53 protein-coding genes and 1 other annotated feature (1 of these 54 running past the window's edge) are annotated in these 57671 nt (G+C 47.9%); of the genes, 9 read left to right on the top strand and 44 right to left on the bottom strand.

Annotated features, from left to right (window positions below; genetic code table 11):
* The 3 genes from polX to zapA all read right to left on the bottom strand — a co-directional run.
* On the bottom strand, window positions 1-1613 hold the 5' portion of the coding sequence (gene polX, locus G4O42_RS13500; RefSeq protein WP_032873755.1) for a DNA polymerase/3'-5' exonuclease PolX. It extends 100 nt beyond the left edge of the window; the window shows 1613 of its 1713 coding nt (coding positions 1-1613); it begins with the start codon at window positions 1611-1613; its stop codon lies off the left edge, out of view.
* A gap of 106 nt (window positions 1614-1719) precedes the next feature.
* Window positions 1720-2253, bottom strand: a complete 534-nt coding sequence (locus G4O42_RS13505) for a CvpA family protein (protein ID WP_007612958.1) — start codon at window positions 2251-2253, stop codon at window positions 1720-1722.
* Window positions 2254-2260: 7 nt separating this feature from the next.
* Window positions 2261-2518 (bottom strand): cell division protein ZapA, encoded by a 258-nt coding sequence (zapA, locus tag G4O42_RS13510; protein WP_007408114.1) that lies wholly within the window; start codon window positions 2516-2518, stop codon window positions 2261-2263.
* Between the two features lie 133 nt (window positions 2519-2651).
* Here zapA and rnhC point away from each other — a divergent pair, with 133 nt between their 5' ends.
* Window positions 2652-3593, top strand: a complete 942-nt coding sequence (rnhC, locus tag G4O42_RS13515; protein WP_007408113.1) for a ribonuclease HIII — start codon at window positions 2652-2654, stop codon at window positions 3591-3593.
* Window positions 3594-3629: 36 nt separating this feature from the next.
* Here the strand turns inward: rnhC and pheT are convergent, their stop codons facing one another.
* The 3 genes from pheT to G4O42_RS13530 form a co-directional block, all read right to left on the bottom strand.
* Entirely contained in the window at window positions 3630-6044 is a 2415-nt protein-coding gene (gene pheT, locus G4O42_RS13520) for a phenylalanine--tRNA ligase subunit beta (protein ID WP_012118137.1), read from the bottom strand.
* A 13-nt stretch (window positions 6045-6057) separates the two neighbouring features.
* Entirely contained in the window at window positions 6058-7092 is a 1035-nt protein-coding gene (pheS, locus tag G4O42_RS13525) for a phenylalanine--tRNA ligase subunit alpha (protein WP_003152530.1), read from the bottom strand.
* Window positions 7093-7453: 361 nt separating this feature from the next.
* Window positions 7454-8200, bottom strand: a complete 747-nt coding sequence (locus tag G4O42_RS13530; protein ID WP_032873753.1) for a TrmH family RNA methyltransferase — start codon at window positions 8198-8200, stop codon at window positions 7454-7456.
* Window positions 8201-8320: 120 nt separating this feature from the next.
* On the opposite strand from G4O42_RS13530, the gene sspI reads away from it, so the two are divergent.
* From sspI to G4O42_RS13550, 4 genes are all read left to right on the top strand, one after another.
* The gene (gene sspI / locus G4O42_RS13535; RefSeq protein ID WP_003152527.1) at window positions 8321-8536 is read left to right on the top strand and encodes a small acid-soluble spore protein SspI; all 216 of its coding nucleotides are present in this window, start codon (window positions 8321-8323) and stop codon (window positions 8534-8536) included.
* A 61-nt stretch (window positions 8537-8597) separates the two neighbouring features.
* A complete protein-coding gene (locus G4O42_RS13540) occupies window positions 8598-9683 on the top strand; it encodes a CdaR family transcriptional regulator (protein WP_032873751.1) in 1086 nt (361 codons plus the stop codon).
* A 99-nt stretch (window positions 9684-9782) separates the two neighbouring features.
* The gene (glcD, locus tag G4O42_RS13545) at window positions 9783-11195 is read left to right on the top strand and encodes a glycolate oxidase subunit GlcD (protein WP_032873749.1); all 1413 of its coding nucleotides are present in this window, start codon (window positions 9783-9785) and stop codon (window positions 11193-11195) included.
* Window positions 11192-12520, top strand: a complete 1329-nt coding sequence (locus tag G4O42_RS13550; protein ID WP_032873747.1) for a (Fe-S)-binding protein — start codon at window positions 11192-11194, stop codon at window positions 12518-12520. Before glcD ends, G4O42_RS13550 begins: the two co-directional genes overlap by 4 nt.
* A gap of 70 nt (window positions 12521-12590) precedes the next feature.
* On the opposite strand, the gene cstA is transcribed toward G4O42_RS13550, so the two are convergent.
* From cstA to G4O42_RS13610, 12 genes are all read right to left on the bottom strand, one after another.
* Window positions 12591-14387 (bottom strand): carbon starvation protein CstA, encoded by a 1797-nt coding sequence (gene cstA, locus G4O42_RS13555; protein WP_032873745.1) that lies wholly within the window; start codon window positions 14385-14387, stop codon window positions 12591-12593.
* 109 nt (window positions 14388-14496) lie between these two features.
* Window positions 14497-15996 (bottom strand): arabinosylfuranosidase ArfA, encoded by a 1500-nt coding sequence (gene arfA / locus G4O42_RS13560; protein ID WP_012118142.1) that lies wholly within the window; start codon window positions 15994-15996, stop codon window positions 14497-14499.
* A gap of 16 nt (window positions 15997-16012) precedes the next feature.
* Window positions 16013-16840, bottom strand: a complete 828-nt coding sequence (araQ, locus tag G4O42_RS13565; protein WP_007612991.1) for an arabinooligosaccharides ABC transporter permease AraQ — start codon at window positions 16838-16840, stop codon at window positions 16013-16015.
* A gap of 18 nt (window positions 16841-16858) precedes the next feature.
* A complete protein-coding gene (araP, locus tag G4O42_RS13570) occupies window positions 16859-17800 on the bottom strand; it encodes an arabinooligosaccharides ABC transporter permease AraP (protein ID WP_007408105.1) in 942 nt (313 codons plus the stop codon).
* 41 nt (window positions 17801-17841) lie between these two features.
* Window positions 17842-19137 (bottom strand): arabinooligosaccharides ABC transporter substrate-binding protein AraN, encoded by a 1296-nt coding sequence (araN, locus tag G4O42_RS13575; protein WP_032873743.1) that lies wholly within the window; start codon window positions 19135-19137, stop codon window positions 17842-17844.
* Window positions 19138-19168: 31 nt separating this feature from the next.
* Window positions 19169-20353: a sn-glycerol-1-phosphate dehydrogenase gene (locus G4O42_RS13580; RefSeq protein WP_032873740.1), complete on the bottom strand. Its 1185-nt coding sequence runs from the start codon at window positions 20351-20353 to the stop codon at window positions 19169-19171.
* Window positions 20350-21156, bottom strand: a complete 807-nt coding sequence (locus tag G4O42_RS13585; protein ID WP_370465913.1) for a sugar-phosphatase AraL — start codon at window positions 21154-21156, stop codon at window positions 20350-20352. The genes G4O42_RS13580 and G4O42_RS13585 overlap by 4 nt, the downstream gene beginning before the upstream one ends.
* The gene (araD, locus tag G4O42_RS13590; protein ID WP_003152509.1) at window positions 21134-21823 is read right to left on the bottom strand and encodes an L-ribulose-5-phosphate 4-epimerase; all 690 of its coding nucleotides are present in this window, start codon (window positions 21821-21823) and stop codon (window positions 21134-21136) included. The genes G4O42_RS13585 and araD overlap by 23 nt, the downstream gene beginning before the upstream one ends.
* The gene (gene araB / locus G4O42_RS13595; protein WP_032873736.1) at window positions 21816-23501 is read right to left on the bottom strand and encodes a ribulokinase; all 1686 of its coding nucleotides are present in this window, start codon (window positions 23499-23501) and stop codon (window positions 21816-21818) included. The genes araD and araB overlap by 8 nt, the downstream gene beginning before the upstream one ends.
* 1 nt (window position 23502) lies before the next feature.
* Window positions 23503-24996, bottom strand: a complete 1494-nt coding sequence (araA, locus tag G4O42_RS13600) for an L-arabinose isomerase (protein WP_032873733.1) — start codon at window positions 24994-24996, stop codon at window positions 23503-23505.
* 185 nt (window positions 24997-25181) lie between these two features.
* Window positions 25182-26147: an arabinan endo-1,5-alpha-L-arabinosidase AbnA gene (gene abnA / locus G4O42_RS13605; protein ID WP_032873730.1), complete on the bottom strand. Its 966-nt coding sequence runs from the start codon at window positions 26145-26147 to the stop codon at window positions 25182-25184.
* 142 nt (window positions 26148-26289) lie between these two features.
* Complete coding sequence (locus G4O42_RS13610) at window positions 26290-27375, bottom strand: M42 family metallopeptidase (RefSeq protein WP_007408096.1); 1086 nt, start codon at window positions 27373-27375, stop codon at window positions 26290-26292.
* Between the two features lie 183 nt (window positions 27376-27558).
* Here G4O42_RS13610 and G4O42_RS13615 point away from each other — a divergent pair, with 183 nt between their 5' ends.
* Window positions 27559-27951 (top strand): hypothetical protein, encoded by a 393-nt coding sequence (locus tag G4O42_RS13615; protein ID WP_003152498.1) that lies wholly within the window; start codon window positions 27559-27561, stop codon window positions 27949-27951.
* 13 nt (window positions 27952-27964) lie between these two features.
* Here the strand turns inward: G4O42_RS13615 and G4O42_RS13620 are convergent, their stop codons facing one another.
* The 8 genes from G4O42_RS13620 to G4O42_RS13655 form a co-directional block, all read right to left on the bottom strand.
* Complete coding sequence (locus G4O42_RS13620) at window positions 27965-28231, bottom strand: DUF1294 domain-containing protein (protein WP_007613018.1); 267 nt, start codon at window positions 28229-28231, stop codon at window positions 27965-27967.
* Between the two features lie 57 nt (window positions 28232-28288).
* On the bottom strand, window positions 28289-28648 hold the full coding sequence (gene rplT / locus G4O42_RS13625; RefSeq protein WP_007613019.1) for a 50S ribosomal protein L20: 360 nt from the start codon (window positions 28646-28648) through the stop codon (window positions 28289-28291).
* 31 nt (window positions 28649-28679) lie between these two features.
* Window positions 28680-28880 (bottom strand): 50S ribosomal protein L35, encoded by a 201-nt coding sequence (gene rpmI / locus G4O42_RS13630; RefSeq protein ID WP_003152493.1) that lies wholly within the window; start codon window positions 28878-28880, stop codon window positions 28680-28682.
* Window positions 28881-28892: 12 nt separating this feature from the next.
* Window positions 28893-29414: a translation initiation factor IF-3 gene (gene infC, locus G4O42_RS13635; RefSeq protein ID WP_071543361.1), complete on the bottom strand. Its 522-nt coding sequence runs from the start codon at window positions 29412-29414 to the stop codon at window positions 28893-28895.
* A 58-nt stretch (window positions 29415-29472) separates the two neighbouring features.
* Window positions 29473-29603: a sequence feature (ribosomal protein L20 leader region), on the bottom strand.
* A 181-nt stretch (window positions 29604-29784) separates the two neighbouring features.
* Complete coding sequence (lrgB, locus tag G4O42_RS13640; RefSeq protein WP_007408093.1) at window positions 29785-30468, bottom strand: antiholin-like protein LrgB; 684 nt, start codon at window positions 30466-30468, stop codon at window positions 29785-29787.
* A gap of 12 nt (window positions 30469-30480) precedes the next feature.
* Entirely contained in the window at window positions 30481-30918 is a 438-nt protein-coding gene (lrgA, locus tag G4O42_RS13645) for an antiholin-like murein hydrolase modulator LrgA (RefSeq protein ID WP_032873728.1), read from the bottom strand.
* Between the two features lie 129 nt (window positions 30919-31047).
* The gene (locus G4O42_RS13650) at window positions 31048-31782 is read right to left on the bottom strand and encodes a LytR/AlgR family response regulator transcription factor (RefSeq protein WP_032873726.1); all 735 of its coding nucleotides are present in this window, start codon (window positions 31780-31782) and stop codon (window positions 31048-31050) included.
* Window positions 31760-33541, bottom strand: a complete 1782-nt coding sequence (locus G4O42_RS13655) for a sensor histidine kinase (protein WP_032873724.1) — start codon at window positions 33539-33541, stop codon at window positions 31760-31762. The genes G4O42_RS13650 and G4O42_RS13655 overlap by 23 nt, the downstream gene beginning before the upstream one ends.
* A gap of 186 nt (window positions 33542-33727) precedes the next feature.
* Between G4O42_RS13655 and G4O42_RS13660 the strand changes: the two genes are divergently transcribed.
* Window positions 33728-34522, top strand: coding sequence for an HAD family hydrolase (locus tag G4O42_RS13660; protein ID WP_032873721.1), 795 nt, complete (start codon window positions 33728-33730; stop codon window positions 34520-34522).
* A 54-nt stretch (window positions 34523-34576) separates the two neighbouring features.
* On the opposite strand, the gene thrS is transcribed toward G4O42_RS13660, so the two are convergent.
* The 9 genes from thrS to G4O42_RS13705 all read right to left on the bottom strand — a co-directional run bounded on the left by thrS (window position 34577) and on the right by G4O42_RS13705 (window position 43913).
* Window positions 34577-36508, bottom strand: coding sequence for a threonine--tRNA ligase (gene thrS / locus G4O42_RS13665; protein WP_012118154.1), 1932 nt, complete (start codon window positions 36506-36508; stop codon window positions 34577-34579).
* A gap of 412 nt (window positions 36509-36920) precedes the next feature.
* Complete coding sequence (gene ytxC, locus G4O42_RS13670) at window positions 36921-37751, bottom strand: putative sporulation protein YtxC (protein ID WP_015240356.1); 831 nt, start codon at window positions 37749-37751, stop codon at window positions 36921-36923.
* A 65-nt stretch (window positions 37752-37816) separates the two neighbouring features.
* Window positions 37817-38458, bottom strand: a complete 642-nt coding sequence (locus tag G4O42_RS13675; RefSeq protein WP_032874139.1) for a TVP38/TMEM64 family protein — start codon at window positions 38456-38458, stop codon at window positions 37817-37819.
* A gap of 31 nt (window positions 38459-38489) precedes the next feature.
* A complete protein-coding gene (gene dnaI / locus G4O42_RS13680) occupies window positions 38490-39425 on the bottom strand; it encodes a primosomal protein DnaI (RefSeq protein WP_032873717.1) in 936 nt (311 codons plus the stop codon).
* 24 nt (window positions 39426-39449) lie between these two features.
* Window positions 39450-40859: a replicative helicase loading/DNA remodeling protein DnaB gene (gene dnaB / locus G4O42_RS13685; protein WP_032873715.1), complete on the bottom strand. Its 1410-nt coding sequence runs from the start codon at window positions 40857-40859 to the stop codon at window positions 39450-39452.
* A 111-nt stretch (window positions 40860-40970) separates the two neighbouring features.
* The gene (nrdR, locus tag G4O42_RS13690) at window positions 40971-41429 is read right to left on the bottom strand and encodes a transcriptional regulator NrdR (protein ID WP_003152473.1); all 459 of its coding nucleotides are present in this window, start codon (window positions 41427-41429) and stop codon (window positions 40971-40973) included.
* Window positions 41430-41677: 248 nt separating this feature from the next.
* Window positions 41678-42058 carry an adenosylmethionine decarboxylase gene (gene speD / locus G4O42_RS13695; protein ID WP_003152471.1) on the bottom strand — a complete coding sequence of 127 codons (381 nt, stop codon included), beginning with the start codon at window positions 42056-42058 and terminating at the stop codon, window positions 41678-41680.
* Between the two features lie 238 nt (window positions 42059-42296).
* Window positions 42297-43319, bottom strand: coding sequence for a glyceraldehyde-3-phosphate dehydrogenase (locus G4O42_RS13700; protein WP_032873712.1), 1023 nt, complete (start codon window positions 43317-43319; stop codon window positions 42297-42299).
* Between the two features lie 207 nt (window positions 43320-43526).
* Window positions 43527-43913 carry a winged helix-turn-helix transcriptional regulator gene (locus G4O42_RS13705; protein WP_003152469.1) on the bottom strand — a complete coding sequence of 129 codons (387 nt, stop codon included), beginning with the start codon at window positions 43911-43913 and terminating at the stop codon, window positions 43527-43529.
* Between the two features lie 183 nt (window positions 43914-44096).
* Between G4O42_RS13705 and G4O42_RS13710 the strand changes: the two genes are divergently transcribed.
* Complete coding sequence (locus G4O42_RS13710; RefSeq protein WP_032873710.1) at window positions 44097-45296, top strand: MFS transporter; 1200 nt, start codon at window positions 44097-44099, stop codon at window positions 45294-45296.
* 58 nt (window positions 45297-45354) lie between these two features.
* Complete coding sequence (locus G4O42_RS13715; RefSeq protein WP_003152464.1) at window positions 45355-46197, top strand: aldo/keto reductase; 843 nt, start codon at window positions 45355-45357, stop codon at window positions 46195-46197.
* A 38-nt stretch (window positions 46198-46235) separates the two neighbouring features.
* On the opposite strand, the gene coaE is transcribed toward G4O42_RS13715, so the two are convergent.
* The 9 genes from coaE to citZ form a co-directional block, all read right to left on the bottom strand.
* Window positions 46236-46829, bottom strand: coding sequence for a dephospho-CoA kinase (gene coaE, locus G4O42_RS13720; protein WP_032873708.1), 594 nt, complete (start codon window positions 46827-46829; stop codon window positions 46236-46238).
* 15 nt (window positions 46830-46844) lie between these two features.
* Entirely contained in the window at window positions 46845-47477 is a 633-nt protein-coding gene (gene ytaF, locus G4O42_RS13725; protein WP_032873706.1) for a sporulation membrane protein YtaF, read from the bottom strand.
* 136 nt (window positions 47478-47613) lie between these two features.
* Complete coding sequence (gene mutM, locus G4O42_RS13730) at window positions 47614-48444, bottom strand: DNA-formamidopyrimidine glycosylase (RefSeq protein WP_015417984.1); 831 nt, start codon at window positions 48442-48444, stop codon at window positions 47614-47616.
* A gap of 24 nt (window positions 48445-48468) precedes the next feature.
* On the bottom strand, window positions 48469-51108 hold the full coding sequence (gene polA, locus G4O42_RS13735; protein WP_032873704.1) for a DNA polymerase I: 2640 nt from the start codon (window positions 51106-51108) through the stop codon (window positions 48469-48471).
* A gap of 246 nt (window positions 51109-51354) precedes the next feature.
* Window positions 51355-53094, bottom strand: coding sequence for a two-component system histidine kinase PnpS (gene pnpS, locus G4O42_RS13740; protein ID WP_032873702.1), 1740 nt, complete (start codon window positions 53092-53094; stop codon window positions 51355-51357).
* Complete coding sequence (locus G4O42_RS13745; protein WP_032873700.1) at window positions 53087-53809, bottom strand: response regulator transcription factor; 723 nt, start codon at window positions 53807-53809, stop codon at window positions 53087-53089. The genes pnpS and G4O42_RS13745 overlap by 8 nt, the downstream gene beginning before the upstream one ends.
* Window positions 53810-54024: 215 nt before the next feature.
* On the bottom strand, window positions 54025-54963 hold the full coding sequence (gene mdh / locus G4O42_RS13750; protein ID WP_003152455.1) for a malate dehydrogenase: 939 nt from the start codon (window positions 54961-54963) through the stop codon (window positions 54025-54027).
* 45 nt (window positions 54964-55008) lie between these two features.
* A complete protein-coding gene (gene icd / locus G4O42_RS13755) occupies window positions 55009-56280 on the bottom strand; it encodes an NADP-dependent isocitrate dehydrogenase (RefSeq protein ID WP_032873698.1) in 1272 nt (423 codons plus the stop codon).
* A gap of 160 nt (window positions 56281-56440) precedes the next feature.
* Window positions 56441-57559, bottom strand: a complete 1119-nt coding sequence (gene citZ, locus G4O42_RS13760; RefSeq protein WP_003152453.1) for a citrate synthase — start codon at window positions 57557-57559, stop codon at window positions 56441-56443.
* Between the last annotated feature and the right edge of the window lie 112 nt (window positions 57560-57671).

The raw sequence follows: 57671 nt of genomic DNA on the forward strand, positions 1-57671 counted from the left end.
GTTTTCATATCATCGAGCATCTCGATATTATGGGCATCGGTATTAATGACCAAAGTCACGCCTTTTTCATTTGCTTTGATAAGATGCTCAGTCCGCAAATCGAGGCGCGCGGGGTTTGCATTCAGTTCAAGCGCCGTATTTGTTTTGGCGGCGAGTTCAATCAGCATGTCGATGTCGACTTCATAGCCGGCCCGTCTGCCGATCAGGCGTCCCGTCGGGTGGGCGATAATGTCCACGTGCTTATTCGTCAGCGCCTGTTCAAGCCGTTTCATAATGACATGCTCCGGCTGGCTGAAGCTTGAATGAATAGACGCGATGACAAGATCCATTTCAGACAGAACACTGTCATCATAATCGAGCGAACCGTCGGGGAGAATGTCCATTTCTACGCCTTTAAAAATATGAAAATTTTCAAATTCAGCATTTAACGCGTCAATTTCTTCCGCCTGTTTTTTGAGCCGTTCGGCTGTTAACCCGTTGGCTACCTTTAAATATTGGGAATGGTCGGTGATCGCCATGTACTGATAGCCTTTTGCCATACACGCTTCTGCCATTTCTCTGATGGAAAAAGCGCCGTCACTCCAGGCTGAGTGCATGTGGAGATCGCCTTTTATCGCTTTATGCTCCACAAGATCCGTTTCTTCCCGGTACGTGTCGACCTCCTGCCCGGTTTCTCTGAGCTCAGGAGGAATAAACGGCAGGCCGAAGTGGGCGTAAAACGCTTCTTCGCTCGGGAATGTTTTGACGTCTCCCGTTTCTATGGTTTCTACTCCATATTCACTGATCCGTTCACCGCGCTCTTTCGCCAGCTGGCGCATTTTAATGTTGTGATCTTTAGAACCGGTAAAATGATGCAGCGTGGTGGCAAACTGTTCCTCTGTCACAAGCCGGAAATCCACACTCGTCTCATATTCAAAGGTCAGGATGACTGATACTTTTGTATCCCCGCTCGCTATCACGTCTTTTACGTTCGGGAGGGAAAGAAGCTGTTCTCTGACAGCCTCCGGATGATCTGTAGCGATAATGTAATCCAGATCTTTTACGGTTTCCCGCGCTCTTCTGAGACTGCCGGCCCGGGAATATTTCTGAATATCCGTCAGCCGGGCCAAATGTTCTTCAATTACTGAAGCAATGCCGAGCGCATAGCCGATCGGAAAACGTTCCGGCTGTTTTCCGGCTTCTCCGAGAGCCTGAAGGATTTTCTCCTCCGTTTTTTTACCGAAACCGGCGAGCCCCTGTACTTTTTGCTGCTCGCACGCTTCTTTCAGCGATTCCGCGTCATGAACGCCCAGTTCCTGATACAGCTTGGCGATTTTTTTGCCGCCGAGGCCCGGAAGCTTCAAAAGAGGAACCAAGCCTTCCGGAACTTCTTTCTGCAATTGGAGAAGCGTGCCGGACACACCTTCCTCCATATATTCACGAATGACGCCGTAAGTGCCTTTTCCGATGCCGGATATAGACATCATGTCGTCGATTTCCGACAGGCTGCGGTCATCCTGCTCAAGCGCCGCTGCCGCTTTTCGGAAGGCTGATATTTTAAACGGGTTGTCCCCTTTCAGTTCCATGTAGACCGCAATCGTTTCAAGCAGCCTGATGATATCTTTTTTATGCATACTGTTAACCCCCCAGTCGTTTCCTGCTTTTCATCATACAAATTTTTCTCCTCCGGCACAACTGACGCAGAGCTTGAAAAAAACTTCTCCGGTCAAGAGAAGTTTTTTATGCCCCGTACTGGGCCCACAGTTCTTGCAGGAGCCCTGACAGATACGGCGTATGATGTGTGATGATATTTGCAAGCGTCGATTGTGCGAGCATATCCTGAAGAGCGCTTACCGGCAGTACGGATGCGACGTATAACAGGATAAACGCAAATAAATAGACTTCCAGAAATCCGAGCACCCCGCCCAGCAGTTTGTTGATCTGTTTAATGACCGGAATGCTGGCGATAATATTAAGCGCCGCTCCGATAATCCGAAGCAGAATCTTTGCGATGATAAACAAAATGACAAACGCGATCGCGTTGTAATAAGCCGTCTCTACGTTTCCTTTAATAAAAGACAGAGCCGCCTGCCCGCCGGAAAAATCAGGCGCGGGTATAAAGCTCAGATGCGGGGCCAGGTTTTTGTAAAAAAGCGCCGCAAACGCAATCGAGAGGATGAAACTCGTTAAATATATAAATTGGAGGATAAATCCTCTTTTTAATCCAAGCAATGTGCCCATTAAGAGCAAAACTAAGATGATGATATCTATCATATGGTGTTCATTCCTTTTCTTTAAGCTGCCGCTCCAGTATTTCATATTTTTCTTGCAGTTTCATATAATCATGCACGACATTGACCGCAGTCAATACAGCGAGCTTATTTATATCAAGATATGGATTTTTCTCGTTGATTTCTCTCATTTTATCATCAACCACTCCGGCCACATGGCGCATGTGCGCTTTGCTTTCTTCCCCGATAATGGTGAAGTGCTGGCCGTAAATGTTTACTGTCGTTTTGGTTTTTTTGCCGTCAGACAACGTTTCTCCTCCATTCCGCGAGAATCCTAGTTCCTATCATACCACGATTATCGTTTGAATGGAAAGACGAGCCTCAGGCTGTTATGATACACTGGTATATACAGTGAAAAGTGCCAAAAAAGGAGATTATATCGTGTCCCATTCTGTTATAAAAGTATCCGCTTCCGCTATGGAACAAATGAAACAATCCTATGCCGGCTCCCTTACTCCCGCCGTTCCGCAGGGCGCCGTCTTCCAGGCTAAGCCTCCGGGCTGTACCATTACAGCCTACCGCTCGGGCAAGGTTCTCTTTCAAGGAAAAAACGCCGGCACAGAAGCGGCCCGCTGGGGAACGGCTGAGGCGCCGAAGGCAAAGAAAACCGTCAAAAAAGCGGCCGACCCGCTCTACGCTCCCCCGGCGGGCATTGCCTCCATGTCAGTGATCGGCTCTGATGAAGTCGGAACAGGCGATTACTTCGGGCCGATAACAGTTGCCTGCGCCTACGCCGACAAATCAAAGCTCTCTTTAATGAAAGAACTCGGTGTGAAGGATTCGAAGGATTTAAAAGATCCGCAGATTATTGAAATCGCCAAACTGTTAATTAAAACCATTCCTTACAGCCTGCTTGTGTTAAAAAACGAAAAATACAATCAGATGCAGGAAAAAGGCATGAGCCAAGGAAAAATGAAGGCGCTCCTTCATAATCAGGCGATTTCCAATCTGCTGAGAAAAATGAACGGCGTTAAACCGGAAGCGATTCTGATTGACCAATTCGCAGAGCCCGGCATTTATTTTAAGCATCTTTCCGGACGGGATATCGTAAAAGAAAAAACGTTTTTCAGCACGAAAGCGGAAAGCATACATCTTTCCGTCGCCGCAGCCTCTATCATTGCGCGATATTCTTTCTTAATTGAAATGGATAAGCTTTCCCGAGAGGCTGGGATGACGATTCCAAAAGGCGCGGGGCCGCACGTCGATGAAGCTGCCGCCAAGCTGATCATCAATAAGGGAGAAGGTGCGCTCAGAACGTTCACCAAACTTCATTTTGCCAATACGCAAAAAGCGAAACGCCTTGTTGAACGGAAGCGGTCATAATAAAAAAGCTTGCAGAGTGATCTGCAAGCTTTTTCTTTATCCTCTTAATACGGCCTGATACGTTTCTTCCAGCGCTTTCAGCACGTTTTCATGTACTTTTGTCACTTCTTCTTCTGTCAATGTTTGTTCAGGGTTAACATATTGGAGCGAGAAGGCGACGGATTTTTTGCCCTCTTCCATATGCTCACCTTCGTACACATCAAATACGGTGACTTCTTTCAGCAGCGCGCCGCCGGCTTCTTTGATCACGGCTTCGAGCTGTCCGCTTGTAACGGTTTTATCTGCCACAAGCGCAATGTCGCGCGTGACGGACGGATACTTCGGAATCGGCGTATACACGACAGGTTCTGTTTCCTCGGTCAGAAGCGCGTGCAGATCAAGCTCGAACACATACGTTTCTTTGATATCCAGCTCTTTTTCCATTGCCGGATGCACCTGGCCGATAAATCCGGCAAGCGAACCGTTCAATAGAATGTTTGCCGTCCGGCCGGGATGCATGTTTTTGCGTTCCGACTGGACAAATTCAACCCGGTCTGACACATTCAATTGATGCAGCAGGCCTTCAACGATTCCTTTGGCGACGAAGAAATCAACCGGCTTTTTCTCACCCTGCCATAAATTTTTGCGCCACAATCCGGTTACAGCTCCGGCAACCCGTTCTTTTTCAACCGGTTTTGTGTTTTCTTCTTTCGTCAGAAATACAGAACCCGTTTCATATAAAGCAACGGAATCAGTCTGTCTGGCCAGATTGTATGAAACGGCTTCAAGAAGATTCGGCACGAGGCTGTGTCTGAGAATGCTTCTTTCTTCGCTCATCGGCAGAGCAAGCATCGTGTTGAATGATTTTTCGATCGCAAAAGCGGCCGCTTTTTTATCATTCGTCAATGAATAAGTGGTCGCTTGTGAAAGACCCGCTCCTTCAAGGAAACGTCTCACTTTCCGGCGTTTTGCCTGATACGGTGTCAAGCCGCCTGTCGTGCCGGCCGTTTCCGGAAGCGTGGACGGAATATTGTCATACCCGTACAATCTCGCCGCTTCTTCAATCAGGTCTTCTTCTATTCTAATATCTCCGCGGCGCGACGGCACCGTTACGACGAGAACGTCTTCAGCTTCACCGACTGCAAACCCGAGGCGCTTGTAAATGCTGATGATTTCTTCTTTAGCGATTGTCATGCCGAGCACGGCGTTCACTTTTTCAACAGACACGTGAATGTTGTTTGCTTCGATTTTCAGATGGTTTTCTTCAACCGTGCCTGAGAGCACTTCTCCGCCGGCATATGCCTGAATGAGACTGCAGGCCCGTTCAGCCGCCAGCAAAACGCGGGCCGGATCAATGCCTTTTTCATATCTGGCGCTCGCTTCGCTTCTCAGTCCGAGGTCTCTCGACGCTTTGCGGACGGTCTGTCCGTCGAAATAAGCGGCCTCCAGTAAAATCGCAGTGGTGTCTTCGCGGACTTCAGACTCAGCTCCGCCCATGACTCCCGCAACGGCTTGCGCTTTTTTTCCGTTTGTGATGACCAAATGGCTGCTTGACAGCTTGCGCTCTTGTTCATCCAGCGTCACGATGGTTTCGTTTTCCGCCGCTTTTCTGACGACGACCTCTTTTGAACCGAACCGGTCGTAATCGAAAGCGTGAAGCGGCTGTCCGTACTCAAGGAGGACGAAGTTTGTAATGTCCACGACGTTATTATGCGGGCGGATGCCTGCATTCATTAGCTTCGTCTGCATCCAAAGCGGTGACGGGCCGATTTTGACGTTTTTAATGATTTTTGCGGCATAATGCGGATTGGCCTGCGTATCTTCAACCTTAACGGAAACAGCATCCGCCGCTTTTTCTGCCGCTTTTTCATATGAAGCCTCCGGAAGTTTTACCTCTGCGCCGAGGATAGCCGCAACTTCATAAGCCACGCCAAGCATGTTCATCGCGTCGGCGCGGTTCGGCGTTAAGCCCAATTCTAAAATCGCATCATCAAGCTGAAGGGCCGCCATTGCGTCAGCTCCCGTTTCAGCATCATTCGGAAAAACGAAAATGCCTTCCGCATATTCTTTCGCCACGAGCTTGCTTTCAATGCCGAGCTCCTGAAGGGAACAGATCATACCGTGAGACGCTTCGCCGCGCAGCTTGGCTTTTTTAATTTTGAAATTGCCGGGAAGCACGGCTCCGACCGTTGCAACGGCAACCTTCTGTCCTTTATCAACATTCGGGGCGCCGCAGATAATCTGCACGGGTTCCTCCGCACCGATATCAACAAGGCATTTGTTGAGCTTGTCGGCATTCGGGTGCTGTTCGCGCTCAAGCACGTGTCCGATGACAACGCCTTTTACGCCCTCCCCTTTATACTCGATACCCTCAACTTCAATACCGGCTCTCGTAATTTTTTCTGCAAGCACGGCCGGGTCGATTCCCTGCAAGTCAACGTAATCTTCTAACCATTTATAAGAAACAAACATGTGTATCCTCCTCTTACGCCTGTTTAAACTGCGAAATGAATCTGACATCATTGGTATAGAAATGGCGGATATCTTCAATGCCGTATTTCAGCATCGCGATTCGTTCAACACCCATTCCGAAAGCAAAACCCTGGTATTCCTCAGGATTGAATCCGGCCATTTTCAGCACGTTCGGATGAACCATGCCGGCGCCGAGAATTTCGATCCAGCCTGTTTTTTTGCAGACGGAGCAGCCTTGTCCGCCGCACTTAAAGCAGGTCACATCCACCTCGACAGAAGGCTCTGTGAATGGGAAAAAGCTCGGACGGAGCCTGATTTCACGATCTTGGCCGAACATTTTTTTGGCGACCAATTCAAGCGTGCCTTTCAGATCGCTCATGCTGATTTTGCGGTCGACGACGAGACCCTCGATCTGCATGAATTGATGGGAATGTGTCGCGTCATCGTTGTCGCGGCGATACACTTTACCGGGACAAATGATTTTGACGGGGCCTTTTCCTTTATGCTTTTCCATCGTGCGCGTCTGCACCGGTGACGTCTGCGTTCTCATCAGCATTTCTTCTGTAATGTAAAAGCTGTCCTGCATGTCGCGGGCCGGATGTTCCTTCGGCAGGTTCAGCGCCTCAAAGTTGTAATAATCCGTTTCCACTTCAGGGCCTTCTTCGACGGTATATCCCATGCCGATAAATAAATCTTCAATTTCTTCAATAACGACCGTCAGCGGATGGCGCCCGCCGATGTTTACCTGACTGCCCGGCAATGTGACGTCAATCGTCTGGCTGCTGAGTTTTTTATTCATTTCTTCTTGTTCAAGCTGTTCATTTTTCGCCGTAATGGCTGCTGCAATGCGCTCTCTCACTTCATTGGCGAGCGCTCCCATTTTCGGGCGCTCTTCGGCGGACAGTTTGCCCATGCCGCGGAGAACTTCTGTAATCGGCCCTTTTTTTCCGAGATATTGCACCCGAATGTCGTTAACTTCTTTTAATGAACCCGCCGCTTCTACTTTTTCTGCAGCTTCCAGTTCAAGCTGTTTAAGCTTCTCTTCCATCATGCATCCTCCTTTTATGTAAACCAAACCGTTCTATGCCTTTTTCAGAAAACAAAAAAACCCGTCCCTTGAGAGAAGGGACGAGTTGTGGCCGCGGTACCACCCTTTTTAAGGCAGACTTCATCTGCCGACAGCTTCATTGACATAACGGAAACGATCGTTCCGGTTCACCTTTACGCGCGTTTGGCGCGGTCCCGGTGACAACTCGAGAGGTGAAAATCAATTTCTGTGCTGCGATAAAAATGCTCTCAGTCAGCGGCATTTTCTCCCTGGAAGGCAGTGTGTGCAAAAATTGACGTCCTCTGTCACGGTTTTTACATTATTGCTATCTATTATAGTGAAATCCAAGGCTTTTCGCAACCTATCCTCTGAGATGATAAACGAGGATGGCGGCCGCCACCGCCACATTCAGCGATTCCGCCTGTCCGTACAGCGGAACGTACAGGTTGAGATGCGTTTTTTGCAGAAGGCCGGCGTCCACTCCCGCCCCCTCGTTCCCGACGATTAACGCGAACGATTCTTCAGGCTTCACGCTTTGATAAGCCGCACCGTTTTCAAGCGCCGTGCCGTAGATCGCGACGCCTTGTGATTTCAGCTCAGCGGTAAACTCATCAAGCGGACGTTTCAAAATGGGAATATGAAAATGAGAACCTTGTGCTGAACGCAGCGTTTTTCCATTGTACGGGTCTGCTGTTCCCTCACCAAGGACAACGGCGTCGATCCCCGCCGCATCTGCCGTTCTGATCATTGTTCCTAAATTCCCCGGATCCTGCACGGCATCGATCAGAAGCAGCCGCTTCAGCTGATCAGGCTGCTTATCCGGCATATGGCAGACCGCGGCGATCCGCTGCGGCGTTTCTGTTTCCGTCACGGCTGAAAACGCGTCTTCGCTCAGCACGTAGCACGGAATGCTCATGTCCAGATCGGCCGGGATGGCGCTCTCATCGTTTACGAGAATTTCTTTTACCGTTCCCTTTGATTTGAGCGCTTCTTCTGCCAGATGCTCTCCTTCTATCAGAAATGTATTCGTTTTAAGTCTCTCTTTTTTTGTGTGAAGTTTTTTCCAGTCCTTCACTTTTTGGTTTTTTGCAGAGTCGATTCGTTTCACTTTATGTCTGTGCTCTCCTTTTTTCATGCATGTTGTTATTATATCTTAAGAACAGCACATAATAAACCGCGTGCGCGGTAAGAATATGCGTATCACATTCAGAAAAAAGGAGCGGTTGTAATGGATCTTAATTTACGCAACGCCGTTATTGCCAATGTAACCGGCAATAACCAGGATCAGCTGGAGCATACTATCGTTGACGCCATCCAAAGCGGTGAAGAAAAAATGCTTCCGGGCCTCGGCGTCTTATTCGAAGTTCTTTGGCAGCATGCGTCGGACTCAGAAAAAAATGAAATGCTCAAAACACTTGAAGGCGGATTAAAACCTGCGCAATAAACATGAACCGGGTGATGGGACACCCGGTTTTTTTTGTATAATAATGGCGAGGGGGATCGCCATGCAGTTACAGCCGGAACTGGCAAAGAAATTGATTGCCGAAGTCAAACATATGTACAGCCGCGAAGTGATTATTGCCGATACAAAAGGAATGATCATCGCGGGCACCAATGAGGCGCGCGCCGGATGGTTTCATGAAGGCGCACTGATCTGCGCGCGCGAAAAACGGAATGTCATCATTACAAAAGAAGATGAAAAACGGCTCGAGGGCGTAAAAGCAGGACTGAACCTCCCCGTTTTTTCAGGCCATGAAGTGATCGGAGTATTCGGCCTGACAGGAGACCCTGACGATATCCTGCCTTTCGGAGAATTGCTCAGAAAAATGACGGAGCTGTTTATTAAAGAAACGCGCCATATGGAAGAAGCGCAGTGGCGTGCGAGAATGCTTGAATCCTTTATGGTTGATTGGCTGCAGCTGAAAGAATGGTCTCCGGGCTTTTTAGAAAAAGCAAAGCTCATCGGCGCAGACCTTCACGCATACCGCCGGATCATACTCATTCAAGGCCGTTATGAGCAATATAAAGCGGAGGAGCTCGGGCGGCTCTGGCAGTACGAATGCCCTGAAGACCTGTTTGTCCGCTGGGGAAATGAACGCATTCTCATTAATCATGAAGCAAATTCGGCTTCCAAAACACAGCTCATTAAAAAGATCGGCGTCGTTTTCGGGCAGCCTGTCACCGCCGGCATCGGACGGATCGTTCCGGGAGAGCGCCTCACGGAATCATACGAACAGGCGGATAAAGCACTTTCAGCCGGAATCGGTGACAAGCAGGCCGTCTTTGAAGAAGATTTAAAACTGGATATGTGTCTTGCCGATATCACACCCGGCACGAGGTCGGAATTTTCACGGCGGGTTCTCGAGCATGTACTCGGCCGGGAAGAACTTCTGGATACGCTGCGCGCCTTTTTCGACCGGCAATTATCGTTAAAGCGCACCGCCGACGACATGCATATTCATATCAATACATTGCGCTACCGCCTTTCCAAACTGGAATCACTGACAAATATGAATCTCGACCGCCCTGAAGACATAACAGCTTTTTATTTGGCGCTGCGCTTTTTAGATCAACATACAAAAAGCACGTAATCATATCATCATTTTTCATATGTTTCTCCATAGTGTGCGGAATCGTTTTTCTTTACAATTAAATGAAAACGCTTTTCTTATCAGGGAGGTTGGGAGAACATGATTTCACGAGAGGCAAAAGAAGCGTTCATCCGGACGGTCGGGAAGGAGAATTATGATGATTCAGCGGCGGGCCGTCTTGTGTATTCTTATGATGCAGCTCCTCAGCTGCAAGCCATGCCGGATGCGGTCATCGCCCCCCGCAGCGCGGATGACGTGTCCCGTATATTAACGATTTGCAGCAGGCATGACATTCCGATCGTGCCGAGGGGTTCAGGCACAAACTTATGCGGCGGCACATGTCCGTCTGAAGGCGGGCTTGTGCTTTTATTCAAACATATGAACCGCATTCTGGAAATCGATGAAGAAAATTTGACGGCAACCGTCCAGCCGGGCGTGATCACGCAAGATATGATCCGTGCGGTTGAACAAAAAGGTTTATTTTATCCGCCTGATCCGAGCAGCATGAAAATATCGACGATCGGCGGGAATATTAATGAAAATTCCGGCGGGCTGCGCGGTTTGAAGTACGGCGTCACCCGGGATTATGTTCTCGGCCTTGAAGCCGTCTTGGCTTCAGGCGATATCATCCGCACAGGAGGAAAGCTGACAAAGGATGTCGCCGGTTATGATCTGACCCGGCTTTTCGTCGGATCAGAAGGGACGCTCGGCGTTGTGACGGAAGCGACTTTAAAGCTGGTTCCGAAGCCGGAAACGAAAAAAACGCTGCTTGCACTCTATGAACATATTGAAGCGGCTGCGGAATCTGTTTCTGCCATCATCGCTGAAAAAATCATTCCGGCGACACTCGAATTTCTGGATCAGCCGACACTGCAGGTCATTGAAGATTACGCCAAGATCGGGCTTCCGACCGACGCAAAAGCGGTGCTGCTGATCGAACAGGACGGTGACAGCGACACGGTCAGACGAGATATGGAAAAAATCGAAGCCATCTGTAAAAACGGAGCAGCCGTATCCGTCCAAACGGCTGAAACCGAGGAAGAGGCATTCGCGCTTACAGAGGCCAGACGGTCCGCATTATCAGCCCTTGCCCGGCTGAAACCGACAACGATTCTGGAAGATGCGACCGTGCCGAGATCGCAAATTGCCAGCATGGTCAAAGCCATTAACGAGATTGCAGAAACATACGGCTTGTCCATCTGCACATTCGGCCATGCCGGAGACGGCAACCTCCATCCGACGTGCACCACCGATATCCGAAATACAGAGGAGATGGAACGTGTCGAAAAAGCTTTTGCCGCCATTTTTGAAAAAGCGATTGAGCTGGGCGGAACGATAACGGGTGAACACGGGGTCGGCATCGTAAAAGCGCCGTATTTAGAAATGAAACTGAAAACAGAAGGCATCACCGCCATGAAAGCGATCAAACAAGCGCTTGATCCCCAAAATCTGCTGAATCCGGGAAAAATATTCGCCAATTCATCAAGGAAACGCGTGGTGGTGATGAAATGACCACGGCTAAAGAGCAGAAACAAATTCAAACAGAATTCAAAAACCGCATGGATGAAGGTGAATTGCTGAACTGTATGCGCTGCGGCTTCTGCCTTCCTTCCTGTCCGACCTATATCGAATCGGGATTTCAAGAATCCCATTCGCCGCGCGGCCGGATCGCCCTGATGAAAGCCGTCACTGACGGACTGATCGAGCCTGATGAAGATGTCGAGCGCTCACTTTCGCTGTGTCTCGGATGCCGGGCATGCGAGCCCGTTTGTCCGGCAGGGGTCAATTACGGACAGCTGCTTGAAGAAGCGAGGGATATCATTCATCAAAATAAAAAACATAAGCCGGGCGTGCGCCTCTTGCGGAAAGCCGCCTTCACCGGGCTTTTCCCACACCAAAATCGCATGCAGACAGCCGTGAATCTTCTCGGAATATACCAAAGATCGGGACTGCAGACCGCCGTCAGAAAAACCGGTATGCTGCGCGTTTTGCCTGAACATCTGCGCACAATGGAACAAGTGCTCCCGCCCGCCCCGAAACGGAAAGACATGAAGGAAAGGCCGCGTTTTCTTCCTGCCGCGGGTCCCGTCCAAAAACGGGCCGCTTTTTTCTCGGGCTGCTTAATGGATACAATGTTTTTAGCGACAAATCATGCGACAACGGCGCTTTTACAGGCGGCCGGATGTGAAATCGCGGTTCCGGACGGCCAGGCGTGCTGCGGCGCGCTTCACGGGCACAGCGGAGAAAAAGAGATGGGAAAAGAACTGGCCAAGCGGAATATCGCGGCTTTTGAAGCGCTTGACGCTGATTATATCATTACAAACGCCGGCGGATGCGGCGCCTTTCTTCAGGAATATCCCCATTTACTGAAAGATGAACCCGGATGGGCGGAACGTGCCGAACAATTCGTCCGGAAGCTCAAAGACTTTTCATCCGTACTGGTTGATCTGAAGTTCCATCAAAAAAACCTGCGGGCACAGTCTCCTCATATCGTCACATATCAGGACTCCTGCCATCTCCGCAATGTGATGCATACGTCAGAGGAACCGCGCACGCTTTTGAAAAGCATTAAAGGGGCTGAGTACAGAGAAATGGAAAAGGCCGACAGCTGCTGCGGGTCGGCGGGAATTTATAATATAACAGAGTCAGAGATGTCTATGAAAATATTAGACAGCAAGATGAAAGCCGCCGGAAAAACGGAGGCGGCCGTCATCGTGACAGCCAATCCCGGATGCCTTCTGCAAATGCAGCTCGGCATTTTACGCGAAGGATTAACAGGCCGTGTCCGCGCGGTTCATTTGGCGGATTACCTTTTGGAAGCGGCGGATTTGTCATAAGATGAAAGCAGAGAGACCGATCGGCTCTCTGCTTTTTTTATGATTGTGCAATGTTCGGACGGCCGCGGATTTATCCGGGTATTGAAGCTTCCAGTCTGGCACTCGGATCACGCCATACATTCGCCCATTTTTTCACAGCCGCAATGATAATCACAAGCCCGAGAATGAGCATGATAATGGATAAAACGCCATTCAGCACGTTGTATCCCGCCGCTTCGGGGTTCAAATACACATACCGCACCATCCAATAACTCGCATAGTTGACGGTCACATACAAATAAGCGAGAGGAATCAAGCATGTCAGCATATAGCGCCGCTTATCCGCTATTTTTAATACGACGGTCGCACCGATAATTAAGCCGACAGACGCCATAAGCTGATTGGATACGCCGAACAGCGCCCAAATGGAGCTGATGTCGCCCGAATACAGAAGATAGCCCCACAGCAGGCAGGCGAGCGCGCTTGAGAAAATCGAGCCCGGCAGCCAGTCTGTTTTTTTCAACGGCTTATAGACCTCTCCGAAAAACTCTTGAATCAAGTACCGGGCGACACGGGTTCCCGCATCAATCGCCGTTAAAATAAACACCGCTTCAAACATAATGACGAATTGAAAAAAGTATGAAGCCAAATGACTGAAAAACGGAATCTCCGTAAAGATATACGTCATTCCGACGGCAAGCGTAACGGCGCCGCCCGTTCTTCCTTCCAGACTGAGCCCGATTTCTTTGCTCAATTCAGGCAGATGGACGACATTCATCCCGAGGGTGCGGAATATTTCAGGCGTGCTGTTAATGGCAAAATAATCGGCGGGCTCAAGAGCGGCAGCTGCAATGAGCGCCATAATTCCGACGAGACATTCCACAAGCATCGCTCCGAAAGCAACCGGCTTTATATCACTCCATTTATCCAGCATTTTCGGCGTTGTGCCGGAACCGACAAATGCATGAAAGCCCGAAATGGCGCCGCAGGCAATCGTTATTGAAATAAACGGCCAGACAGGACCCGCGATCACCGGCCCTCCGCCGTGAATAAACTCCGTTACGGCCGGGAATTTAATGGCGGGATTGACGAAAAAGACGCCTGCGATCAAAGCGGCAAAAACCCCGATTTTCATAAAACTGCTTAAATAGTCACGCGGAGCCAGCAAAAGCCAAACCGGAAGCGCCGCGGCGAAAAACGCATAGACAGGAAGCGCCACTGCAAGCGTTTTCGCATCCAGTGTCAGCATGTCCCCGAGAGCCGTTGTCTGCAGCCACGGCCCGATGACAACACCGGCCATTAACAAAAGAAACCCGACAGTTGATGCGAGTTTGAGATTGCCCGTTTTTTTATAATAGAGGCCGACCCCCATCGCGATCGGAATCGTAATCCCCACCGCAAACGTTCCCCACGGGTTTTTCTCAAGCGCGTGCAGCACAACCATGGACAGCCCCGCCATCGTGATCGTAATGATAAACAGCATCGAGAGACCCGTGCAAAAACCCGCCACTGGGCCGAGCTCTTCTTTGGCGACTTCAGAAAGCGTTTTCCCGTTTTTCCGCATTGATGCAAACAATACGACAATATCGTGCACGGCTCCTCCGATCACCGCTCCGATTAACAGCCATAAAAGCCCGGGCAGATAGCCGAACTGAGCTGCCAGAATCGGTCCGACAAGCGGGCCGGCAGCGGCGATTGCCGCGAAGTGGTGGCCGAATGACACCCACTTATTCGTCGGCACATAATCTTTCCCATCCTCAAGCACATGGGCCGGAGTCGGTGTCTGATCATTGATTTTTAATACTTTGACCATCATAAAGGTACCGTAAAGCCGATAGGCGATCGCCAAAATACATATAGACGCTATGACGATTGTAATCGCATTCATTTAATCCCAGCCCCTTTTCTCTTTTTCTAAATATTATCACAATTATCAGATAACAGTAGATGATTTTTACATAAAAAAAGCCGGCGGCTAAGCCCGGCTTTTCGGAACATTATTTTCCTGATAAACGGATGACATTCCAGGACAGCGGCGTAAAATGAGCCGTTATCCCTTCAGCATTTGCCGAAGACGTTCCGTTGGAGTGAGGCGTAACTTCTTTTCTGTTTTTTTGATTGGTCGCTTTCATATCCTGATGCTCCAGCACGATATGCTCAATAATGCGGTAATCTTCAAACCCTCTCAGCTTTATCTCCGTTTCCATCAGTTCCTTGCTTTTGTTGACGGCAAAAATGGTCAGTGCTTCATCCTCTTCATGGTAAACGGCCGCGGCATCAACATACGGCACATCCGTAAAATCCGCTGAGTCGTATTTCGGGGAAGTGACCAGCAGCTTCATTGAAGTCCCTCTCCCGTAGACAGAGGCGTGCATGTAAGGGTAAAAGATCGGCTGTCTCCATGCTTCTCCGCCCTTTTCAGTCATAATAGGCGCAATTACGTTGACAAGCTGGGCGAGACAGGCGATCTTTAGTCTGTCCGCATGCTGCAGCATCGTAATCAGCAGTGAACCGATCAACAGTGCATCTTCAAAATTGTAGATGTCTTCGAGAATCGGCCGGGCCGTAATCCATGGCTCCACTTTTTTATCCGCTTCATTTGAGTGATACCACACATTCCATTCATCTAAAGAAAGGTGAATCGTTTTTTTGCTGCGTTTTTTCGCTTTCATATAATCACATACGGCTGTGACGGATTTAATAAAATGGTCTAAATCCATCGACTTCGCCAAATAGTTCTCAAGATCATTTTCATGGTTGCCGTAATACGTATGCAGTGAGATGTAATCCACATGCTCGTACGTATGCTCAAGCACCTCGGCCTCCCACTCGATGAAGGACGGCATGCCGCTGTTTGAGCTTCCGCAAGCCACCAATTCGATCGTCGGGTCCGTCCATTTCATTACCTTTGCCGTTTCAGCGGCGAGCCGTCCGTATTCATGCGCCGTTTTATGACCGATCTGCCAAGGGCCGTCCATCTCATTTCCTAAGCACCATGTTTTGATGCCGTAAGGTTTTTCATATCCGTGTGATTTTCGTAAGTCGCTCCAGTACGACCCTTCAGGATGGTTGCAGTATTCGACGAGGTTCCGGGCGGCATCGATCCCTCTCGTCCCGAGATTGACCGCCATATTCACTTCGGCGTTCACTTTTTTCGCCCACGTTAAAAATTCATTCGTCCCTACTTCGTTCGTTTCTGTCGTCTGCCATGCCAAATCAAGCCTCCGCGGGCGGTCCTTCACCGGCCCGACGCCGTCTTCCCAATTGTAGCCTGAGAGAAAATTCCCTCCCGGATAGCGGATGAACGGCACTTGCAATTCCTTGATTAACTCCTGCACGTCTGTTCTGAAGCCGTCCTTGTCGGCTTTCGGGTGTCCGGGCTCATAAATGCCTTCATACACCGCCCGGCCCATATGTTCTATAAATGATCCGTACATCCGTTTGTCCACTTCACCGATGATATATTCTTTATCTGCTGTAATCCCCGCTTTTTTCATTATTTCCTCCCTCTCTCTATCCCTTCACTCCGCCTACTGTGAGGCCGGAAATGAAGTATTTTTGGAAAAACAAGAATATGATGATCACCGGCAGTATCGCAAAAACGGACCCGGAAATCAGCATGTCATAGTTGTTGCCGTACGGACTCAGCAGCCCTGAAAGTCCGATTGGAAGCGTAAACATTTCTTTCGACCGAAGCACGATCAGCGGCCATAAAAAGTTATTCCAGCTGTTTAAAGATTGAAGAATGATCATTGCCCCGAATGCCGGTTTCATGAGCGGCGCCATAATTCTGAAAAAAATGCCGAATTCCGTGCAGCCGTCCATTCTCGCTGAATCAAGCAGATCCTTCGGAAGTCCGAGCGCATATTGCCGGAAAAAGAACACGGCGACAGGCGACACAATAAACGGCAGAATCACCCCCGTATAAGAATCGATCAAATGAAGACCCACCGTCAATTTGAACAACGGAAGCATCATCACTTCAAGAGGCACCATCATAATGATCAGCACAAGAACGAAAATAATATTTCTGCCCTTAAATTCGTAGACACCGAGTCCGTAGCCGATCAAAGAGGAAAAAAACAGCGTGAGAACCGTGGTGAGAACGCCGAGCAGCAGGCTGTTAAAAAACCATTTGAAATAAATGCTCCCCCCGTTGAACAAATAGGTGTAGTTATCAAGGCTCATCACATCCGGATCAAGACGCAGATTCAGCCCGATGCGCATCAGCTCAGATGACGGCTTTAAAGAACCGAGCAATAGACAGATCATCGGAAAGATATACAACAGGCTCAGCATGATAAAAAACAAGGTAAACGCGACTCTGTACACGGAAAACATGTGATTGTTACGCAACGCTTATCCCTCCCCTTTAAACGAACCGGACAGTTTCAGTGAAACAAGGCTGACTAGTAAGATGACAAGCAAAAGGACAATTCCGATTGCGGCCCCGTACCCCATTTCGTTGTATGCAAGCCCCTGCTGATATAAATAACCGACAAGCGTGAGGCCGATATTGCCCGGGGAATTATTCTGCCAAAGCACATAGCTTTCCTCAAACATTCTGAAACCGCCGATAATACTGATCGTTAACACATAAACGGACACCGGCTTTAAAAATGGAAGGGTAATATGACGGAACTTTTTCCACGTACTCGCCCCGTCAATTTCAGCCGCTTCATACAATTCTTTCGGCACGTTTTGCAATCCCGCCAGAAAGTAAAGAATGTTAATGCCCATCCACCTCCATGACGCAAGCAGCACCATTAAAAACATGCCGGTACCTTTGTTGTTGAGCCAGTTTTGGGGTGATGCGCCAAGCTTCATCATCAGCTCGTTTGCAAGCGACGTATTCATTTCTCCGAACATCAGACGGAAAATAATCCCCGCTACGATCGTCGATGTTAAAGCCGGTACAAACAGAGCCGATTTAAATACATTTCTGAACCTGACGAGCTTCGAATTCAGAATCACCGCCAAAAGAAGCGGCACCGGAATCAGCACGATCAGCGTCCAGAAGGTATATTCCAATGTGTTAAACAGTGCGGTGTAAAAGGTTGGATTAAGAAGAGCGGTATAATTGGAAAACCCGACAAATGTAATTTCTCCCGGCAGTATCCGCTGAAAGCTCATGATAAACACGCTGATGATCGGATACAAAAAGAAAACGAGAAACGAAATGATAAATGGCGCCGTAAAAAGATAAGGCGCCGCTTTTTTTGAATACAGCACATTGCGCCGGCGCGGCTTCTTCCGGACTGCAGAAACGGTTTGCGCTGTCTCTGTCTTTACAGGTCTCATAAAAGCTCCCCCGCTTTCACTGTTAAATAGGGCGGCTTCTCCTATTTCTCTAATTGCTCTGCCGCCTCGTCCAAGGCTTCCTTAGGTGTTTTTTCCTGCGTCTTCAGCGCATCGAACAGCACTTGTCTGACAACAAGATCAGCCGCTTTAGAGAAGTCTTCATGCAGATAAATCGGATTGATCTCATCTTTTATTTCAAGGAGCGAGGAAAAAATTGACGTACCGTTCCGGAAGAAATCCGTGTACTTGTTTTTCTCCTTCAATTCTTTTGAATCCCACACGTCCCAGCGGAGCGGGTCAAAGCCGAGCACCGTCCAAAGCTTTATGTTCCCTTCCTTTGAACCTTTCGCAAAACCGAGAAATTCTTTCGCGAGATTCAGATGTTCAGCCTGCTTCGGCACGACGGTGGCTGTTCCGCCTAAACCCGCTGATCTGTCACCGCCTTCTTTCCAGGCCGGCATAGGGTAAATCGCCATTTTTCCTTTTAAATCAGGCATATAATCGATAAACCGTCCCATGTACCAAATAGGCATCAGCACTGAGGCTGCCCCGCCCTGATTCATAAAACCGTAGTATTCTTCGCTGTGATGGCCGCCGCCGGGAGCCGGCAGAAGGGTTTTATCATTTACCATGTCCTTTACATAATTCAGTGTGTCTGTATTCGTCTTGCTGTTCAGAATCAATTTTCCGTTTTTGCTGTAGTAGCCTGACCCTTGCTGCGAAATCATGGATAGGAATGTGGCGGAGTCGTTTGTTTCAACCGTTCCCATCGGTTTCCCAGATGCTTCACGCACTTTTTTCCCTGCCCGCCGGTAATCTTCCCATGTCTTAATGGAGGCGGGATCAACGCCCGCTTTTTTCATGATATCCATGTTGTAAAACATGACGGTCGTCCCCACATGTGTATCAAGGCCGTACAATTTTCCGTTTTTGCTGTACAAGGCCAGACGCGCTTCCACAAACTTATCGCGGTCTTTTTCAATCAGCGGCGTCAGATCGGCAAGCGGGATATCCTTCCCCTTCAGAAAGTTCGAGAACCGGCTTAATTCCACGTCGGCTATATCGGGAAGCCCCTCACCCGCGATCAGCGAAACCGATAAATTATCATGCATTTGTCCATAAGGATAAACAACGGTATTCAGCTTGATTTTGCGCTCCGGATATTTCTGATTCCATTCTTTGACCATTTCCTGATAAAACTGTTCGTGCAGACCGTTAAACGTCCAAAACGTCAGCTCCGTTTCTCCCGGCCGGCCGGCAGTCCGTTCTTGTGAACAGCCGGCGGTAAACAAGAAGAGCATCATCAGCACCAAACATACAGCGGTCGTTTTTTTCATGTCATTACCCCTTCCACTTTAGGCCGCGCGGCTATAGATGCAAATGATGTGCAAAGAGTGCTGCATTTTCATTTATGATGGTTAAACCGGTATAACGGTCTCGCAGTGTGTGCGCATGCTTAAGCGCATCGCTGACAAGGTCCTGTTTTACACCGATCTCATCGAAACAGGCGGGACCTCCCGCAGATGCGAGCCACCCGGCAATTGTTTTGCCGTCGGGAAGCCCTTCATATGCAGAATGAATCGCCTCGCGAAAGTGCGGCGGCAGTTCAGCAAGCTTTTCGTGACAAGCCAGTTCTTTGTAAATATCACTCAGCACCGCGCACGCACAGCCGACCTTCGCACCGTGGAGAATCGGAGGCTGTTTTGCCTTCAGCATTTCCATCTCAATCCAATGCGAGATGTGATGTTCTCCTCCTGAGGCGGGGCGGGAGTGGTCAAGCGCAAGCATGACAAGACCCGAAACGATCAGCGCTTCCATCAGTATCTGAATGCCGGCCTCCGTTCCCATGGCAATGTCAGCGCGGTGATCAATGCACTGCCAAAGCGCGTCTTTCACAAGCTTCGCCCCGGCTTCTGAGTACGGCTCACCCGCAAGCCTGCGGGAAATCTCCCAATCTGCCAGCGATGTTATTTTTCCGATCATATCTCCGAAGCCCGCGGCTGTCATTGAACGGGGCGCTTCTTTTAATACATTCGTATCGGCAAATAAGGCGATCGGCGCTTTCGTTTGAATCGTCGTTTTGATTCCGTTTATTATGAGCGGCGCTCCAGCCGATGTAAAACCGTCGACTGACGGAGCGGTGGGGAATGAGATAAACGGCAATCCGCGCTGATAAGCGGCAAACCGCGTAATATCGTGAATCGTTCCTGAACCGGCCGCAATGATGACATCCGTCTCTTCCGCGAGATTGATCAGCGTATAGACCAATGTCCTCTCATCAGCCGCGGCGGCCCCGGCTTCATGCTCCGGAATGATGACTTTTGACGCTTTGATCCCGCCTGCCCTCAATTCTTCCGCAAGCAGACGTCCCGCCGCCTCGTAAGTGTTCCGGTCACAGACGATGAGCGGATGATTCCAGCATTTTTTTTGCAGAAATCTGAGAAGCTCTTCTTTTGCATTCGCCCCGATCACGATATCTTCTATTTGAATCGGTGAGCGGCTGGCCCCTTCCTTGTCAAACTCGGATTGAATGTCCTCAGGAGAACGTTTCATAAAAGGATTCCCTCCTTCGCTAATCCTGTCAGGTCTTTAATAGAATCAAGGACGATGTCAGGTTCATATAGACGGGGCTCCCCAAGTTTGGCCGACCCCGTCAGAACCAATACGCTTTTCATTCCGTACAGCCTGCCCATTGCGATATCAGATTCGAGGCTGTCTCCGATAATGGCGCATTCCTCAGGGGGAAGTCCGAGCGCTTCACATGCCGCCTCAGCCATCAGCCAAGACGGTTTGCCGATGACAAGCTCCGTTTTTGCTCCGGCGGATGCTTCAATGGCCCCGATCATTCCCGCGACGTCCATGGCATGGCCGCTTTCATTCGGAAAGGAGCGGTCCCGGTTCGTGGCGATGATGCGCGCGCCGGAGGAAGCCGCCTTAAAAGCGAGATTCAGATCTTCGTAGGTGACGGTTTCATGCAGGGAGATGACAAGCCAGTCAGCCGCCTGCGGGTTTTGCGCCAAGGCGACACCCGCTAAAGCGAGTTCATCAGTCAGCCCTTTCTCTCCTAACACCCACACCTTTGACAAAGGATAATGCTTCTTTAAAAATGATGCCGTCACACTGGAGGACAGCACGATGCTCCGTTCATCCGTGCGGATACCGGCACCCAGCAGTTTCTTTCGGCACATTGCTCTTGATAGATTGCCGCGGTTGCTTAAAAAGACAACGGCTTTGCCCAGTGACTGAAGGGTATGAACGGCTTCTTTTGCGCCGTCAATCAGCTCCCGCCCCCTGAATACGGTTCCGTCTAAATCAATCAGAAACCCGGCTGCGTCAAGTTTGGCCATAATAAGCATTCGCCCCGTGTTTTCTGTAAAAATGCTTGTCGTGCAGCACTCTGTCGATCGGACTGAGCTGTTTGTTCAGCATAAGCGAATGGTAGGCCATTTCCGCTACCGTTTCGAGCACAACGGCGTTATGCAGGGCATTCAGCGCGTCCGTTCCCCAGCAGAACGGGCCGTGGCTGTGGACGAGGACACCCGGATTTTGTTCATACGGTTCGTTTTGAAAGGTTTCGGCTATGACTTTGCCTGTATGATATTCGTAATCTTTCACAATTTCTTCTTCATACATTTCCCTCGTACAGGGTATAGCGCTTTCAAAGTAATCCGCGTGAGTCGTTCCGAGAGCGGGTATGTCTCTTCCGGACTGTGCCCAGCTCGTCGCCCAGCGGGAATGAGTATGAACGATTCCGCCGATCGCCGGAAACGCTTTATACAGATAAAGATGGGTCGGCGTGTCAGAAGACGGTTTCAGCGAGCCTTCGAGAATGTCTCCGTCCTCATTCAGGACGACCAGTTTGTCAGCGGTCAGCTCACTGTAATCGACACCGCTCGGTTTAATGACGATTCTCCCGCTCTCTCTGTCAATGCCGCTGACATTCCCCCATGTAAACGTGACAAGGTTATGTTCCTCAAGCTTCAGGTTGGCAGCGAGCACTTCTTCTTTTAACGCTTCAAGCATGGCGGCTCCCTCCTTTCGCAAAATCACGGTTTTTAATGGCTTTTAGGCGTTTCATGACATTGTTTTCTTTGCCGAAGTAGTGTACGAGCTCTTTATATTCCGCATATAAGCTGTCATAAATCTCAGCTCTTTCCCGGTTCGGGGCATAAAAGCCGTCTTTTAATTTCCCCATATGCGCACATGCTTCAGCAATATTGGAGAATCCCCCGTTTTCCCGTCCCGCGGCGAGCGCTCCGAAAATCGCGGAGCCGAGTGCAGGCGCCTGCGGAGACCCGGATAATTTAATATCCATATTTGTGACGTCTGCATAAATCTGCATGACAAACGGATTTTTTTCGGCGATTCCTCCGGCTGCGTAAAGCTCTTCGACCGGAACGCCGTTTTCCCGGAACGTTTCGATAATCATCCTCGTTCCGAACGCTGTCGCTTCAATCAATGCCCTGTAGATTTCTTCCGGCTTCGTATGCAGCGTCATGCCGAGCATCATGCCCGTCAAATCTGCGTCCACCAAGGTTGACCGGTTTCCGTTCCACCAGTCAAGCGCGAGAAGGCCGCTTTCCCCGGGAACAAGTTCAGCTGCTTTTTTGCTGAGCAGCTCGTGAATGTCTATGTGTTTATCCTCAGCTTCCTTCTCATAGTCTCTCGGAACGCACGTTTTGACGAACCATTCAAAGTGGTCGCCGACACAGGACTGCCCCGCTTCATATCCCGCATATCCGGGCAAGATGCCGTTATTGACGACCCCGCACATACCGGGGACGATATGTTCTTCGTCGCCGAGCAGCACATGGCAGGTAGACGTTCCCATGATCATCAGCATTTTCCCCGGCTCTGTAATACCGACCGCGGGCACTGACACGTGAGCGTCGACATTGGCGACGGCAACGGCCGTCCCCGGCAGAAGCCCGGTCAGCTCCGCCATTTTTTCGGTCAAACCTCCTGCTTTTTCCCCGACTGAATAAATGGAGCCGCTTAATTTATCCTTTGTAATCGTTTTCATTAACGGGTTGAGCCTTTCGAAAAAATGATCCGGCGGATACCCCGTATCCTCATTCCAGATTGCTTTGTAGCCGGCCGTGCAGTTGCTTCGCTTCAATGAACCGCACAATTGATAGACGATCCAGTCTGCCGCTTCCACAATCTGATCTGCCGCCTTGTATATATGCGGCGCTTCTTCCGCGATTTGCATGATTTTCGGGATCATCCATTCGGAAGAAATTTTACCGCCGTATCTTTTAAGGAATGTTTCATTTGTGTCTTCGGCAATCGTGTTCAAACGGTCTGCATGTTTTTGAGCCGCATGATGCTTCCACAGCTTCACATAACTATGGGGCTCCCGTTCAAATTCCGGCAGCATACAAAGCGGCTGCCCCGCGCCGTCTATCGGCAAAATCGTGCAGGCGGTAAAATCAATTCCTATGCCGATCACGTCTTTTGGATCAGCGCCCGCCTGCTCAAGCAGGTTCGGAATCGCCGTTTCCAGAACTTCGATATAATCGGCAGGATGCTGAAGCGCCCAGTCCCGAGGGAGTTTTTCACCCGTCTTCGGCAGCGTGCGGTCGATGACGGCATGAGTATATTCTTTTACCGCAGACGCGATTTCTTCGCCCGTGCGGACATTGACAAGCACCGCCCGGCCGGACAATGTGCCGAAATCAACACCAATCGTATACGCCATATCAATTCCCTCCCAACCGGTATAATACGTCATTCCATTTCAGCTCTTTTTTCAGCTCATGTATTTCGGTATTGCGGGAAATAAAGATGCTTTCAATGCCTGCCATCTCAGCCCAGTCAAGCATCTGTTCAGCCGTAAGCCGGAAGGACATACAGGTATGATGGGCGCCTCCCGCCAAAATCCATGCTTCCGCAGCTGTTTTCAGCGATGGCTCCGGCTTCCACAGCACCCGCGCCACAGGGAGATTCGGCATATCATGATCAATTTCCCTGCCTTCCGCTTCATTCAGAATGAGACGGAATCGCCCGCCGATATCAATGATGCTGGCGATGATGGCTGAACCGCCGATTCCGTTAAAGACCAACCGGGCCGGATCTTCCTTCCCTCCGATTGAGAGAGGATGAACTTCGATTTTCGGCTGATCAAGGGCGATCGTCGGACATACTTCAAGCATATGTGATCCGAGAATCATCGCACGCCCCGGTTCAAAATGGTACGTATAATCTTCCATGAAGGAGGTTTGTTCTCCGTCCGCCATTATTTTCATCATTCGCACAAGGACAGCCGTTTTCCAATCGCCTTCGCCGGCAAATCCGTACCCTTTTTCCATGAGACGCTGAACGGCAAGACCCGGAAGCTGCTTCATTCCGTGCAAAACTTCAAACGAGGTCGAAAACGCTGTATATCCGCCCCGTTCGAGAAAGGCCGTTAATCCGAGTTCAATTTTCGCCTGTTCTTTAATGGAAGCAACTTTTGCTTCATCCCGTTTTGTTTCGTCGCTGATGACATACAAGTTGTCGTATTCCTCATAAAGCGCCTCAATTTCTGCGTCGGTGACGTTGTTCATCACCTCGGTAAGATCGCCGATTCCGTACCCGTCAACCTGCCAGCCGAATTGAATGTGGGCGCCGACTTTGTCTCCGTCAGTAACCGCCACATTCCGCATATTGTCGCCGAACCGGGCTACTTTAATATTCCTGCTTTCATTCCAAGCGGCAGCCGTGTTCATCCATTGCGAAATGTCATGTTTGACTTCCTCATCATCCCAATAGCCTGCGATGACTTTTCTCGTCTGCCCCATTCTTGACTGGATATATCCGTATTCCCGGTCTCCGTGAGCGGATTGGTTGCTGTTCATAAAGTCCATATCAATCGTTTCCCACGGGATGTCGCGATGATACTGGGTATGCAGATGAAGCATCGGCTTTTGAAAAGCGGAAAGACCTTCAATCCACATTTTCGCAGGGGAAAATGTATGCATCCACGTCACGACCCCGGCACAGTTTTCTTGATACTGCGCTTCCCGCAAAACCTCTCTGATTGTTTCAGATGACGTGACAACCGGTTTATGCCTGATCTTGTATCTTGATGACACCCCGCTGAGGCCGTCACATATTCCCTTTGCGTGTTTATCGACAAGCTTCAGCGTTTCCTCTCCGTATAAGTGCTGGCTTCCCGTTACAAACCAAAATTCATATTCTTTGTTCTGAAGCACATTCATTTCCCCTTCCCATCAAAATAAAGCGCTTGCATTTTTAAAAAAAACATACGTACGAATATAAACTACAAAACTTTAATCCTTTTATTTGTACGAACAATTTTATTATAGTTAAGGAGGAATCAAACTGTCAATCTTTTATTGCAAGTAAAAAAGCCGGACACACATGCCCGGCTGCTCAATTAATAGGAAGGCCAGCCTGAACTCCAATCGATATCATTGATGAGCATCTTCGGAATTCCGCTGTTTTCGGCATCATACGCATGACGCACTAAAATATTCCCGTTCACAATGTCTTGACCGCCCGGGCCTTTCCAGCGGTCATTGCCGGAATCAAGAATCGTCCCTCCGCCTTCAGACATGCTTTTCCCGCTTTTATCGAGATATGGGCCGGTGATGCTTTTGCTTCTTCCATAAGCGATTTTGTACGTACTATTCACGCCTGAACAGCATTTATCAAACGACACCATTAAGTAATAGTAGCCGTTCTGGTAAGTGATCGCCGGCGCTTCCAAAGCTCCGCCGTTATTCGGTCTGGCAGCGATGGAATAAAGTGATCCCGTCGGTTTCATTGTATTTTTATCAAGCTTTGTCAGCTTAATGCCGCTCCAAAAAGAACCGAAGGCAAGCCAAGGGTTTCCGTCTTTATCAATTGTCAGCTCCGGATCAATTGCATTGTAGTTATTGGCGCTTGTTGAACGGATGACGAGCCCTTCGTCCTTCCAGTTTCCCGAACTGAGGCTTGCAGATGATGCAAGACCGATCGAGGAGGTATTTTTGCCGAATGAAGAAACGGCATAATACAGCCAATACTTTCCGTTAAAATATTGAACATCGGGGGCCCATTGATTCAGCCCGTAATTCGGCACATAATTGCCCCACCATGACAGCGGAGAATTAAAAATTGATTTCTGAACGGTCCATACGCCGCCGCTGCCCGCCTTTAAGACGCGAAGTCCCCTCTCCCCTTCCAAACCGGTTCCGAAAGCGTACCACGTGTTTCCTTCCTTCGCCATTGTCGGATCGTGAAGCAATTCATTTGATGCCCCCCAAAACGCGGCAGATGCCGGAGATGAAGACATCATCAGCAGCCCGGCTGTAACGGCTGCGCACGAAAAGCGGATCATGCGTCTGAATCTGTTTTTCATTTGTAAATCCTCCCCTTTTTTAAAGCGCTTTCAAAAACGTGTTGTCAAATTTTTCTATGTCTTCTCTTATTGTAGACGCAGGGCTCATATTTGTACATATAAAAAAAAGAATCTGCTTAAAAAAGCAGATTCTTCCGTATCTTTATTGATAAGTAATACGGTCAACCGTTTCCCGATCTAATTTTTTAATCACTTCTGTGATCAATTTTACCGTATTCTCATAATCATCCCGATGCAAAATAGCGGCATGAGTGTGAATGTAGCGCGTCGCGATCGTAATGGACAGCGCCGGCACTCCGTTTGCGGTTAAGTGAATGGAACCTGAATCCGTGCCCCCTCCGGCAATGGAATCGAATTGATACGGAATTCCCGCTTCTTCCGCCGTGTTCACGACAAGGTCGCGCAGCCCTTTGTGAGATACCATTGATGCGTCATACAGAATAATTTGCGGCCCTTCGCCGATTTTGCTTTGCGCCTCTTTTTCAGAAATTCCCGGTGTATCTCCGGCAATTCCGACATCCACACCGAACGCGATATCAGGCTGGATCGTATGTGCCGCTGTTTTCGCCCCGCGCAGCCCGACTTCTTCTTGAACGGTTCCGACCCCGTATACTTCATTGGGGTGATCACTGTTTTTCAGATTTTTTAATACATCGATGGCAATCGCACAGCCGATACGGTTGTCCCATGCTTTCGCCAATAAATGCTTTTCATTGTTCATCACTGTAAATTCAAAATACGGCACAATCTGGTCACCCGGAAGAACGCCCCATTCCATTGCCTCTTCACGGCTGGACGCCCCGATATCGATGAACATCTCTTTAATATCGGCGGCTTTTTTTCTGGCGTCAGGAGGCAGAATGTGAGGCGGTTTCGAACCGATGATCCCCGTGATGTCCCCTTTTTTTGTCACGACGGTGACGCGCTGGGCCAGCATGACCTGAGACCACCAGCCGCCGACGGTTTGAAAGCGGAGAAAGCCTTTATCAGTGATTTGCGTCACCATAAAACCGACTTCGTCTAAATGCCCTGAGATCATGATTTTCGGACCGTTTTCTTTGCCGGTTTTTTTGGCGATTAAGCTTCCCAGCCGGTCTGTTGTGACGTCATCGGCAAATGGTTCTATGTATGATTTCATCACTTGTCTTACTTCTCTCTCATTTCCCGGTATCCCTTTTGCATCCGTTAACGCTTTCAGCATGGTGAGCGTTTCATCTAATTTTGTCATCAATAAACCTCCTTTTTTTCACTACCCTTCTTATTATACAAAACCAATGCTGAAGCATACGATTAATTCGCCTGAAAAACGGGTAAATGTTTTTATCTATTTCTTTTAAAAAAATGAAACCTTTTGTTTTGTTTTTCGTATTACATCAGATCATGACAAAGGTGAGGAGGTGCCTTCACACATATGGCCATTACAGTATTGAGGATTGTCTTGCTTGCACTTCTTATTTATTTTATTTACATGTGCGTCAAATTTTACGCAAACCCGAAAAGAAGGCTCAGACTGGCACAATCAAAAGAGAATTTTTATTTTATTGACGAACAGAAAAACACGCGAAAAAATCTCCAGCTTACTTATAAAGGAGTGCTCTTTGAAGGAGAAAAGCATATCCCTTCCAAAGATCATCCGCTGTTTATTCATACGATATTTGTATGGACCGAAAATCCGGAAAAGCTGAACCGCTTTTCTGCAGGTGATTTTGAAGAAGTCGAAAAAAAGGTATTGGAGCGGTATCCGAATTGCAAGATTGATTGGGACCAGCCCATCAAAAAAGCGAAAAAAGCAGGCGAGCGATAAGCTCTCCTGCTTTTTATGTTTTATACATCAAATACATCAGCACAAGGGCGGCTTCAGTGAGAAAAAGCAGCGGCACCCCGTATAAAAAGGATTTGTGTTTCGTCTTATGCCTGAAGGTGCGCATGCCGATCCATACGCCGAGTGAGCCGAACATGGCGGCTGTGAGCCATATTCGTTTCTCTGATATTCTCCACCGGTGTGCCTTTGCTCTTCTTTTATCAGCGCCCATGATCCAAAAGCCGTATCCGTTTATCAATACGGCGTAAATGAAGAGAGCCATTGATTGTCACCCTTTACGTAAAAAAACCGCTCCCGGAAAGAGAGCGGCTTTTTCAACTTACTTGTCTAACTGAGCTTTAGCAGCATCAGCAAGCTGATTGAAAGCAGTAAGATCGTTTACAGCAAGATCAGCAAGCATTTTGCGGTTTACTTCGATGCCTGAAAGCTTAAGACCGTGCATTAAACGGCTGTAAGAAAGACCGTTCATACGTGCAGCAGCGTTGATACGAGTGATCCAAAGCTTACGGAAATCACGTTTTTTCTGACGGCGGTCACGGAATGCATAGTTTCCTGATTTCATGACCTGCTGGTTTGCTACTTTGTATAATCTATGTTTTGAACCGAAATAACCTTTTGCTAATTTAAGAACCTTTTTACGACGCTGACGCGACACAGTTCCGCCTTTTACTCTTGGCATTATATTTCCCTCCTAATTGTTCCTTGTCCGATTACTTGATGTTAGCAAGCTGTTGTTTGATACGTTTGAAGTCTCCTGCGCTTACAATAGCACCCTTGCGAAGCTTACGCTTTTGCTTTTGGGATTTGTTGGCGAATAAGTGACTTGTATATGCATGAGAACGTTTTAACTTCCCAGAACCTGTCTTTTTAAAACGTTTAGCAGATCCGCGGTGAGTTTTCATTTTTGGCATGGGATTTCCTCCTTATTGCTTTTCGTTTTTCGGCGCGAGCATTAAGAACATGCTGCGGCCGTCCATTTTTGGTTTTGTTTCGACTGTCGCAACTTCCGCACATGCTTCAGAGAAACGGTCCAATACGCGCTGGCCGATTTCTTTATGAGTGATTGCGCGCCCTTTAAAGCGGATAGAAGCTTTCACTTTATCGCCTTTTTCAAGGAATTTAATCGCATTGCGCAATTTCGTGTTAAAGTCATGCTCATCGATCGTCGGACTTAATCTAACTTCTTTTAAGTTAATGATTTTTTGATTTTTGCGTGCTTCTTTGTCCTTTTTCTGCTGCTCGAATCTGAACTTACCGTAGTCCATGATGCGGCAGACAGGCGGTTTTGCATTTGCTGCAACTAACACAAGGTCAAGATTTGCGCGGCCGGCGATTTCAAGTGCTTCCTGACGGGACTTGATGCCGAGCTGATCGCCATTTTGTCCGATCAGACGAACTTCACGTGCACGGATACCCTCATTAACCAATTGATCTTTGCTAATAATGAGCCACCTCCATAGTTTCTTCGAATTGATTCACAACGCTTTTTGACTGCATTCTGCAGGCAAACAAAAAGTGCGGGCATGACAACACACCCACACTACGAACATCTGCATAAATAAAAATGTACGGTCAACCTGCCAACTACATGAATGTGTCAATCAGGTGAGAAGCGGGTGCCTCTGCTTGTGATTTATATTCAATTCAATAACTATTTTACACAATACCGGATCATTAGTCAAGAATGACTTCTCCGGATCAACTTTTTCATTTTAACACGATGCCAGTGTGAGCGCAAGGAAAAATGTGAAATTTCGTTCTTTGCCGCCTGCAGATGCTGCCGGACAATAAAAAACCCGGGTCTATGACCCGGGTTTATCCTCCGATGAGCTGAACGAATACCGGAATGACCAGCACTGTCACCACTCCTACGACGACAACCGCGATACTTGCCATTGCCGCTTCTACTTCCCCCATCTCAATACCGACCGCAACACCGAGTGCGTGTCCTGATGTGCCGAGAGCCAGTCCTTTAGAGATTGGGTGCTTTACTTTAAACAGTTTTAAGAATAGAGCACCCAGAGCATAGACGATAACGGCGTTGAAAATAACGGCGAAAGCGGTGATATCGGTGATGCCGCCGATTCCTTTTGACAGCGGAAGGGCAATTGCCGTTGTCGCCGCCTGCGGAAGCATGCTTTTCATAACGGCCGCGTCAAGATGAATGCCTTTTGCGATCAAATAGACAATCGTCACTGAGCAGATAGAGCCGACAATGATAGAAGACATGATCTGCCACCAGTATTTTTTCAGTTTGTCACGCTGTTTGTATAAAGGGATGGCAAAAGCGATCGTCGCGGGCTCCAGGAAGAATTTAATAATGTCTCCTCCGCTTTTATAATCTTCATATGAAAAACCGCCGAGCTTCAGAAAAAGGATTCCAAGCACCATCGCGACAAACAGCGGGGTGAAGAGGAAAAAGCCTCTCGTTTTTTTAAATAAATACGTGCCGATGCCAAAGGCCGCAAGTGAAACGACAATACCGAAATATGGACTCATCCGATTTCCCTCCTAATGCTGCACAAGTTCTTTTTCCTGATTGGAACGGCGCACCGTTTGTTTTTCAGGAGCTGCCTTCTGACGTTTTTGGCTGGCAGACAAGATCAGCTGAGAAAAAAGGCCCGTCGCCCCTAACAGAATGATGGTGGCGAGTAAGATGACGAGTGCAATCTGCACGCCGTACTGCTGCATGACGCCAAGTGAATTCATCACGGAGATGCCCGACGGGACAAATAAAAATCCGATCAGTGACGTTAATGATGTTCCCAGCGTTTCTACTTGTTCAAGCTTAATCACTTTCAGACATAAGAGGACAAATAATAACACCAAACCTACTACGGAAGCGGGTATAGGAATGGGGACAATCGCTGCAATCCCATTAGATATGAGCATAATTACGGCAAAAATAAATGCTTGTGTCAGAAATCCGTACACTTTTTTCGCACTCATTTTCTTCACCTCTTTCTCTTTGTTAGGTCCATTATAAAAGAGAAATCGATATTTAAAGCGCTTTCATAGTAAACGGCTGAATATTCATTCTGAAATGCAAAAAACGGCTGCTGAAATGCAAAAGCCGCCTCATATAATATGAAGCAGCTTTTTTAAGTCCTTGGCGTATGTACGGCTGACGGGAATTTTAGAGCCGTCTTTTAAGATAAGATTGTACGTCGAATTAAACCACGGATGAATTTCCGTAATATGCTCCGTATTCACGATGAACGCGCGGTGCACTCTCAAGAACCCCGTATCAGGCAGTTTTTTCTCAATGACAGCCAAAGTTTCATGAACGGAATAAGACGCGGCAAACGTTTTGACGGAAACGTGCCCGTCTTCCATGCCGGCGAAAATAATGTCCTTCGTATCTAAAATGACAATAGATTCACCGGCTGATACAGCCAGTTTATGCGCTCCGGCTGCGGACGGCTGCTCTGAGACGCCTCCTGCCCTGTCCTGCTTCACTCTTTTAAACTTTCTGATCGTCTGGCGCACTCTTTCTTCATCAAAAGGCTTCGTTAAATAATCGAGCGCGTCGACTTCAAAAGCTTTTAAAGCAAATTGGTCATACGCCGTCGCAAAAACGACGGCCGGCGGATTTTTCATGTTTTTCAGCCGTTTGGCAATGTCAAATCCGTTTTCTCCTGACAAATCAACGTCCAAAAACAGCAGATCCGGTTTTTGATCCATCATGCTGTCAAAAGCGGATTCAATATTTTCTGCTTCGTTTATGTCACTTACTTCATTCGTCCGTTTCAGCAAATAAGCTAATTCATCTCTTGCCAGCATTTCATCATCAACGATTAACACCTTCAGCATGTTCTTCTCCTTTAGTCATCAGTTTCAAAGGCAGCTCAAATGATACGTCCGTACCTTTGCCGGCCTCACTTTCCAATCGCAGGGCTGCTTTGGGGCCGAACAGCCCGATCAGCCGCTGATTTAAATTGTAAAGCGCGGTTCCCGTCCCTTCTTTAGACGGGAGCGGACGGTTTCCGAGCACGGACAGCAATTCCGGATCAATTCCCCGCCCGTTATCTCCAACCCGCATTAAAACCGACTGACGGGCGGATACCACGCTGACATTGACGGCACAGCTGTCCTGCTTTCTTGAAAATGCATGGCGGAGCGCATTTTCGACGAGGATCTGCAGCACAAAAGGAGGAATTTCGATGTCCTCCAAACCGCGTTCGATTTCAAGGCTGATTTTATATTTCCCGGGAAAACGGGCCTGCTCCAATGATAAATATGCCTGCAGATGGTTTAGTTCTTTAGAAAGCGGGATGAGCAGCTGCCTTGCCCCCTGCAGATTGGAACGGAAATAGACGCTGAGCTGCAGCAGAAGCTTTCGGGTTTTTTCCACATCCGTACGGCAAAGAGCAGAAATCGTATTGATCGCATTAAACAGAAAATGCGGATTGACCTGTGCTTGAAGCGCCTTTATTTCTGCGTCTTTCAGCAATTTGCTCTGCAGTTCCGCCTCGCCGAGTTCAAGCTGGGTGGAAAACAGCATGGCGAGTCCTTCTGCAAGCTCTTCTTCAACCCGGCTTAAACCTGACGGGCTTTTAAAGTACATTTTCAGCGTCCCGATCGTTTTGCCGTTTGACGTCAGCGGCAATACAATCGCCGCATGCAGCGGACAAGGATCGTGCGTGCATTCAATTTCTTCCTTTGATGTCGCTTTCATAATATGACCCGTTTTAATGACGCGCTTTGACAATCCGGTAATCAGGCTTTCAGACGGAATATGATGGTCGGCACCCGCGCCGACGTGCGCCAAAATCTTTTCGTTATCCGTAAGCGATACCGCGTCCGTTCCTGTTTGCCTGTGGATGATGGCGGCGACGCTTTTGCATGAGCTTTCATTCAGCCCCTGGCGGAAAAACGGAAGCGTCTGATCGGCAATCATCAGCACCCTATGGGTTTCAAGGGCTCTCGCCCGTTCTTCCTTCCTGATAATCGACTGAATGATCGAAAGAAAAATAAAAGTCCCTGACCCGTTTACCAATATCATCGGGATGCCGATGATGCTCACAAGCGTCCAAGCATCAGAAAACGGCTTGGCCATCAAGAGGATGAGCAGCATTTGCAGTGATTCCATCCCGAGTCCGACAAGCGCGGCCACCCGCGGTGTCGGCATCGCATAGCGTTTTCTGAAATACCGTCCGATCCAGCCGGACAAAATGCCCGCTAAAACGGATGAGACGGCACAGCTGACTGCGGTCGCGCCGCCGAGTGATAAACGATGCAGGCCGGCCAGTATGCCGACGCCGATCCCCACATACGGGCCGCCTAAGAGTCCGCCGATTTCAACGCCCATAATTCTTGTATTGGCAATTGAACCGGACGGATTAATTTGAAACACCCAGTCATTATTCATGATTGTATTCCGCTGAATTTCTATTCCCGTATAGTTGCTGATGATACTGAACAGCGAGAAAATTGAAATCAGCACCGCTTTGCCTTTATAGCTCTCAGGCTGCTGGAGCGCCTGTCTGAACAATCTGGTATGAGCCAGAACAAATCCCAATATGACGATAATTCCGACTCTTTCCAGCATCATGATGATCAAATGCAGCATACTTTTCACCTGTTCTTTCAAATTTTATTTTATCACGTTTTAGAGCCTGAGACAGAATCTGACACAAACCTGCCTGTTTTTTTCAAATCATCTGAAAACAAATCTTTCACAGTCTATATATCTATTGTAGAATAAACGGGAGCCTTGCGGCAGAGAGTTTCAGAATATAACAAAGAGGAGAAGATCATGAAAGCCGTATTTTTTGATTTGGACGATACACTGTTATGGGATGAAAAAAGCGTCAGAACAACATTCAGGGAAACATGTTTACAAGCGGAAAAAAAATATGGCCTTGACCCGCATACATTTGAAGAGGCGGTTCGGAAAGCGGCACGGGAATTGTATATGTCATACGAAACCTATCCTTATACGGTCATGATCGGCATTAATCCGTTTGAAGGATTATGGGCGAATTTTTCCGAGCCGGTCAGCGAAGGATTTAAACAGCTGAATCGGATTGCGCCGGAATACAGACGAAACGCCTGGACGAACGGCTTAAAAAGTGTCGGTATAGACGATGCGGCTTACGGCGAATATTTGGCGGAGTTTTTCGCGGCGGAACGCAGACAGCGGCCGTACGTGTATGATGAAACGTTTGCAGTGCTTGATAAGCTGAAAGGTGTTTATGAATTGCTTCTGCTGACAAACGGCGATCCCAGCCTGCAGAAAGAAAAACTCGCCGGCGTTCCTGAGCTCGCGCCTTATTTTAATGAAATCGTCATCTCAGGCGCTTTCGGAAAAGGGAAACCCGACGCCTCCATATTCGAACATTGCCTCGGCCTCCTGAACCTGGAAAAAGAAGACGCCATTATGGTCGGAGATAACCTCAATACTGATATATTGGGAGCGAAACGGGCAGGTATTACAACAGTCTGGGTAAACCGGACGCAAAAGAAAAATGATACGGACATTGCGCCTGATTACGTGATCAGCGATCTTCACGAGCTGTTTGCAATTATAGAGAAACAAAAAGAAAGATAATTTTATACGCAAAAAAACCCCATTCTGGATGAACGGGGTTTTTTGTATTTCTGGTTATTTTTTCGCTTCGGCTACAGCCTTTTTCACAAAATCGTCCAATGAGACGGTTTCTGATTTCTGCTCGCCGTATTTCCGGACGTTTACCGCGCCGTTTTCCGCTTCTTGGTCACCGACCACAAGCATGTACGGGATTTTTTGCATTTGCGCTTCACGGATTTTATAGCCGATTTTTTCGTCCCGGCTGTCAAGCTCGACACGCAGGCCTTCACGCTGCAGGCGCTCCTGCACTTTTTTCGCATAGTCAAGATGCACGGACGGTGAAACAGGAATGACTTGGAACTGCACCGGCGCAAGCCATGTCGGAAGGGCGCCTTTGTGCTCTTCGATTAAGAAAGCAACGAAACGCTCCATCGTTGACACGACGCCGCGGTGAATAACGACAGGACGGTGCTGTTTGCCGTCTTCTCCGACGTAAGTGAGATCAAAGCGTTCCGGAAGAAGGAAGTCAAGCTGTACAGTTGACAATGTCTCTTCTTTGCCGATCGCCGTTTTCACCTGCACGTCAAGCTTAGGGCCGTAAAACGCCGCTTCGCCTTCCGCTTCATAGTAGTCGTGCCCCATCTCATCCATTGCCGCTTTCAGCATGGACTGCGCTTTGTTCCACATCTCATCATCATCAAAATATTTTTCCGTATCTTCAGGATCGCGGTAAGACAGGCGGAATGTGTAATCATTCAGGCCGAAGTCTTCGTATACGTCTTGAATCAAACGGACCGTGCGGATGAATTCTTCTTTAATCTGGTCAGGGCGGACGAAAATGTGCGCGTCATTTAACGTCATGCCGCGTACGCGCTGAAGACCTGAAAGCGCCCCGGACATTTCATAACGATGCATCGTTCCCAGCTCGGCGATGCGGATCGGGAGCTCGCGGTAGCTGTGAATGTCCTGTTTGTAAATCATCATATGGTGAGGACAGTTCATCGGACGGAGCACGAGTGTTTCATTGTCCATTTCCATCGGCGGAAACATCGTATCCTGATAATGATCCCAGTGCCCTGATGTTTCGTACAGGTCTTTGCTTCCGAGAACAGGCGTATAGACGTGCTCATAACCGAGGCTCAGCTCTTTATCCACAATGTAGCGCTCGATCACGCGTCGGATGGTCGCGCCTTTCGGCAGCCAGAGCGGCAGGCCTTGTCCGACTTTTTGAGAGTTGGCGAACAATTTTAATTCTTTGCCCAGTTTTCGGTGGTCACGCTCTTTCGCTTCTTCAAGCATCCGCAAATGCTCTTTCAAGTCATCCTTTTTAAAGAAGGCCGTGCCGTAAATGCGCTGAAGCATTTGGTTTTTGCTGTCGCCGCGCCAGTACGCGCCCGCAAGGCTCAACAGCTTAAATTCTTTAATTTTGCCTGTAGACGGCACGTGCACGCCGCGGCACAGGTCAAAAAATTCGCCCTGCTCATAAATGGAGACCGTTTCGTCTTCTGGGATGGCATCCAGCAGTTCAAGCTTCAGATTATCGCCGATTTCCGCAAACATGGCTTTTGCTTCATCACGGCTCACTTCTTTTCGGATAATCGGCAGATTTTCACCGACGATGCGTTTCATTTCTTTTTCAATCTTCGGAAGGTCATCCGGCGTCAGCGCCTGCTCCATTTCAACGTCATAATAGAACCCGTTTTCAATGACGGGGCCGACTCCGAATTTCACATCTTTATAAATGCGTTTAATCGCCTGGGCCAATAAATGCGCCGTGCTGTGCCGCATGATGTTCAAGCCTTCTTCTGTGCCTTCTGTAATGATTTCTACGGCACCGTCCTCTTGAATCGGCGTTCTTAAATCAATTTCCTGTCCGTTCAGTTTTCCGGCTAAAGACTTTTTCTTTAATCCCGGACTGATGGATGCCGCGATATCTTCTGTTGTGGTTCCTTTCGGAAATTCCTTTACCGCTCCGTCCGGAAATGTGATGTTGATCATATCTGACATCTTCGTCACTCCTTTTTTTATGCAAATCAAAAACCCCGCCCCCTATGAAAGGGACGAGGTTAAATAAACGGAATCGTGGTTCCACCCTTTTTTCCGCGCGGTCGATTGTTTCGGCACCTGCGGCTCTAAACTCTGTAACGGGAGTTCCCGTCAGCTATTACTGGCGCTTCTTCCGGCGTTCACAGCTGAAGTTCAAAGGCGGTAAAGACAATGATCCATAGCTGGAAAGCTTTCAGCCTAGGGCTCTCCTCTCTTATAAAGCCGGTATCAATGCTTCATGTCCTTATCAATACGTGTAGCAATCATTAATCTTTTATGTATTATAAAATGTCTGCGAGAAAAATGCAACTCGGTTTTTTCCGTCTGATTTCGCACAGACAGCCCTGCCGCCTACGCAAGGCCGTCCGTACGGCTATCCTTCCGTCTTCTCGGCTGCAAACGCGCCCAGCGGGAAAAGGCGCACCCTCTCCTGAAACACGTTTTGAATCGTTCTGGACATCATATGCTCCGGTTTGTCCGTATACAGTTCTACCGTCTCAGGCGCAATGGAGATCAGAGGCGCAAGGAGATGGGAATCTATATACATCGGGTGCTCCCGCACAAACCGTCTGTCTATGTATTTTTTCTGTTCCCGTTCTGACAAATAGCGCAGCTCCCACAGCGTAAAAGCCCGGTCATGTACGATGCGGACTTTCTTCATCCGCGGCGGATTGGATGTCACATAATCTCTCAGAGACTGGATAAAGTTTTGATATTCCTGTTCCATCCGGTATTCATCTATCGCAGCCTCCGCGTATTCTCTGAGCCGCTCATAATACCTGCCGAGCCGGAACGTCTGAAACGAACGCACGGAAAAAACACCCGCATCAAGTGAAATCGTCCGGAGTGCATCTGAAATAAACTGTGTGCGCGGCTCTTTCTTCGGCTCGAACGGATGATCATCAAGCTCTCCTTCCATAATGCTGTGTGCAAGCTGAAGGATTTGCTGCTGTTCATCCTGATCGGTGAAGCAGTATGCATCCTCAATAAGCGAAAGCATATGCTCGTCTTCTTTGCATTCCAAAAAAAACCTGACAAGTATCGGCTCAATAAAGCGCTGAACGCAAAAAGCCGTTTCAGACCTTGCGATTCCGACTTTTTTTATGCCTTCACGGACAATAAAATGTCTCCGGTCGTCCGATTGCTGAATGAGATGTAAAAAAGCGGCGGTATCGTGGTCATCTTCAAAGATCACTTCAAGCATATTTGTCCCCCCTTACGGCATCTGTTACAAGTATATGGGGGATGTTTTTAAAATAGACGTAAAGGTTAGCTTTCACCGCCGAACAAATGGCGCACCTTCTTTTTAAATATAACGGGAAGCGATAAAAATACGATGTAAAGACAGATCACGCAGAGTACGGTCAGCACATTGCCGGACATAAAGCTCGCGCCGAGCACATTCAGGACGATCGTCCCCGGAATGATGCCCGCTGCGGTCGCCAAAAAATACGTCATCGGCCTGACTTTCGATAGGCCCGCGGCATAGCTGATCACATCAAAGTTAACAGGCAGAATGCGCAGGATAAAAATATAAAAGAAGCCATTGGTTTTCATCTGCTTTTGAATGGCTTCCATTTTTCCATGACGGTTTTTCTCATTAAAGGCAAACAGCCACGCCGCAAAAAAAGACGCGGCGGCAGCGCCCATTGAGCCCGCCAGCGTATACACGGTGCCGAAAAACGGGCCGAACGCCAATCCTCCGGCGACGGAAACGATTGATACGGGAAACAGCACAAAAGGCCTGACGATGGAAATTCCGATAAACACAAGCGGCGCAAAAATACCGAACGATAATACCCACAGCCGGATCTCCTTAGGCGACAGATTCAGATATTTGCGGTTTGCCCACAGCAAAAGGCCCGCTCCCGCCGCAGCCGCAGCCCAAGTGACAGCCTTCTTATTCCTCATTCCCTCAAATCCTTCCCATTGGACGCCGGCATCATGAACGGCGGCGGTTTTCCCCGTCAAGACGGATGGGCGAAGCCAAATATAAAATCCGCTCCATCAGTCTTGCCGCTTTTACTTCTTCCTTTTCTCCCCGCTGTGAATACGTAAAATGATGCTTCAGCTCGTCTGGTGAAAAATTAGACGAGAAGAAAGTGGGAAGCTGCTGGCTCATTCTGTGCTGAAGCACGGTGCCGATGACCTCATCTCTGACCCAGCTTGTCATTGACTCCGCTCCGATGTCATCAAGCATCAGTACGGGCGTCGTTTTTACCATATTCAGTTTCGCCTCCAATGACTGATCCTGGAGCGAGTTTTTCAGCTCTCTGACAAATTCGGGAACATATACGATCATTGATGAATACTCTTTTTCCGCCAGTTCGTTAGCAATGGCGGCTAAAATAAATGTCTTTCCGATTCCGAATTTTCCGTACAGGTACAGCCCTTTGCCTTTTCCCGTTTCATTATAGCTCTTCAGAAAATCCGTCACATGCTGGAAAATGCCGACTCTGCTCGGATCGGTAATGTCGATCTGCTGAAACGTCGCGCCGAGAAGATCCTGCTGGATATACATGCTCTTCATCAGGGACTTTTGCCTTTTCTGGCGGTCGAGCTTTCTCTTTTCCGGACATTCGTAATATTCAATATCGATGGAACGCCCGTTGATCACAAGCTTCGGATGATAGCCTTCAAGCAGGCTGTTCGTCCGGCTGTCTTTCGAACAGAAGGCGCACTGCTTGCTTTGCTGAACGAATTCGTACAGTTTATTTAATCCTCTGTCAATCATGCTTTGATTGATTACATCTTTCTGTTCCTTCAAAAAAGCCTGGACGTCTTCGTCGGCCATGACTTGCTGCTGCATTCGTTCCAGGCGTTTTTGAAAGTCAGGTCTTTTCGTCACGCCTTCTAATGATCGGCTGATCGGTTCCATTCAATATCACCCCGCTTCTCTGTCTCAATAGGCAGAGTATTTTTTCAGTTTTTTCATTTCTTCCATCATTTTTTTCTTCTGTTCTTCAAGATCCTGCGCGGAAAGAGCCGGCTGTTCTTGTTTCTTCCCGGTTTCTTCTTCTTTCATCCAATCAGGGCGCTTTTCTTCCCGGACGGTTTTTTTGCTGCGCGCCGCGCCGTTTGTTTTGCCGTCCGCCCAATCAAGATATTGCCTGTGCTCTTCTATTGCGAGCTTCATTGCTTCCCGTACCGTTTTGACTTTCTTTCTGGCCCAGTGGGCGGCGATTTTTTGGATATAGTTTTTGGACAGCTTCATATCCGTTTTCAGCATGACATAATAAATCAGCACATTGGTGACGCCGGGCTCAAGCTTTTGTTCGAACATAATATCGGCGATAATCTGCAAGTCGGCTTTTGACGGCTCGGTCCCGTCCGCAATGTCCTGAAGAAGCTTTCTCGGTGATATGGTCTCAAGCTGTGCGATGAGTTCGCCGTTCAATGAATCGTCCTTTTCCGTCCGGTTTTCTCTCAAGGTGACAGGCTGTGTTTTATCAATCAGTTCCGGAAGCTTCCCGCTTCTTTCAATTTGGTACCAGTCGCTGGCCGCTTTCCTCAGCGCTTCGGCCGTTATCGTATCTTGTTCATTAATTGCGGTCATGACGACGTGCTGCATGGAGATAGGATCTATTCCGTATAAATATGAAAGCTTTTTAATGCTCTCCCGCACGTCCTGTGTGATTGATTTACGCGGTATCATCGTTTCTGACAGTCCCGCCATGAAAAGCTCAAAATCAAACACTTCCTCCGTCACCGTATAGGAAGGCGCTTGTCCGACAGACGCCGTCTCATAGTCCTCGGGGAGCTTCATCGCCTCTTCCATATCAGGCGTCATTTTCCATTCACTCGGCTGAAAAGAGGCAAAGGCGTGATTAAACGGACGGGTAATTTCCCTTGCGTCCGCGCCGACGGAAGGATGCGTGTAAAATTGTCTCAGCTGCTGGTATTTCGTTTTACCGACTCTGTTATAAAGAAAGACATTCAGCATGCCGTCTTCAAAAAAATCATTCGGTCTGAGCGGGGGAAGCAGCTCATAAATAAACATCCGCTCTTTTTGCTCGGACTCCCGGATATACACTTTCAGCAGCCCGATTCCTTCAAGCTTTCCCTGTTCATGATGAATCTTTTTTAAATTTGACTGCATCATGCCCATCAGCTGCCTGTGCGTGGATTCCGCTCCCCACAAGCGGTTCTGCTCAAGCTCCCCCCATAAGGTCATATAAAGGGAGAATGCAAAAGAACCGATCAGCGGCTGGTACAGATGTGTCAAAACCTGTCTGTCGACATCCTGAAGAAGCGAACGGCTTTTGACCGTATAAGGATCTACAGGCAATACGTCATTCCAATAGTCAGCCATGATTCTCAAACCTTCCGATATGTTTCTACTCTCATTTTACACCGTTTCTGCGATCTATCAAATGCCAATTTTGCTCATGAGAAAAGAGCCAGACACAATCTCTTAGCTCTCTCAGCGTTCTTTCTTTATTAAATCTTTCAATTCATCGATAAACACGTTTATATCCTTAAACTGCCGGTAGACGGAGGCAAAGCGGACATAAGACACCTCATCGATTTTCGCCAGACGGTCCATTACCATTTCTCCGACAAGTTCGCTTTTGACTTCAGATACGCCTTGGTTTCTCAGCTCTTTTTCAATATCAAAGCACATGTCTTCCAATGTTTTTAAAGGAACGGGCCTTTTTTCACAAGCTTTAATTAACCCGCGCAGCATTTTTTCACGGCTGAATTCTTCCCGGACGCCTTCTTTTTTCACGACGATCAGAGGCATCTCTTCAAACTTCTCAAATGTAGTGAAGCGGTAATGGCAGGCTTCGCATTCCCGCCTTCTGCGGATTGATTTCCCTTCGTCCGCAGGCCGTGAATCAAGTACGCGGGAACCGTTATGCTGGCATGAAGGACATTTCAAATTGGATCAGCTCCCATCTGTTTCGTTGCTGTAATGCGGTTCGCAAGCTTCCGGTAAATGCCCGCCAACGTTTCTAGGATGAGCCTATTTGTTGGGAGAGCCGATAGACCGGCCTTATCTTTTCTATTTTACAAAAAAAATGCTTAAAGAAAAAGCAATGCTGTTTTTTTACATTAGAAAAGGAGCATCAGCTTCAAAGCGCGTAATGGCTTTTTCAGCTTAGCTCCCTTGTGTTTGCGTTTTGAAAATTACAGTACTTTCGCTTGTGCCTGTTTAATCTGTACAGGCCCCATTCCTCTCGGTATTTCAATGTTTTCTCTTGTATCTGCATGTAATGCGTCCGCAATGTAATCCGCAGCCACATTAGGATCCAGGTCTCCACAAGTATAAACATCAATGCTTGCATATCCGTGTTCAGGAAAACTGTGAATCGTTAAATGTGACTCAGAGATGATAACGACTCCGCTTACGCCTTGCGGTGCAAATTTGTGAAATGCGACCTCACGCACTTCAGCTCCTGATTTCAAAGCAGCATTTACAAACGTTTTTTCAATAAAATCCATGTCATTGAGCTTATCAAAATCGCATCCCCACAGCTCGGAGATGACGTGACGCCCCATTGTTTCCATAATCATGGACCCCCCTTAACAAGAATTAAAAAAGTGAATTTCCGAGAACTGACCCGGCCATTTACCACGGGGGAAAGTTAGTCCGGAGAGGTCCTAACCCTTTAAGTAATTCCGAAGCAGTCACGAGCAAGAAGTTCACGAAAGATAGTATACTGTGTTTAAGTTTATTTTGCAAGGTGTGTTTTTTGCGAATATGCCGTTAAGGGTTTTTTTCTAACAAATGTCCATGATCTTTAGTCTACACAGCTGACGGGTGTTTCATTCGCGCGGCGACATGACGGATAAGATCAACGACCCGGCAGGAATATCCCCATTCATTGTCATACCAGGCGAGCACCTTTACTTTTCGGCCTTCCATCACCATCGTTGTCAGTCCGTCGATGATCGCAGAGTGTGAATTCGTATTATAATCCGAAGAAACGAGCGGCTCATCCGAATAATCAAGAATTCCGTACATCGACGTTTTTGCGGCTCTTTGGAAAGCGGCGTTCACTTGCTCGGCCGACACATCTGTTTTCAGATCGCAGACAAGGTCCACTAATGACACATTCGGAACGGGAACACGCAAAGCAAGACCGTGAAGTTTTCCTTTCAAATGAGGCAGCACGAGCGACAGCGCTTTGGCGGCGCCTGTAGAAGTCGGAATGATGGATTCTCCGCACGCTCTCGCCCTCCGCAGATCTTTATGCGGATTGTCGATATTTTTTTGATCATTCGTGTAAGCGTGAACAGTCGTCATCAGGCCGCTTTCAATCCCGAATTCCTGATCAAGCACTTTGACGACCGGCGCAAGACAGTTTGTCGTGCAGGATGCATTTGAAATAATGACATGTTCATCGGGATTGAACTGCTCTTCATTTACTCCCATGACAATGGTAACGTCTTCATTTTTGCCCGGAGCCGTTAAAATAACTTTTTTCGCTCCTGCTTCAATATGGCTCATTGCTTTTTCTTTTGAATTAAATTTCCCCGTTGCCTCTACGACGATGTCTATTCCGCATTCTTTCCACGGAAGCTCTCTCGGGTCCCGGCGATTGAACAGCATAATATGTTTTCCATTGACGATCAGACTGTCGTCGGAGGTCTCAACTTCTTGATCGTATTTGCCGTGAATTGTGTCATACTTTATCAAATGAGCAAGCGTTTCCGGGGGATAGCTTGCATTAATGGCTGTTATTTGAATTTGATCATCTTCCATTGCTTTTCTGAACACCATTCTTCCGATTCTTCCAAACCCGTTGATTGCTACATTTACCTTCATACTCAGGTCACCCCTTTTTAATATGCCACTCTAATTTACCTTTATTTATATATAGTATAACACATTAAAAGAAATCCGCCAGTACAACTTGATAAAAATCCACCCTTATACCGATCAATATGTTGTTCAATCGGTTTTTTTGCATATAAAATGATCTTTCTTCCATAAAAAAAGCAGGATCAGCGTCTCAGGCTGCCTGCTTTTTTCTTATATTTGTCCCGGTTCTTTGAATTTGTCATTTAAAATGCTGTCCTCTAAAACGGAAGACACCTCGCCGTACCGTTTAGCAATATGCATCGCGCCCCAGTCGCACAGCGCGTTTAAAATTCTTTCCAGACTGTGCCCGTATTCACTCAGCTCGTATTCCACTTTCGGCGGCACCTGATTGTACACGATCCGGTTGATGACGCCGTCAGCTTCCAGCTCCCGCAATTGCTGTGTCAGCATCTTCTGGGTGATGTCCGGCATAAGCCGCTTCAATTCGCTTGTCCGTTTTTTCCCGCGCATGAGGTGGCAGAGGATCACACACTTCCATTTTCCGCCGATCACTTCAAGCGCCGCTTCTACGGATATATTGTATTTTTTCTTCAGCAACGGTAATTCCTCCTCATCTATAGGAACTAAAAAGTGCCTATGGCACTTAAAAGTACGTTCTTTTCAATGACACTTCTATCGATCATAATGACATTTGCCGGCTGAAAAGGAATGTACTCTTATACTTATATCGTTTACCCGGCATCATTTCAACCATACATTATCGTTCAAGGAGGAAAACAGATGTCTTCACATCGCCAAAGCTATTTACCAGCGCTGCTGGCATTAGCCGTCAGCGCTTTTGCGATCGGCACAACCGAATTTATCAGCGTCGGGCTGCTGCCGCTTATATCTCAAGATCTGCATATACCTGTGACAACGGCGGGGCTTACCGTTTCCATGTATGCTCTGGGCGTAACGATCGGCGCGCCGGTTTTAACATCTCTCACATCCGGCATGTCACGGAAAACGCTGCTGCTCTGGGTGATGTTAATTTTTATCGCCGGAAATACACTCGCAGCGAGCGCTTCCTCAATCGGCGTCTTACTGGCGGCACGGGTTATTTCGGCTTTTTCCCACGGCATTTTCATGTCAATCGGGGCAACAATCGCCGCCAATATCGTGCCGGAGCATAAAAGAGCAAGCGCGATTTCCATTATGTTTACGGGGCTGACGGTGGCTACGGTGACCGGCGTTCCGTTCGGCACCTATCTCGGCCAGCAATTCGGCTGGAGAATCGCATTTGCCGTCATTGTGGCGGTAGGAATCATCGCATTCCTCACAAACGCGCTTCTCGTTCCGTCGCATTTGCGTAAAGGGACGAAAACCGCATTTTCCGAGCAGGTCAAACTCGTCACAAACGGCCGGTTATTGCTTTTATTTATTATTACCGCGTTAGGCTACGGCGGAACGTTTGTCGTGTTTACGTATTTATCTCCGCTTCTTCAGGAGGTAACCGGTTTTCAGAAAGAAACCGTCGCGGCCATCCTGCTCATTTACGGAATTGCGATTGCTATCGGAAACATGATTGGAGGCCGTTTATCAAACCGGAATCCGCTGAAAGCCTTGTTTTATATGTTCATTGTCCAGGCTGCTGTGCTGTTTGTTCTGACTTTTACCGCGCCGTTTAAAACAGCCGGGCTGATCACCATTATTTTCATGGGGCTGTTGGCGTTTATGAATGTGCCGGGGCTTCAGGTATATGTTGTGATGCTGAGTGAACGTTTTGCGCCAAGCGCCGTTGATACAGCATCAGCCTTAAACATCGCGGCATTCAATGCCGGAATCGCGATCGGCTCGTTTGCCGGCGGAATCATTACAGACTCAATCGGAATCATTCATACCGCTTGGATCGGGGCGCTGATGGTGCTCAGCGCGGTCGTATTAACCGGATGGAGCAGGAAGCTTGAAAAGCGGGATCGCACTGCTCTTGAAAGGAGGTGAGTTTTTCTTCAGCGCATTTTGATTGTTTCAACAGACAACTAATAGGAGGAATATATACATGACAACACATTTACAAGCAAAAGCAACATTGCATAACGGAGTAGAGATGCCTTGGTTCGGCATCGGCGTTTTCAAAGTAGAGGAAGGCGCGGAACTCGTCAACGCGGTGAAAACGGCATTGGTGCACGGCTATCGCAGCGTTGATACCGCCGCGATTTACGGAAATGAAGAGGGTGTCGGCGAAGGCATCCGCCAAGGACTGCAAGAAGCGGGATTAAAACGTGAAGACATTTTTGTCACGTCAAAAGTGTGGAATGCCGATTTAGGATATGAAGAAACGTTAAAAGCGTTTGACACAAGCTTAGAAAAACTCGGTTTAGATTATTTGGATTTATATTTGATTCATTGGCCTGTCGAAGGAAAGTACATCGATGCGTGGCGGGCGCTCGAAACCCTCTACAGGGATGGACGCATCAAGGCGATCGGGGTCAGCAATTTCCAAATTCACCATCTGAAACATCTCATGAAAGAAACGGAAATCAAGCCGATGATCAACCAGGTGGAGTACCACCCGCGTCTGACACAGAAAGAACTGCTTGCTTTCTGCACTGAACAAGGCATTCAGCTTGAAGCGTGGTCGCCATTGATGCAAGGGCAGCTGCTTGATCATCCCGTCTTACAGGAGATCGCTGAGAAGTACGGCAAATCAGCCGCTCAAGTGATTTTGCGCTGGGATTTGCAAAACGGTGTCATCACCATTCCGAAATCAACTAAAAAACACCGTATTGAAGAAAATGCAAATGTCTTTGATTTCGAACTGTCAGCTGACGATATGAAGCGGATTGATGATCTGAACGAAAACCTCCGTGTCGGTCCTGACCCTGACAATTTTGATTTTTAACCAGAAAAACACCGTTCGGCTTTCCGAGCGGTGTTTGTTTATGCCCAGCCGCTCAATACTTCCTCAAGCTGGTGCTTTGTATATTCAAGACTGCCGCTGTTATCAATGACGGCGTCAGCTTTTTTTGTTTTGTCCGCTAAAGGCATTTGCGACGTTATCCGGCTCATCGCTTCTTCTTCTGTAAGGGAATTCCGCTCCATCAGCCGTTTGAGCTGAATGTCTGCCGGTACGGTGACGACGAGCACCTTGCCGACAAGATAATCAAGCCCGCTTTCATACAAAAGCGGTATATCCAAAACGACGAACTGCTCTTTTCTCGCAACGGCTTCATCCCGCTGTTTCAGCATTTCCGCACGTACCGCCGGATGAACGATCTGATTCAGCTTCAGACGCTTCTGTTCGTCAGTGAAAACGATAGAACCGAGTTTTTTTCTGTCAATATCGCCATTTTCCAGCAGGATGTCTTTTCCGAATGCTTCCACAATTTGTCCGTAAGCCGGCATTCCTTTTTCCACCGCCTGTTTTGCGATGACATCCGCATCAATGACTGTTATTTTTTTGTCGATCAGCATACGCGCTACCGTGCTTTTGCCGCTTGCGATGCCTCCCGTTAAACCGATGACCAAGCTCAAAAAGCCCACTCCTTCTTACATTTTCCAAATCCCGATGATAATCAGCAGGACTCCCGGCAAAAATGTCATTTTATCTATCCAATTCCATCTTGAAAGCAAATGCCCCGCGTTTATGCCGAGTGAAACAAACAGCGAGCTCATCAGCCCGACAGTCACGCTCATCATAACCGGAGAAAAGCCGAGAATGGCCGATCCCAGCCCGGCGCCAAACGCGTCAATGGATAAGGCGATACCGAGCAGAAGCGCCTCGACTCCGTTAATGGTTCCGGATTGATCAATATCGGCGCTGGTCGGTTTTTTCAAAATGTGAATGACGATGCCGAGCGATTTCACTTCAAGATTAAGTAGCGTTTTTTCATGCAATAAGTAATCCGGCTCTTTAGCCGGTTTAAAAAATTGCCAGATGACCCATGCCCCGATTCCGATTAAGATCAGCCCGCCCAGTTTTTCCGTGACGGATACGGGAAAAATCTTTGTCAGAAAATGGCCGATCAGCATGGATATAAACATCACAGAGGCTGAACAGCAAGCGATCACGGCAATCGCTTTGAACGGGATTTTCATTTTTCTCAAACCATACGTAAACCCGACTGAAAAACTGTCCAAGCTGACAGCAAAAGCCAAAAGCAGCAAAGAAGCAATCTCCATATCCGTTTCTCCCTTTCTCTTGATCGGCAATTGTGACATATGCCTATTGGGTGAATCACAATATATATATGGAGAAAGGTCATCAACTGTGTTAGAAAAAAGTCATTCTGCTGCCGCCTGCTTGTACAGCTTCAGTTTATGATTTTTTTTGGCAGCGGGCGCAAAAATGCGTCCCCCTTCCGCCGACCACGATTTTAGAAATCATCGTGCCGCACGTTTTGCACGGTTCATCCTTTTTGCCGTATACGTAATGTTTGAGCTGAAACATTCCGATCTCCCCTTGAGAATTGATATAAGACCGGACGGTGCTCCCGCCCGCGTCAATCGCTTCCTGAAGGGTGTCTTTAATTTCTGTATGAAGCGTTTTTATCTGCCCGTCTGACAGACTGTTCGCTTTTGTCTCAGGATGAATACGCGCCCGGAATAAAGCTTCATCGACATAAATATTGCCGAGGCCGACGACCGCTTTTTGGTCGAGCAGGGCTGTTTTCACCGCGCGGTTCGTTTTTGCAAGCCGCTCTTTTAAATAAGCAGCGGTAAATGCTTCATCATCGGGTTCGGGCCCGAGCTGTGAAAGCGGTAATGCATTCAATTCCTCTCCCGGCGCAAACAAATGCATCGTGCCGAATTTCCGGACATCCCTGTAGCGGAGCTGTGTTCCGTCCGTCATGTGAAACACGACGTGCACATGTTTATCGTCAGGCTCATCGGCCTGATGAAGGCCGTATTTCCCCTCCATCCGCAGGTGGGACACCATGACATAATGATCCAGATGGAAAAGCAAAAACTTTCCCCTTCTTCCGATGGATCGGATGGTTTCTCCTGCAATCTGCCGCGCGAATTCCTCCGGCTCGGCGGGTTTTTTGATGATATTCGGCCATCTGATATCCGCCGATTCAATCGTTTTCCCCTTCACAAGACCGGTCAGAGTGCGCCGGACCGTTTCAACTTCTGGTAATTCCGGCACAATCATCACTTCCTTTTTCTCTGTTTATTTTGCATCGTACCAAGACGGCCCTGAAGCATAATCCGCCTTCAGCGGCACGTCTAACGCCAAAGCATGCTCCATCACTTCAGGAACCAGCTTCTCTAATATTTCAATTTCTTCCTTAGGCGCTTCAAAAATCAATTCATCGTGCACCTGAAGCAGCAGTCGTGCCTTCAAGTTTTTTTCTTTCAGCTCAGCTGCCATGTCAATCATGGCTTTTTTAATAATATCGGCGGCGCTTCCCTGAATCGGCGTATTCATGGCCGTCCGTTCCGCAAAGCTCCGCAGGTTGAAGTTGCGGCTGGTCAGCTCAGGAATATAGCGGCGGCGCTGCATAAGTGTCGTGACATATCCTTTTTGCTTCGCTTCCTGCACCGATTCTTCCATATATGCCTTGACGCCCGGGAAGCTCTCCAAATAGCGGTCTATAAAAGCGCCCGCTTCTTTCCGGGTGATGCCGAGGTTTTGTGATAGTCCGTAATCACTGATGCCGTAAACAATGCCGAAATTGACGGCCTTTGCCTGGCGGCGCATCGCTTGTGTCACTTCATCTTCACTGACATGAAACACGTCCATGGCGGTTTTTGTGTGAATGTCCATGTCATTCGTAAACGCCTCGATCAGATTTTCATCTTTTGAAATATGCGCAAGCACCCTTAATTCAATTTGTGAATAATCGGCGGCGAAAATAAGCCAGTCCGGTTCGGACGGTACGAAAGCCTGACGGATTTTCCGCCCTTCCTCCAGCCGGATCGGAATATTTTGCAGGTTCGGATCCGTTGAGCTGAGGCGTCCGGTTTGAGTCAACGCCTGATTGAATCGTGTATGCACCTTATGAGAATCCTTGCGCGTGACCTTCAGCAGCCCTTCAATATAAGTCGATTGGAGTTTGCCGATTTGTCTGTATTGCAGAATGTACGCGACGATATCATGTTTGTCGGCGAGCTTCTCAAGCACATCGGCTGAAGTGGAATAGCCTGTTTTTGTTTTCTTTACTGGCGGCAGGCCGAGTTTTTCAAACAGAATGACGCCGAGCTGTTTTGGTGAATTGATGTTAAACGGTTCACCGGCGATGTCATGGATTTTTTCTTCATATTCTTTCAGCTTCGCCTTGAGCTCTTCGCCCATTCGCTTCAGTCTTTCAACATCCACTTTGACGCCCATTGATTCCATTTCTCCGAGAATAAGCGCAAGCGGGAGTTCGAGATCTTCATATAATTCAAGCTGATTATTTTCTTCCAAAGCGTCAAGCAGTTTGTCACGAAGGCTGTTAACGGCAGACGCTTTCCGCGCGAGATGATCAGCAAGCTCTTTTTCAGCCGGAATAGCGCGCTTTGCGCCTTTTCCGTATACCGCTTCATCTTTTGAAACGATATTCAGCCCGTATTCTTTCGCTACGCTCGCGACATCGTCGTACGAATTGCCCGGGTTTATAATGTAGGCAGCAAGAAGCGCGTCAAATTCCGTTCCCTTCAGCTCAATTCCCTGCCAGCGCAAAGCGACGACGGAACGTTTGCTGTCGAACACCCATTTTTTCATCGATTCATCTTCAGCCCAAGATTTAAAAGCTTCAGACTGAATGGCGATTTCTTTCGGAATATAATAAAGACCTGTTTCATTCACGATGGAAAAGCCGAGGATCGGTTCTTCGTGATAGTTATCACCGATTTGTTCGACGACCAAAGCGGACGGCGAAACGAGCATATCTTCGGTGATTTCTTCTGCCGTTTCGACATTGATGTCTTCAAAATTTTCTTCCGCCGTTTCCCCGCTTTCTTCACCGAGCCGCTCAAGAAGCGTATTAAAACCGAGGTCTTTAAAAATGGCAACAACTTGTTCACGGTCAAACCCTTTGTAATCTAAATCTTCGGGCTTGACTTCAATCGGCGCATTTGTCATAATCGTCGCCAGCTCTTTGCTCATCAGGGCTTGTTCCTTATATTCTTCAAGCTTTTCTTTTAATTTTTTTCCGCTGACTTCATCAATGGAATCAAGCAGTTTCTCAACCGAATGGAACTGCTTTAAGAGCTTAATCGCGGTTTTTTCTCCGACGCCGGGGACGCCCGGTATATTATCGGATGAATCCCCCATTAATCCCTTCATATCAATGATTTGCAAAGGGGTCAGACCGTACTTTTCTTGCACGTGCTCCGGCGTGTAATCTTCCACGTCGGTAATGCCTTTTCTCGTAATGGCAACGGTCGTTTTCCCGGTTGCAAGCTGGGTTAAGTCCTTGTCCCCCGACACTACCTTTACTTCGAAGCCGTCTTTTTCAGCAGATACGGCAAGGGTGCCGATAATATCGTCCGCTTCATATTCAGGAAGCTCGTAGCGGCTGATGTTATAGGCATCAAGGAGCTCGCGGATGAACGGCATCTGTTCTGAAAGCTCCGGCGGCGTTTTTTGTCTTCCGCCTTTATATTCTTTAAACGTGCTGTGGCGGAAAGTGGTTTTTCCCGCATCAAAAGCCACCAGCATGTGGGTCGGCTTTTCATCTTCCAGCATTTTCATTAAAATCATCGCAAACCCGTATACGGCATTTGTATGAATGCCTTTTTCATTGCTTAAAAGCGGCAATGCAAAAAACGCCCGGTATGCCAGACTGTTTCCGTCGACAAGCACTAATTTTTTTCGTTCCGTCATTCAATATCCTCCTAAGAGCAAAAGCTCGTCATTCCTCTATTTTTTAATCTCACAGCTCCTCTTATTTTAACAAAGTTCAATTTGAAAGGAAAATGAGCGAACCCTGCGAAAACGCAAAAAAGGACGGGAACAAGAAAACACGTTCCCGCCGTCAAAATTGGCTCCTTGGATGAAGGGGTTCTGTTATATCCTAACAAGATAGGTTTAACAGGTCATGAAGAAATTGTTAATCCTTTGTAAAGCTGATCACGCTTCCGGCTGCCGCTTCAGCGTCACGGTAAATACAGTGCCCTGTCCCGGCTCGCTTGTGACCTCGATTTTACCTTCATGGGCTTCTATTAAGTGCTTCACGATGGCGAGGCCGAGCCCGGTTCCTCCCGAGTTGCGGCTTCTGTCTTTATCCACGCGGTAGAATCTCTCAAATATCCGCGGGATCTCTTCCTTCTGAATGCCGATTCCCGTATCGGACACTTTGATATCGACAACGGTTTCTTTCACATGTACCGAAATCCCCACTGTCCCTTTTTCAGGCGTGTAGGTCAGGGCATTGTTCGCCAGATTCAAAAACACCTGCTTTAGCCTGTGCGCGTCACCCGTCACAAAAATCGGCTCTTCCGGGAGATCGAGCTGAAAGCTGATGCCTTTTTCCTCAGCCTTATGCCGCAAAAGCGCTTCAATTTCATGCAGAATTTTTGCAGCATCAAAGGACTCTACGCGCATCGTAAAGTTTTGCTGCTCCATCTTGGATAAATCCAATAAATCCTGCACGAGAGATTGGAGCCGCTCACTTTCTTTCAGAATGATAGACAGAAAGTCTGAAAGCGCCTTTTCGTCTTTCATCGCTCCGTCTAACAGTGTTTCCGTAAATCCTTTAATCGAGGTGATCGGTGTTTTCAGTTCATGGGAGACATTGGCGACGAAGTCCTTTCTCATCTGCTCCAATTTTTTAATTTCCGTCATATCGTGAAAGACGAGGACGATGCCCTTCCATTCATCGTCGGGGCCCATGATCGGAACGCCGTCAACTTCAAAGTAGCGCCGCTCAATATTGATGGGAAGTCTGAGCAACTGGCATTTTTTCGTCTCCGTCATAAAAATGTCTTCGACAAGCCGAATGATCTCCTCATGTTCAAACGCATCATGGTAAAGGCGCCGAAGCAGACGTTCAGGCTTTGTATGAAACTGCTTCGTATATGACCGGTTCACGAGATTGATAAAACCTCTCCCGTCTATTAAAATCAAACCGGATCCGATATTTTCAATAACGGTTAGCAGACGATCGCGCTGCATATCCTGCGTTCTCGTCATTTCCATTAAATCGACCGCCAGGCTGTTCATCGCACGCCCGAGACGGTCCGACCGCCTTGCGTAGCCGCTGTAGGAGCGGGCGTCGTAATTCCCTTTGGACAGCTCCGTCGCCACCTTTGTCGCGGCGTCGATTGATTTTTTGTAACGGGACGTCATGTTTGTATAAAAGAAAACGATAATGATAAAAGCGGTACAAAGACTTGCTGCCAGCATGCCCCACATTTCTCCGGTAACACTTGAACCGCCGTTGATCTCAGAGGAAACGAGTACATACCCCGCAATTTTCCCGGCGTCATTTTTTACGGCAGTGCCGCGGATGACTTTGTTTTTCGACTGTACGGCTTCCTCGCTTTTATTGTGAGAAATGAACTCCTTTACGGCTGAATCATCAGCATGACTGCCGGAATGATATACGGCGTCACCCTTCTCGTTGAGCACGGAGACGTTTATACCGAGGGTGCGGCCGGCGTCACGGATTACCGTTTCATTGCTTTTATTGCCGATTCGGCCGGTGTCAAGAAGACCCGCTATGTATACCGATTCCTTTTTCAGCTGATCCGCCGTTCTTTCTTCAGCGGATGAAGAAATAAGCTGCTGTAAAAAAAGGCCGAGAACACTGAAAACCAATATGATACATACAACGAGTAAAGCGAACAGACGCACACGGACTTTATTCATTCATTTTTGGCTCCTCCAGTTTATACCCCAAACCTCTGATTGTTTTAATATAGATCGGTTTTTTGGTATTTGATTCGATTTTGTCGCGCAGATGACTGATATGAACGTCAACAATCCGGGTATCCCCGGCAAAATCATAGTTCCAGACCGCGCTCAGCAGAAGATCTCTCGTCAGCACTCTTCCCTTATGTTTTCCCAAATACAGAAGCAGTTCAAATTCTTTAGGCGTCAATTCCAGCTGTTCTGACTTAAAGTACGCTTCGTAATGCTCCGGAAGAATTTTCAGCTCGCCGATGAGGATCTGCCCGTCCTTTTCCTCTTCTCTGCCTTGTGATGACAGCGAAGAAATGTCAGCCCTTCTTAAAATGGCTTTCACCCGCGCAGTGACTTCCCGCGGACTGAACGGCTTTGTCATGTAATCATCCGCTCCGAGCTCGAGTCCCAGCACCTTATCAAACTCCTCATCTTTTGCTGTCAGCATCAAGATCGGAACCATCATTTTCTGCTGTCTGAGCTGTTTACAGACGTCGATTCCGTCCACTTTCGGCAGCATGACATCCAGTACGATTAAATCCGGGTTTTCGTTCTCTGCCTGCTCCAGAGCCTCTTCGCCGTCTGATGCGGTAATGACATCATAGCCGGACCGTTCCAGATTATACTGTAAAAGAGTAACGATAGATTGTTCATCATCTACAACTAAAATTTTTTTGTTCATGCTGCGCCCTCCGCTGTCTATTTTCCCCGACATCCAATTTTCTCTATTTTATGTGCTGCATATCACTTTATGATTTCATTTTATCCAATACTGCCCGTTCAGACAATTCGCCTTTTTGATCATTTTCAGAGAAAGGATCGCTCAGGGAAAAAGAAAACGCTTTCATTAATTGTAAAAAGAGGAAGGCTTCTGATTCGGAAGCCTTCCCTTTTTTCTTATGACAATACTTTCATCACGTTTTTGACAGATTCAACTGATTTACTCAGCTGCGCTTTTTCATAGTCTGTCAGTTCAAGCTCGATGATTTGCTCTAGGCCGTTTCCTCCGATAATCGTCGGTACGCCTAAGTAAATGCCTTCATGACCGTATTCGCCTTCTAAGTAAGCGATGGTCGGAAGCACGCGGCGCTGATCTTTCAAAATGGCTTCTACCATTTCAGTCAGTGACGCAGCAGGCGCGTAGTAGGCGCTTCCGTTGCCGAGAAGGTTGACGATTTCCCCGCCGCCTTTTCTTGTTCGTTCTACAATCGCATCAAGACGGTCTTTCGGGATAAGCGTTTCAAGCGGAATGCCGCCCGCATAGGAATAACGGACGAGAGGAACCATGTCGTCACCGTGTCCGCCAAGAACAAAACCGGTCACATCTTTTACAGACAGGTTTAATTCTTCAGCGACGAATGTTCTGAATCGCGCAGTGTCAAGCACTCCGGATTGTCCGATGACGCGTTCTTTCGGGAAGCCTGATTCTTTGTACACCGCATATGTCATCGCATCAACAGGGTTTGTCAATACAACGATAATGCAGTCAGGAGAATATTTCACGATCTCACGTGTGACGCTTCTCATGATTTTTTCGTTTGTAGATACGAGATCATCACGGCTCATGCCCGGTTTTCTCGCAATTCCGGCTGTGATGACGACGATATCAGAACCGGCTGTGTCCTCGTAGTTGGACGTGCCTGTGATTTTCGCGTCAAATCCTTGGACCGGACTTGCTTCGAGCATGTCTAGCGCTTTTCCTTTTGTCGGGTTTTCTAATTGCGGAATATCAACGAGCACAACGTCTGCAAGCTCTTTTTGAGCTGTAAGAAAGGCTGTTGTCGCTCCCGTAAATCCTGCTCCGATAACAGAAACTTTACTGCGTGTTTTTCCCATGATTCTCTTCTCCTTTTTTGGCTTCATTAGAAGTCTGCTTTAGGTTCAGTCCATGTTTTTGATTAGCTCTTCACCAAACTCTGAACATTTCACTTCAGTTGCACCGTCCATTAATCTAGCAAAATCGTACGTTACTACTTTTGAAGCAATCGTTTTTTCCATAGATTTAATGATCAAGTCAGCAGCCTCATTCCAGTTCAGGTGTTCAAGAAGAAGCACTCCTGAAAGGATGACGGATGACGGGTTGACTTTGTCAAGGCCGGCATACTTAGGAGCCGTTCCGTGAGTCGCTTCGAAAATCGCATGCCCTGTTTCATAGTTGATGTTCGCTCCCGGCGCGATTCCGATTCCGCCTACCTGAGCGGCAAGCGCATCAGAGATATAGTCTCCGTTTAAGTTCATTGTCGCCACGACGTCGAATTCGCTCGGACGGGTTAAGATCTGCTGAAGGAAAATATCAGCGATGCTGTCTTTGACGATGATTTTTCCTGCCGCTTCCGCGTCGCTCTGCGCTTTATCAGCCGCTTCTTTTCCGTCTTTTTCGACAATGCGGTCATATTCAGCCCAAGTGAATACTTTATCTCCGTATTCTCTTTCGGCAAGCTCGTAGCCCCAGTTTTTAAATGCCCCTTCAGTGAACTTCATGATGTTTCCTTTGTGGACAAGCGTGACAGACTTACGGCCGTTTTCGATCGCATACTCAATGGCAGCTCTGACTAAGCGGCTTGTGCCTTCTTCAGAAACAGGTTTGATGCCGATTCCTGACGTTTCAGGGAAACGGATTTTGTTAACACCCATTTCATTTTGCAGGAAGCTGATCAGCTTTTCAACTTCTTCAGAACCTTTCGCATACTCAATTCCGGCGTAAATATCTTCCGTATTCTCGCGGAAAATGACCATATTCGTATCTTCAGGACGTTTAACCGGAGAAGGCACTCCCGTGAAATATCTGACAGGGCGCAGGCACGTAAACAAATCAAGCTCCTGTCTCAGCGCCACGTTCAGAGAACGGATACCGCCGCCGACCGGTGTCGTCAGAGGACCTTTGATGGCGATGAAGTACTCTCTGATGTCTTCCAGCGTTTCGGCAGGAAGCCACTCACCTGTTTTATTATAAGCCTTTTCACCGGCATAAACTTCTTTCCACGTGATTTTTTTCTCGCCTTTATATGCTTTTTCAACAGCGGCTTCCAATACTTTAGAAGCGGCGTTCCAAATATCAGGGCCTGTGCCGTCGCCTTCAATAAACGGGATAATCGGATTATTTGGTACGTTTAATACTCCATTAGAGACTGTAATTTTTTCACCTTGTGACACAATATTACCTCCCAGTATGTAATTCATATTTAGAAAACATTTTATTTTTCTTGTATAGAAAATAAAATGACTTTTCTCAAGATTCTATCAAAATTGTAAACCAATCCGGGCTTGATTAACAAGAGGCTAACGACATGAAAATCACCAGCCTCCCGTTTGATCAGGCTCTTTCATCAATCGGAACAAAAGTCTGCTTATCCGGACCCGTGTAGTCAGCGCGCGGGCGGATGAGGCGGTTGTTATCGTACTGTTCAAGAATATGGGCGATCCATCCTGACATTCTGCTGACCGCAAAGATCGGCGTGAACAGATCGTGATCAATGCCGAGACTGTGGTATACAGATGCGGAATAGAAATCAACGTTAGGCGGGAGTTTTTTCTCCGACGTCACGATTTCTTCGACACGGATTGACATCTCGTACCATTTGCTTTCACCCGTCAGATTCGTCAGGCGTTTGCTCATTTCTTTTAAGTGTTTGGCGCGCGGGTCTCCATGCTTATACACACGGTGTCCGAAGCCCATTACTTTTTCCTTTTTCTCCATTTTGCTGCGGATATAAGGCTCGGCGTTTTCCACTTCGCCGATTTCTGTCAGCATTTTCATGACGGCTTCATTGGCTCCGCCGTGAAGCGGTCCTTTTAAAGCGCCGATGGCGGCAGTGATGCCTGAGTAAATATCAGATAAGGTGGCGACACATACTCTCGCCGTAAATGTTGATGCGTTCAGCTCATGATCCGCATGAAGAATGAGCGCTTTGTTAAACGCTTCCACTTCGATCGGAGAAGGCTCTTCACCGTTTAAGGTGTAAAGGAAGTTCTCCGCGATTCCGTACTCTTCCTTCGGTTCAACAGGATCAAGTCCTTTGCGGATTCTTGAGAAAGCGGCGACAATGCCCGGCACTTTCGCCTGCAGACGGATGGCTTTTCTGTAGTTCGCTTCCGGATTCATGACATCGGCTTCACTGTCAGTCAGACCGAGTAATGAAATCGCCGTCCGGAGCGCAGCCATTGGATGTACGTTATTGAGGGGATAAGATTTGAAGTGCTCAATGATTTCTTGTGGAACGGCAGCTTCTTTCGCAAGCTGTTTTTTCAGTTCAGCAAGTTCCGTTTTATTCGGCAGGCGCAGATGCCACAGCAAATAAATGATTTCTTCAAAACTTGCATTCTCTGTCAAGTCGTCAATATCGTACCCTACATATGTAAGGGTATCGTCGATAATAGAGCTTACAGATGATGTTGTTGCTACAACCCCTTCAAGACCGCGTGTTGCTGTCATATTCAACCTCTCCTTTTCAATCAAAATTCCCCTTTAAAGAGTATATAAAACATACGGCTTACTTAAAATGAGTCATGCAAACAATCCCTTTCCCCTTTAAGAAAATGCTTAC

It is taken from the genome of Bacillus sp. LUNF1 (assembly GCF_011008975.1).
In the GTDB taxonomy this organism is placed as follows: domain Bacteria; phylum Bacillota; class Bacilli; order Bacillales; family Bacillaceae; genus Bacillus; species Bacillus velezensis.

Excerpts from the sequence above, each read along its gene's own strand:
- rpmI (WP_003152493.1), bottom strand. The coding sequence starts at position 28,880 with ATGCCAAAAATGAAAACTCACCGCGGATCTGCTAAACGTTTTAAAAAG.
- G4O42_RS13540 (WP_032873751.1), top strand. The coding sequence starts at position 8,598 with ATGCAGTTACAGCCGGAACTGGCAAAGAAATTGATTGCCGAAGTCAAA.
- G4O42_RS13585 (WP_370465913.1), bottom strand. The coding sequence starts at position 21,156 with ATGCTTATTATGGCCAAACTTGACGCAGCCGGGTTTCTGATTGATTTA.
- G4O42_RS13505 (WP_007612958.1), bottom strand. The coding sequence starts at position 2,253 with ATGATAGATATCATCATCTTAGTTTTGCTCTTAATGGGCACATTGCTT.
- rplT (WP_007613019.1), bottom strand. The coding sequence starts at position 28,648 with ATGCCAAGAGTAAAAGGCGGAACTGTGTCGCGTCAGCGTCGTAAAAAG.
- pnpS (WP_032873702.1), bottom strand. The coding sequence starts at position 53,094 with ATGAATAAAGTCCGTGTGCGTCTGTTCGCTTTACTCGTTGTATGTATC.
- speD (WP_003152471.1), bottom strand. The coding sequence starts at position 42,058 with ATGGAAACAATGGGGCGTCACGTCATCTCCGAGCTGTGGGGATGCGAT.
- dnaI (WP_032873717.1), bottom strand. The coding sequence starts at position 39,425 with ATGGAACCGATCAGCCGATCATTAGAAGGCGTGACGAAAAGACCTGAC.
- thrS (WP_012118154.1), bottom strand. The coding sequence starts at position 36,508 with ATGTCAGATATGATCAACATCACATTTCCGGACGGAGCGGTAAAGGAA.
- arfA (WP_012118142.1), bottom strand. The coding sequence starts at position 15,996 with ATGAAAAAAGCGGGGATTACAGCAGATAAAGAATATATCATCGGTGAA.
- G4O42_RS13620 (WP_007613018.1), bottom strand. The coding sequence starts at position 28,231 with ATGGCTCTCTTCATTTACGCCGTATTGATAAACGGATACGGCTTTTGG.
- sspI (WP_003152527.1), top strand. The coding sequence starts at position 8,321 with ATGGATCTTAATTTACGCAACGCCGTTATTGCCAATGTAACCGGCAAT.
- citZ (WP_003152453.1), bottom strand. The coding sequence starts at position 57,559 with ATGACAGCAACACGCGGTCTTGAAGGGGTTGTAGCAACAACATCATCT.
- lrgB (WP_007408093.1), bottom strand. The coding sequence starts at position 30,468 with ATGAGTCCATATTTCGGTATTGTCGTTTCACTTGCGGCCTTTGGCATC.
- mdh (WP_003152455.1), bottom strand. The coding sequence starts at position 54,963 with ATGGGAAAAACACGCAGTAAAGTTTCTGTTATCGGAGCAGGATTTACG.
- G4O42_RS13610 (WP_007408096.1), bottom strand. The coding sequence starts at position 27,375 with ATGACAAAATTAGATGAAACGCTCACCATGCTGAAAGCGTTAACGGAT.
- G4O42_RS13675 (WP_032874139.1), bottom strand. The coding sequence starts at position 38,458 with ATGAGGAATAAGAAGGCTGTCACTTGGGCTGCGGCTGCGGCGGGAGCG.
- araB (WP_032873736.1), bottom strand. The coding sequence starts at position 23,501 with ATGGCGTATACGATTGGTGTTGATTTCGGCACATTGTCCGGCCGGGCG.
- G4O42_RS13710 (WP_032873710.1), top strand. The coding sequence starts at position 44,097 with ATGTCTTCACATCGCCAAAGCTATTTACCAGCGCTGCTGGCATTAGCC.
- polA (WP_032873704.1), bottom strand. The coding sequence starts at position 51,108 with ATGACGGAACGAAAAAAATTAGTGCTTGTCGACGGAAACAGTCTGGCA.
- cstA (WP_032873745.1), bottom strand. The coding sequence starts at position 14,387 with ATGAATGCGATTACAATCGTCATAGCGTCTATATGTATTTTGGCGATC.
- G4O42_RS13650 (WP_032873726.1), bottom strand. The coding sequence starts at position 31,782 with ATGCTGAAGGTGTTAATCGTTGATGATGAAATGCTGGCAAGAGATGAA.
- G4O42_RS13745 (WP_032873700.1), bottom strand. The coding sequence starts at position 53,809 with ATGAACAAAAAAATTTTAGTTGTAGATGATGAACAATCTATCGTTACT.
- araD (WP_003152509.1), bottom strand. The coding sequence starts at position 21,823 with ATGCTTGAAGCGTTAAAAGAAGAAGTGCTCGCTGCCAACCTGAAGCTT.
- G4O42_RS13700 (WP_032873712.1), bottom strand. The coding sequence starts at position 43,319 with ATGAAGGTAAATGTAGCAATCAACGGGTTTGGAAGAATCGGAAGAATG.
- glcD (WP_032873749.1), top strand. The coding sequence starts at position 9,783 with ATGATTTCACGAGAGGCAAAAGAAGCGTTCATCCGGACGGTCGGGAAG.
- G4O42_RS13660 (WP_032873721.1), top strand. The coding sequence starts at position 33,728 with ATGAAAGCCGTATTTTTTGATTTGGACGATACACTGTTATGGGATGAA.
- araP (WP_007408105.1), bottom strand. The coding sequence starts at position 17,800 with ATGAGACCTGTAAAGACAGAGACAGCGCAAACCGTTTCTGCAGTCCGG.
- ytxC (WP_015240356.1), bottom strand. The coding sequence starts at position 37,751 with ATGCTTGAAGTGATCTTTGAAGATGACCACGATACCGCCGCTTTTTTA.
- G4O42_RS13615 (WP_003152498.1), top strand. The coding sequence starts at position 27,559 with ATGGCCATTACAGTATTGAGGATTGTCTTGCTTGCACTTCTTATTTAT.
- G4O42_RS13715 (WP_003152464.1), top strand. The coding sequence starts at position 45,355 with ATGACAACACATTTACAAGCAAAAGCAACATTGCATAACGGAGTAGAG.
- dnaB (WP_032873715.1), bottom strand. The coding sequence starts at position 40,859 with ATGGCTGACTATTGGAATGACGTATTGCCTGTAGATCCTTATACGGTC.
- araN (WP_032873743.1), bottom strand. The coding sequence starts at position 19,137 with ATGAAAAAAACGACCGCTGTATGTTTGGTGCTGATGATGCTCTTCTTG.
- pheS (WP_003152530.1), bottom strand. The coding sequence starts at position 7,092 with ATGGAAGAGAAGCTTAAACAGCTTGAACTGGAAGCTGCAGAAAAAGTA.
- lrgA (WP_032873728.1), bottom strand. The coding sequence starts at position 30,918 with ATGAGTGCGAAAAAAGTGTACGGATTTCTGACACAAGCATTTATTTTT.
- abnA (WP_032873730.1), bottom strand. The coding sequence starts at position 26,147 with ATGAAAAACAGATTCAGACGCATGATCCGCTTTTCGTGCGCAGCCGTT.
- araQ (WP_007612991.1), bottom strand. The coding sequence starts at position 16,840 with ATGTTTTCCGTGTACAGAGTCGCGTTTACCTTGTTTTTTATCATGCTG.
- G4O42_RS13580 (WP_032873740.1), bottom strand. The coding sequence starts at position 20,353 with ATGAAACGTTCTCCTGAGGACATTCAATCCGAGTTTGACAAGGAAGGG.
- G4O42_RS13550 (WP_032873747.1), top strand. The coding sequence starts at position 11,192 with ATGACCACGGCTAAAGAGCAGAAACAAATTCAAACAGAATTCAAAAAC.
- G4O42_RS13655 (WP_032873724.1), bottom strand. The coding sequence starts at position 33,541 with ATGCTGCATTTGATCATCATGATGCTGGAAAGAGTCGGAATTATCGTC.
- ytaF (WP_032873706.1), bottom strand. The coding sequence starts at position 47,477 with ATGGAGATTGCTTCTTTGCTGCTTTTGGCTTTTGCTGTCAGCTTGGAC.
- pheT (WP_012118137.1), bottom strand. The coding sequence starts at position 6,044 with ATGTTTGTTTCTTATAAATGGTTAGAAGATTACGTTGACTTGCAGGGA.